This window comes from Streptomyces iranensis, assembly GCF_017874715.1.
GTDB classification, from domain to species: domain Bacteria; phylum Actinomycetota; class Actinomycetes; order Streptomycetales; family Streptomycetaceae; genus Streptomyces; species Streptomyces iranensis.
Window position 1 is genome coordinate 288,358 of record NZ_JAGGLR010000007.1, and the last position, 57,671, is coordinate 346,028.

Annotated in this window: 35 protein-coding genes and 1 riboswitch (1 of these 36 running past the window's edge); of the genes, 11 read left to right on the plus strand and 24 right to left on the minus strand. The window is 72.9% G+C overall.

From position 1 onward, the window contains the following. From J2Z30_RS14815 to J2Z30_RS14860, 7 genes are all read right to left on the minus strand, one after another. Positions 1 to 427, minus strand: the beginning of a protein-coding gene (locus J2Z30_RS14815; RefSeq protein ID WP_209468681.1) for a type I polyketide synthase. The gene continues 4,814 nt to the left of window position 1, outside the view; only the first 427 of its 5,241 coding nucleotides appear in the window; it begins with the start codon at positions 425 to 427; its stop codon lies beyond the left edge, outside the window. Further along, entirely contained in the window at positions 427 to 14,034 is a 13,608-nt protein-coding gene (locus tag J2Z30_RS50910) for a type I polyketide synthase (protein ID WP_052701200.1), read from the minus strand. The genes J2Z30_RS14815 and J2Z30_RS50910 overlap by 1 nt, the downstream gene beginning before the upstream one ends. Positions 14,035 to 14,171: 137 nt before the next feature. Continuing rightward, entirely contained in the window at positions 14,172 to 15,146 is a 975-nt protein-coding gene (rfbB, locus tag J2Z30_RS14840) for a dTDP-glucose 4,6-dehydratase (RefSeq protein WP_044567919.1), read from the minus strand. 13 nt (positions 15,147 to 15,159) lie between these two features. Then, the gene (gene rfbA, locus J2Z30_RS14845; protein ID WP_044567920.1) at positions 15,160 to 16,032 is read right to left on the minus strand and encodes a glucose-1-phosphate thymidylyltransferase RfbA; all 873 of its coding nucleotides are present in this window, start codon (positions 16,030 to 16,032) and stop codon (positions 15,160 to 15,162) included. Positions 16,033 to 16,168: 136 nt separating this feature from the next. Next, positions 16,169 to 19,045 (minus strand): helix-turn-helix transcriptional regulator, encoded by a 2,877-nt coding sequence (locus J2Z30_RS14850; RefSeq protein ID WP_044567921.1) that lies wholly within the window; start codon positions 19,043 to 19,045, stop codon positions 16,169 to 16,171. 632 nt (positions 19,046 to 19,677) lie between these two features. Beyond that, on the minus strand, positions 19,678 to 21,396 hold the full coding sequence (locus tag J2Z30_RS14855; RefSeq protein WP_044567922.1) for a 3-hydroxyacyl-CoA dehydrogenase family protein: 1,719 nt from the start codon (positions 21,394 to 21,396) through the stop codon (positions 19,678 to 19,680). A gap of 141 nt (positions 21,397 to 21,537) precedes the next feature. After that, on the minus strand, positions 21,538 to 22,578 hold the full coding sequence (locus J2Z30_RS14860) for a 3-oxoacyl-ACP synthase III family protein (protein ID WP_044567923.1): 1,041 nt from the start codon (positions 22,576 to 22,578) through the stop codon (positions 21,538 to 21,540). A 328-nt stretch (positions 22,579 to 22,906) separates the two neighbouring features. On the opposite strand from J2Z30_RS14860, the gene J2Z30_RS14865 reads away from it, so the two are divergent. The 3 genes from J2Z30_RS14865 (at position 22,907) to J2Z30_RS50915 (ending at position 25,193) form a co-directional block, all read left to right on the plus strand. Continuing rightward, entirely contained in the window at positions 22,907 to 24,352 is a 1,446-nt protein-coding gene (locus J2Z30_RS14865) for a lipase maturation factor family protein (protein WP_044580932.1), read from the plus strand. Positions 24,353 to 24,445: 93 nt separating this feature from the next. Next, complete coding sequence (locus tag J2Z30_RS14870) at positions 24,446 to 24,913, plus strand: cation transporting ATPase C-terminal domain-containing protein (protein ID WP_044567924.1); 468 nt, start codon at positions 24,446 to 24,448, stop codon at positions 24,911 to 24,913. Between the two features lie 151 nt (positions 24,914 to 25,064). Further along, positions 25,065 to 25,193, plus strand: coding sequence for a hypothetical protein (locus tag J2Z30_RS50915; protein ID WP_281062703.1), 129 nt, complete (start codon positions 25,065 to 25,067; stop codon positions 25,191 to 25,193). Between the two features lie 101 nt (positions 25,194 to 25,294). On the opposite strand, the gene J2Z30_RS14875 is transcribed toward J2Z30_RS50915, so the two are convergent. Continuing rightward, the gene (locus J2Z30_RS14875) at positions 25,295 to 26,293 is read right to left on the minus strand and encodes a cation diffusion facilitator family transporter (RefSeq protein WP_044567925.1); all 999 of its coding nucleotides are present in this window, start codon (positions 26,291 to 26,293) and stop codon (positions 25,295 to 25,297) included. 330 nt (positions 26,294 to 26,623) lie between these two features. Here J2Z30_RS14875 and J2Z30_RS14880 point away from each other — a divergent pair, with 330 nt between their 5' ends. Then, positions 26,624 to 26,878, plus strand: coding sequence for a hypothetical protein (locus J2Z30_RS14880; RefSeq protein ID WP_044580933.1), 255 nt, complete (start codon positions 26,624 to 26,626; stop codon positions 26,876 to 26,878). A 36-nt stretch (positions 26,879 to 26,914) separates the two neighbouring features. On the opposite strand, the gene cobN is transcribed toward J2Z30_RS14880, so the two are convergent. Then, positions 26,915 to 30,559 (minus strand): cobaltochelatase subunit CobN, encoded by a 3,645-nt coding sequence (cobN, locus tag J2Z30_RS14885; protein WP_044567926.1) that lies wholly within the window; start codon positions 30,557 to 30,559, stop codon positions 26,915 to 26,917. A 52-nt stretch (positions 30,560 to 30,611) separates the two neighbouring features. Next, positions 30,612 to 30,697: riboswitch (cobalamin riboswitch) on the minus strand. Between the two features lie 142 nt (positions 30,698 to 30,839). Between cobN and J2Z30_RS14890 the strand changes: the two genes are divergently transcribed. From J2Z30_RS14890 to J2Z30_RS14900, 3 genes are read left to right on the plus strand one after another with little or no spacing between them, the layout of a single operon-like run. Next, positions 30,840 to 32,402, plus strand: coding sequence for a ferredoxin-like domain-containing protein (locus J2Z30_RS14890; RefSeq protein ID WP_052701202.1), 1,563 nt, complete (start codon positions 30,840 to 30,842; stop codon positions 32,400 to 32,402). Further along, a complete protein-coding gene (locus J2Z30_RS14895; RefSeq protein WP_044567927.1) occupies positions 32,399 to 33,049 on the plus strand; it encodes a precorrin-8X methylmutase in 651 nt (216 codons plus the stop codon). The genes J2Z30_RS14890 and J2Z30_RS14895 overlap by 4 nt, the downstream gene beginning before the upstream one ends. Continuing rightward, a complete protein-coding gene (locus tag J2Z30_RS14900) occupies positions 33,046 to 34,662 on the plus strand; it encodes a precorrin-2 C(20)-methyltransferase (RefSeq protein WP_044567928.1) in 1,617 nt (538 codons plus the stop codon). The genes J2Z30_RS14895 and J2Z30_RS14900 overlap by 4 nt, the downstream gene beginning before the upstream one ends. Positions 34,663 to 34,695: 33 nt before the next feature. On the opposite strand, the gene J2Z30_RS14905 is transcribed toward J2Z30_RS14900, so the two are convergent. Further along, entirely contained in the window at positions 34,696 to 35,454 is a 759-nt protein-coding gene (locus J2Z30_RS14905) for a cobalt-precorrin-6A reductase (protein ID WP_044567929.1), read from the minus strand. Between the two features lie 59 nt (positions 35,455 to 35,513). Between J2Z30_RS14905 and J2Z30_RS14910 the strand changes: the two genes are divergently transcribed. Continuing rightward, positions 35,514 to 36,662, plus strand: a complete 1,149-nt coding sequence (locus J2Z30_RS14910) for a cobalt-precorrin-5B (C(1))-methyltransferase (RefSeq protein ID WP_044580935.1) — start codon at positions 35,514 to 35,516, stop codon at positions 36,660 to 36,662. A gap of 479 nt (positions 36,663 to 37,141) precedes the next feature. Here J2Z30_RS14910 and cobM read toward each other — a convergent pair whose 3' ends face one another. The 13 genes from cobM to J2Z30_RS14975 form a co-directional block, all read right to left on the minus strand. Beyond that, entirely contained in the window at positions 37,142 to 37,912 is a 771-nt protein-coding gene (gene cobM, locus J2Z30_RS14915; protein WP_044567930.1) for a precorrin-4 C(11)-methyltransferase, read from the minus strand. After that, the gene (locus J2Z30_RS14920; RefSeq protein ID WP_044580936.1) at positions 37,909 to 39,207 is read right to left on the minus strand and encodes a bifunctional cobalt-precorrin-7 (C(5))-methyltransferase/cobalt-precorrin-6B (C(15))-methyltransferase; all 1,299 of its coding nucleotides are present in this window, start codon (positions 39,205 to 39,207) and stop codon (positions 37,909 to 37,911) included. The genes cobM and J2Z30_RS14920 overlap by 4 nt, the downstream gene beginning before the upstream one ends. A gap of 49 nt (positions 39,208 to 39,256) precedes the next feature. Continuing rightward, on the minus strand, positions 39,257 to 40,081 hold the full coding sequence (locus tag J2Z30_RS50920; RefSeq protein ID WP_044580937.1) for an acyltransferase: 825 nt from the start codon (positions 40,079 to 40,081) through the stop codon (positions 39,257 to 39,259). A gap of 37 nt (positions 40,082 to 40,118) precedes the next feature. Next, positions 40,119 to 40,877, minus strand: coding sequence for a (2Fe-2S)-binding protein (locus tag J2Z30_RS14930; protein ID WP_044567931.1), 759 nt, complete (start codon positions 40,875 to 40,877; stop codon positions 40,119 to 40,121). Beyond that, positions 40,870 to 41,868, minus strand: coding sequence for a methylmalonyl Co-A mutase-associated GTPase MeaB (meaB, locus tag J2Z30_RS14935; RefSeq protein ID WP_044567932.1), 999 nt, complete (start codon positions 41,866 to 41,868; stop codon positions 40,870 to 40,872). Before meaB ends, J2Z30_RS14930 begins: the two co-directional genes overlap by 8 nt. Next, positions 41,868 to 44,096 carry a methylmalonyl-CoA mutase gene (gene scpA / locus J2Z30_RS14940; RefSeq protein ID WP_044567933.1) on the minus strand — a complete coding sequence of 743 codons (2,229 nt, stop codon included), beginning with the start codon at positions 44,094 to 44,096 and terminating at the stop codon, positions 41,868 to 41,870. Before scpA ends, meaB begins: the two co-directional genes overlap by 1 nt. Next, positions 44,096 to 45,979, minus strand: coding sequence for a methylmalonyl-CoA mutase small subunit (mutA, locus tag J2Z30_RS14945; protein WP_044567934.1), 1,884 nt, complete (start codon positions 45,977 to 45,979; stop codon positions 44,096 to 44,098). The genes scpA and mutA overlap by 1 nt, the downstream gene beginning before the upstream one ends. Positions 45,980 to 46,278: 299 nt before the next feature. Then, positions 46,279 to 47,541 carry a cytochrome P450 family protein gene (locus J2Z30_RS14950; protein ID WP_044567935.1) on the minus strand — a complete coding sequence of 421 codons (1,263 nt, stop codon included), beginning with the start codon at positions 47,539 to 47,541 and terminating at the stop codon, positions 46,279 to 46,281. Positions 47,542 to 47,735: 194 nt separating this feature from the next. Beyond that, the gene (locus J2Z30_RS14955) at positions 47,736 to 48,953 is read right to left on the minus strand and encodes an MAB_1171c family putative transporter (RefSeq protein ID WP_078956481.1); all 1,218 of its coding nucleotides are present in this window, start codon (positions 48,951 to 48,953) and stop codon (positions 47,736 to 47,738) included. After that, positions 48,913 to 49,575: an ImmA/IrrE family metallo-endopeptidase gene (locus tag J2Z30_RS14960; RefSeq protein WP_052701203.1), complete on the minus strand. Its 663-nt coding sequence runs from the start codon at positions 49,573 to 49,575 to the stop codon at positions 48,913 to 48,915. Before J2Z30_RS14960 ends, J2Z30_RS14955 begins: the two co-directional genes overlap by 41 nt. Beyond that, on the minus strand, positions 49,562 to 50,089 hold the full coding sequence (locus tag J2Z30_RS14965) for a helix-turn-helix domain-containing protein (protein ID WP_044567936.1): 528 nt from the start codon (positions 50,087 to 50,089) through the stop codon (positions 49,562 to 49,564). The genes J2Z30_RS14960 and J2Z30_RS14965 overlap by 14 nt, the downstream gene beginning before the upstream one ends. 280 nt (positions 50,090 to 50,369) lie before the next feature. Then, the gene (locus J2Z30_RS14970; RefSeq protein ID WP_020866352.1) at positions 50,370 to 50,540 is read right to left on the minus strand and encodes a hypothetical protein; all 171 of its coding nucleotides are present in this window, start codon (positions 50,538 to 50,540) and stop codon (positions 50,370 to 50,372) included. Between the two features lie 181 nt (positions 50,541 to 50,721). Further along, positions 50,722 to 51,003, minus strand: a complete 282-nt coding sequence (locus J2Z30_RS14975) for a hypothetical protein (protein ID WP_044567937.1) — start codon at positions 51,001 to 51,003, stop codon at positions 50,722 to 50,724. Positions 51,004 to 51,164: 161 nt separating this feature from the next. On the opposite strand from J2Z30_RS14975, the gene J2Z30_RS14980 reads away from it, so the two are divergent. The 3 genes from J2Z30_RS14980 (at position 51,165) to J2Z30_RS14990 (ending at position 56,422) form a co-directional block, all read left to right on the plus strand. Continuing rightward, a complete protein-coding gene (locus tag J2Z30_RS14980; RefSeq protein WP_044567938.1) occupies positions 51,165 to 53,489 on the plus strand; it encodes a glycosyl hydrolase family 95 catalytic domain-containing protein in 2,325 nt (774 codons plus the stop codon). 118 nt (positions 53,490 to 53,607) lie between these two features. Further along, positions 53,608 to 55,167: a bifunctional phosphatase PAP2/diacylglycerol kinase family protein gene (locus tag J2Z30_RS14985; protein ID WP_044567939.1), complete on the plus strand. Its 1,560-nt coding sequence runs from the start codon at positions 53,608 to 53,610 to the stop codon at positions 55,165 to 55,167. Positions 55,168 to 55,264: 97 nt separating this feature from the next. Continuing rightward, positions 55,265 to 56,422, plus strand: a complete 1,158-nt coding sequence (locus tag J2Z30_RS14990) for a DMT family transporter (RefSeq protein ID WP_044567940.1) — start codon at positions 55,265 to 55,267, stop codon at positions 56,420 to 56,422. Between the two features lie 286 nt (positions 56,423 to 56,708). Here J2Z30_RS14990 and J2Z30_RS14995 read toward each other — a convergent pair whose 3' ends face one another. Beyond that, the gene (locus J2Z30_RS14995; RefSeq protein WP_044567941.1) at positions 56,709 to 57,620 is read right to left on the minus strand and encodes an NAD(P)-dependent oxidoreductase; all 912 of its coding nucleotides are present in this window, start codon (positions 57,618 to 57,620) and stop codon (positions 56,709 to 56,711) included. Between the last annotated feature and the right edge of the window lie 51 nt (positions 57,621 to 57,671).

Genomic DNA, 57,671 nt, shown 5'->3' on the forward strand with positions numbered 1-57,671 from the left:
CGATGCCCCCGCGTTCGATCGCCTCCCACGACACCTCCAGCAGCAGCCGCTGCTGCGGGTCCATGGCCAGCGCCTCGCGCGGGGAGATGCCGAAGAAGGCCGGGTCGAACTGGTCGGCGTCGTGGACGAAGCCGCCTTCGCGGGTGTTGCAGGTGCCGGACCGGCCCGGGTCGGGGTCGTAGAGTCCCTCGACGTCCCAGCCCCGGTTGGCGGGGAACTCCGAGATCGCGTCGCGGCCCTCGGCCACCAGCCGCCACAGGTCCTCCGGCGAGCGGACCCCGCCGGGGAAGCGGCAGCCCATCGAGACGACGGCGATCGGCTCCCGCTCGTCGGCCTCGATCCGCTCCAGCCGGTCACGGGCCTGCTTGAGGTCGGTGGAGACCCGCTTGAGGTAGGTGAGGAGTTTCTCTTCGTTCTCGTTCGCCATCAGGAAGCCCCGAATTCGTTGTCGATGAAGTCGAAGACCTCGTCGGCGGTGGCGGAGAGGAGGCCGGTGTCGGGGGACGGCCCGCCGGTGTGTTCCGCGGGTGTGCCGCCCAACTTCGCCATGAGGTCGTTCAGCCGCCCCGTCAGCCGCTCCCGCACCCCGTCGTCGGCCATCAGCTCAGGCAGCGCGGACTCCCACCGGTCCAGGTCGTCGAGGAGGGTGCGCACGTCCGCCGGGCGGGCCGACGGCAGCTCGCCGCGGAGGTACTCGGCCAGGGGCGCGGGCGCCGGATAGTCGAAGACGAGGGTGGCGGGCAGGTCCAGTCCGGTGACCGCGGCCAGCCGGTTGCGCAGTTCGACGGCGGTGAGCGAGTCGAAGCCCAGCTCCTTGAAGGGGCGGCCGACTGCGACCGCGTCGGACGAGGAGTGGCCGAGCACGGCCGCCGCCTGGGCGTGCACCAGATCTCGCAGCGCCCGGTCCAGATCCTCGCCCGTGAGGCCCGCGAGACTCGCCAGGAAGGTGTCCGCCCCGTCGTCCGGCCCGGTGGTGTCGGGAGCCGAGGCGGTGGCGAGGGCGTCGCGCACCTCCGGCAGCTCGCCGATCAGCGGCCGGGGGCGTGCGGCGGTGAAGCCGGGGACGAAGCGGTCCCAGCGCACATCGGCGAGGACGAGGGAGGTCTCGCCGGTGTGCAGCGCCTCGCTCAGCGCGGTCACGGCCAACTCCGGTGCCATCGCGGGCAGTCCACGGCGGCTGAGGTGCTCCGCCACCTCGCCGTGCTCGATCATGCCGTGGTCGGCCCAGGGGCCCCAGGCCACCGAGGTGGCGGGGAGACCGCGTGCCTCGCGGTGCTCGGCGAGGGCGTCCAGGTAGGAGTTGGCGGCCGCGTAGGCGCTCTGCCCGCCGCTCCCCCAGGTGGCGGCGATGGACGAGAAGAGCACAAACGCCTCGAGGTGGTCCTGGTCCAGCAACGCGTCCAGATGGGCGGCGCCCAGCACCTTGCCGTCGGACATCTCCGCGAAGTCGGCCACTGTACTGTCGGCGAGCTGCGAGAACTCCACGACGCCCGCGGCGTGGAAGACGGCGTGCACCGGGTCGCCCCCGGTGGTGATCCGGCGCAACAGCGCCGCCACCTCGTCGCGGCCACGGACGTCGCACGCCGCCACCGTCACCCGGACACCGCCCTCGCCCAGCGCGATCAACTCGTCGCGCAGTTCGGCGGCTCCGGGCGCCGCCATGCCACGGCGGCTGGTGAGCACGAGGTGTTCGGCACCGGAGCGGGCCAGCCAACGGGCCACTTGGGCGCCGAGCCCGCCGGTGCCCCCGGTGATCAGCACGGTGCCATGCGGCTTCCAGCTCTCCCGGCCCGGTGTGCGCAACGGCGCCCGGACGAGCCGCCGGACGAACACCCCGGCGTCGCGGAGGGCGAGTTGGTCCTCCGGGCCACTGTCGCCGGCGATGCCGGAGAGCGCGGCACACAACCGGTCCGCCGTGCGCTCGTCGAGGTCGCCGGGGAGGTCGCCGGGGAGGTCGATCAGACCGCCCCACCGCTGCGGGTGCTCCAGGGCCACGACCCGGCCGAGGCCCCAGGTGGCGGCCTGCGCGGGGCCGTCGAGCGGATCGGATCCGCTCACCGAGACGGCACCGGTGGTGGCGAGCCACAGCGGGGCGGCGATCCCCGCGTCACCCAGCGCCTGGATCAGCCCGACGTTGAGAGCCAGACCGGTGGTGAGCGCGGTGTGTTCGGGGTGCGGATCGTCATCGAGGGCGAGCAGCGAGAGCACACCGGTCGGTGTGCCACCGGTGTCCGCCTCGTGGCGCAGCCGCGCGGCGAGCGCGTCACGGCCGGTCGTGGCCACGGTGAGGGGTACGACGCGCGCCCCGCGCCGGTCGAGGGAGGCCGCCACGGTGGCGGCCTGCGCGCCGTCCGCCCGGCCCTCCGGCACGGCTACCCACCAGGTGCCGGACAGCGGCGCCGTACGCTCCTCGACGGCCACCGGGGACCAGGTGATCCGGTAGCGCCAGGAGTCCACGGTGGCGCGGTCGCTCTGGCCCCGGCGCCAGGAGGAGAGCGCGGGCAGCAGTTCACCGAGCCGCGCCTGCTGGTCGATCTCCAGGGTGGTGGTCAGCGCCTCCAGGTCCGCACGCTCGACCGCCTCCCAGAAGCGGGCCTCCACGGAGGACGCGTCCGTGGTGGCGGCGACGGTCGGCGTTCCCGGCGTGGCGGGGTCGAACCAGTAGCGCTGCCGCTGGAAGGCGTACGTGGGCAACTCCACCCGACGCGCACCGCGCCCGGCGAACACCCGCTCCCAGTCGACCTCGCCGCCGTGCGCGTGTACGTGGGCGACACCGGAGAGCAGCGCCTCCGTCTCGTCGCGGTCCTTGCGCAGGAGGGGGATGAACGCCGCCGGACCGGAGACGCACTCCTGGCCCATCGCGGAGAGCACACCGGCCGGGCCGAGCTCCACATAGCGCGTGACACCCTGGGCCTCGAGGAACCGTACGCCGTCCCCGAAACGGACCGCCTGACGCACATGGCGCACCCAGTACTCCGGCGAGCACACCTCCTCGCCCGCCAACTCGCCCGTGAGGTTCGAAACGACCGCCATGCGCGGTGCGGCGTAGGTGATCCGGCCCGCCACCTCGGCGAACTCGGCCAGCATCCCCTCCATCAGCGGCGAGTGGAACGCATGCGAGACGCTCAGCCGCTTGCTCTTGACCCCCACCGCCCCCGCCACCGCGAGCACCGCCGACTCCTCACCGGAGATGACGGTCGCCGCCGGGCCATTGACCGCGGCGACGCTCACCCGGTCCTTGTAACCGGCCAGACGCGGCAGCACGTCCGACTCCGGGGCCTTCAGCGACACCATGGCACCGCCACCGGGCAGCGCCTGCATCAGCCGACCCCGGGCCGCCACCAGCGCACAGCCGTCCTCCAGCGAGAACACCCCCGCCACATGGGCGGCCGCGAGCTCCCCCACCGAATGCCCCACCAGGAAGTCCGGCACCAGACCCCACGACTCCACCAGCCGGAACAGCGCCACCTCCACAGCGAACAGCCCCGTCTGGGTGAACACCGTCCGGTCCAGGGCCTCGGCGTCCTCGCCGAAGACCACCTCCCGCACCGAGCGGTCGAGGTGACGGTCCAGCCCGGCGCAGACCTCGTCGAACGCCGCCGCGAACACCGGGAACGCGGCGCACAACTGCCGCCCCATGCCGAGCCGTTGGGCGCCCTGACCGGTGAACAGGAACGCCGTCCTGCCCTCGTCGTCGGTCGCCGTGCCCGGGACCACGCCCGTGGCGAGCTGCTCCAGGCCGCTCAGCAGCTCCTTCTGGTCGCGGCCGACGACCGCCGCGCGGTGGCCGAAGGCGGACCGGGTCAGCGCCAGCGAGTAGCCCACGTCCACCGGGTCCAGCTCAGGCCGCGCCGCCACATACGACCGCAGCCGCTCCGCCTGGGCACGCAACGCGCCCTCGGTACGTCCGGACACCACCCACGGCACCACGTCGGTGCGCACCGACGGCTCCGGCTCCGGTTCGGCGACCGGGTCGGCGGGCGGCTCCTCCAGGATGAGGTGGGCGTTGGTGCCGCTGATACCGAAGGCGGACACCCCGGCACGCCGCACCCGCTCACCCGCGGGCCACTCCCTGGCCTCGGTCAGCAGCTCGACCGCCCCGGCCGTCCAGTCCACATGCGGGGTGGGCTCCTTGACGTGGAGCGTCCTGGGCAGCAGGCCGTGGCGCATCGCCATGACCATCTTGATGACACCGGCGCCGCCGGCCGCGCCCTGGGTGTGGCCGATGTTGGACTTCAACGCGCCGAGTCTCAGCGGCCGTTCGGCATCCCGGCCCTGGCCGTAGGTGGCGAGGATGGCCTGGGCCTCGATCGGGTCGCCGAGCGTGGTGCCGGTGCCGTGCGCCTCGACGGCGTCCACCTCGGCGGTCGACAGCCCGGCGTTCGCCAGCGCCTGCCGGATCACCCGCTGCTGGGAGGGGCCGTTGGGGGCGGTGAGGCCGTTGCTGGCACCGTCCTGGTTGACGGCCGAACCACGCACCAGAGCCAGCACCTCGTGGCCGTATCTCCGCGCGTCGGACAGCCGCTCCAGGAGCACCATGCTGACGCCCTCGCCCCAGCTGGTGCCGTCGGTGTCGGAGGAGAACGCCTTCGACCTGCCGTCGGGGGCGAGCCCGCGCTGCCTGCTGAACTCGATGAACAGGCTCGGTGTCGACATCATCGTCGTGCCACCCGCCAGCGCCATCGTGCATTCGCCCTGGCGCAGCGCCTGCGCCGCCTGGTGGATGGCGACCAGGGAGGAGGAGCACGCGGTGTCGATGGTGAGCGCCGGGCCCTCCCAGCCGAGGGAGTAGGCGATGCGGCCGGAGACCACGCTGGCGGCCTTGCCGGTCAGCAGATACCCCTCCATGTCCTCGGGGATCTCGCCCAGCCGCGAGGCGTAGTCCTGGCCGGTGGAGCCGATGAACACGCCCGCCGCGCTGCCCTTCGTGGAGTGCGGGTCGATCCCGGCGCGCTCCAGCGCCTCCCAGGAGGTCTCCAGCAGCAGCCGCTGCTGGGGGTCCATGGCGAGCGCCTCGCGCGGGGAGATCCCGAAGAACTCGGGGTCGAAGTCGTAGGCGTCGTAGAGGAAGCCGCCTTCCTTGGCGTAACTCCTGCCCGGCGTATCGGGGTTGGGGTCGTAGAGCTCCTCGACGTTCCAGCCGCGGTCGGTCGGGAAGGTCGAGATCACGTCGCGGCCGTCCGCCACCAGCTCCCACAGGTCCTCGGGGCCGCGGACCCCGCCGGGCAGTCGGCAGCTCATGGCCACGATGGCGATCGGATCGTCGTCGGCGGGGCGGACGGCGGCCACCACGGCCGCCACTTCCGCCTGCTCGCCCAGTGCCTCGCGCCGCAAGTGGTCCACCAGCACGGCGGGGGTCGGGTAGTCGAAGAGGAGGGTGGTCGGCAGCCGCAGGCCGGTGGCGGCGCCAAGCCGGTTGCGCAACTCGACGGCGGTCAGGGAGTCGAAGCCGACCTCGCGGAAGGCGCGGGTGGCCTCGATGTCGTCCGGGGCGGCGAGCCCCAGCACGCCCGCCGCGTGTTCCCGCACCAGGTCCAGCAGGAACGGGTCCCGGTCGGCCGCCGGGAGGGCGGCCAGCCGCCGCCCGAACGAGCTCTCGTCGGTGTCCGCGGCCCCGCCTCCGCCACCGGCCCGTACGACGCGGCGGACCGGCGTCCGGACCAGGCCGCGCAGACAGGCCGGTACGGCGACCTGGCCGGGGGTGGCGGCGCTCGCGGCGCGCTTGCGCAGATCGGCCAGGTCGAGCCGGACGGGCACGAGCGTGGCATCGCCCGCCGCCCGCGCCGCGTCGAAGAGTTCCATGCCCTCCGCGCTGGGCAGCGGACGGATCCCGGAGCGCGCCATGCGCCGCACATCGGCGTCGTCCAGATGCCCGCTCATGCCGCTGCGCTGCTCCCACAGGCCCCAGGCGAGGGACTGGGCGGCCAGGCCACGGGCCGCGCGGTGCTGGGCGAGGGAGTCCAGGAAGGCGTTGGCGGCGGCGTAGTTGGCCTGTCCTGCGTTGCCGATGGTGGCGACGACGGAGGAGTAGAGGACGAACGCGGCCAGGTCGTGGTCCGCGGTCAGCTCGTGCAGATTCCACGCGGCGTCCACCTTGGGCCGCAGCACCCGGTCCAGCCGCTCGGGGTTCAGCGCGTCAACGACGCCGTCGCCGAGCACACCCGCCGCGTGGATCACGGCCGTCAACGGATGCGCGGCGGGTATCGCGCCGAGAAGCCCGGCGAGCGCCTCCCGGTCGGCGGCATCACAGGCGGCGACGGTGACGGTGGCCCCCAACTCCGCCAGCTCGGCTCGGAGTTCGCCCATACCGTCGGCCGCGGGCCCACGCCGACTGACCAGCAGCAGATGCCGTACGCCGTGCTCGCCCACCAGATGGCGGGCGACGAGCCCACCGAGGGTCCCGGTGGCCCCGGTGATGAGAACGGTGCCTTCGGGGTCCATCGGTCGGCGACTGCCGGCGAGCCCGGCGGCCCGAGTGGCGGCGGCCCCGGCGCCCTTGGGGGCTCCGGTGGCGGCGGCCCTGGTGGCAGCGGCCCTGGTGGCCCCGGTGGCGGCGGCATCGGCCCCCTCGGTGGCGGCAGCCCCGGCACCGCGGGCGTCGACGACCACAGCAGCGCTGGTGACCCCGGAGCCAGTGGCCCCAGCGGCTCCGATGGCGGCAACCCCAGCAGGCCCGGTGACCCCGGTGGCGGCGGCCGCTGTGCCGGTGACACCGGCCCCCTCCGTGGCGGCAGCCCCGGCACCGCGGGCGTCGACGACCACAGCAGTCCTGGTAACCCCGGAGCCAGTGGCCCCAGCGGCTCCGGTGGCTCCGTTGGCGGCAACCCCAGCAACCCCGGTGTCGGTCCCGGCAAGCCCGGTGACGGTGGCCCCGGCAGCCGAGGCACCCTCGGTGGCGGCGGCCCCGGCGGCTCCGGTGGCGGCAACCTCGGCGGGCTCGGTGACCCCGGTGGCGGTGGCCTCGGCCGTTCCCGCCTCCCTCGCCACCCGCCCCAGCCGGGGCGCCCTCACCCGGCCCTCGCGGACCGCGCACTGGGGTTCGCCGGAGGCGATCGCAGCCGGGAGGGCGGCCGGCGACTCCGGATCGGCGTCGAGATCGACGAGGACGAAGCGGCCGGGGTGTTCCGACTGGGCCGAGCGCACCAGGCCCCATACGGCGCCGTGGGCCACATCCGGGACCTCCTCGCCGGGGGCGGCCGCGACCGCGCCGCGGGTGAGGAACACCAGCCGGGAGGAGGCGAGGCGTTCATCGGAGATCCAGCGCTGGATCAGCGCCAGTGCCCGGTGGGTGGCCGCGTGGGCCGCCTCCGCCACATCTCCGTCGCCCTCGGCGACGCACGGCACCAGCACCGCGTCCGGCGCATCCGCCGTCTCGTCGTAGGGCACCGCCTGCACGGCCGCGGAGAGCCCGAGCGGGTCGTCACCGAGCACCGCCCAGGTCGCCGGAGTCCCGGTCGCGGTGGTGTCCGCGGCGGACACCGCGGGCCACTTCAGGCGGAACAGCGACGGGTGGAGGGCGGAGTGGCCGCCGATCGGTTCGGGCGTGGCCACCGCGCGCAGCACGAGCCGGTCGACCGAGGCCACCGGGGCGCCGCTCAGGTCGGCCGCGACGACCGCGTACGTATCGGGACCCGTCGGCGTCAGCCGCACCCGCAGCGCCGTGGCGCCCGTGGCGTGCAGGGCGACACCACTCCATGCGGCGGCCAGCCGCGCGCCGTCTCCGTCGCCGTCGCCGTCGCCCGGGGTTTCCACCGCGTCGAGGGCCGACTCCAGCAGCACCGGGTGCAGTCCGTAGCGCCCGGCGTCGGCCTCCTCGGCCTCGGTCAGCCCGACCTCGACGTAGCGGTCCGCACCGAGCCGCCAGGCGGCGACGGCGCCTCCCGCCACCTCCGCCGGGACGGCGTCGGCCGGGGGCCACGCGGCGAGGCCGATGTCCGTGGCCGGGCCACCGGTGCCCAGGACCGCCGTGGCGTAACGCGTCCACGGCTCGTCGGAGTCCGCGCCCTCGGCGCGCGCGTGGACGCTGAGGGCGCGCGAGCCCCCGCCGTCCGGGGCGCCGACGCGCACCTGGATCACCGCGGCGCCCTTCTCGGGCAGCACCAACGGCGCGTCCAGGGACAGTTCCTCGATCCGGTCGCAGCCGACCTGGTCGCCCGCCCGGATCGCCAGTTCGGCGAGGGCGCTGCCGGGGAGCACGGCGGCGTCGGGGCCGGTGCGCTCGGTCAGCCAGGGGTGGTCCTGGGCGGAGATCCGGCCGGTGAACAGGTGGTCGTCCGCGCCCGCCAGCGGGACCGCCGCACCGAGCAGCGGATGCCCGGCCGCGTCGAGCCCGGCCGCCGCCACATCGCTCGCCGCGACCGGCTTGTCCAGCCAGTACCGCTGCCGCTGGAACGGATACGTCGGCAGCGCCAGGGCACGCTCACCGCGGCCCGGCGCGCCCCCGAACACCACGTCCCACGCCGGTTCGACACCCTGGACGTACGCCTCGGCGAACGAGCCGGCGAAGCGCTCCGGGTCGCCCTCGTCCCGGCGCAGCGTGCCGACGACGACGGCGGCGTTTCCGCCCGCCTCCTCGATGGTCTGCTGGAGCGACATGGCGAGCATGGGGTGCGGGGCGCATTCGATGAACGCCGTGTGGCCGTCGGCCAGCAGCGCCCGGGTGGCCCGCTCGAAGTCCACCGGCTCGCGCATGTTCCGGTACCAGTAGTCGGTGTCCAGCTCGGTGGTGTCCAGCGGCCCGCCGGTCACCGTGGAGTAGTACGCAATCCGCGAGGCGTGCGGCCGCACCCCCGCCACCTCGCGCAGCAGCCGCTCGCGCAACCCGTCGACCTGCGGGGAGTGTCCGGCGGTGTCCACGCCCGGCACCCGGCGGGACTTCACCCCGTCGGCGGCGAGCTCGGCCATGAAGGCGTCCAGGGCCTCCGGGTCGCCGGAGACGGTCACGGTGGCGGGGCTGTTGACGGCGGCGATGCCGAGCCGTTCGCTCCACGGCCGCAGCCGCTCGGCGACCGTCCCGGCCGACGCGAGCACCGAGAGCATGCCGCCCTTGCCACTCAGCTCGGCCCACGCCTGGCTGCGCCTGGCCACCACCTTGGCGGCGTCCTGGAGCGAGAGCCCTCCGGCCACGTACGCGGCGGCGATCTCGCCCTGCGAATGGCCGACCACGGCGGCCGGTTCGACGCCGTGACTGCGCCACAGCGCCGCCAGCGACACCATCACCGCGAACAGCGCGGGCTGCACCACGTCGATACGGGACAGCGACGGGGCGCCCGGTTCGCCGCGCAGCACATCGCGCAACGACCAGTCCAGGAACGGCTCCAGGGCGTCGGCGCACTCCTCCAGCCGCTCCGCGAAGACCGGCGAGGCGTCCCACAGCGGGAGTGCCATCCCGATCCACTGAGAGCCCTGCCCGGGGAAGACGAACACGGTCTTCCGCCGGCCGCCCGCCGCGCCCTGGACCACGTGGGGAGCCGGGGTGCCCTGCGCGAGCGCGCCGAGGCCGTCCAGGAGCCGTTCCCGGTCCCGGCCGAGGACCACCGCCCGGTGGCCGAAGGCCGTGCGGGTGGTGGCAAGGGCGTGGCCGAGTGCGGCGAGGTCGGTGCCGGGGTGGTCGGCCAGGTGGTCCCGCAACTGCTCGGCCCGGGTGCGCAGGGCCTGTTCGGTGCGCCCGGACAGCACCCAGGGCAGCACGGGCAGCCCCGGGGCCGCCGGGCGCGGCTCGTCGTGGCCGGCGGCCGGTTCGGCCGGGGCCTGCTCCAGGATGGCGTGTGCGTTGGTGCCGCTGATGCCGAAGGACGACACGCCCGCGCGGCGCGGCCGCCGGGTCTCCGGCTCCGGCCACGGCCGGGCCTCGGTCAGCAGCTCCACGGCCCCGGACGACCAGTCGACATGCGGCGAGGGCTCGTGTACGTGCAGGGTCCGGGGCAGGACGCCGTGGCGCAGCGCCAGCACCATCTTGATGACCCCGGCCACGCCCGCCGCCGCCTGCGGGTGGCCGACGTTGGACTTCAGCGAGCCCAGCCACAGCGGCCGGTCCTCGGCGCGGTCCTGACCGTACGTGGCCAGCAGCGCGCCCGCCTCGATGGGGTCGCCGAGCGCGGTGCCGGTGCCGTGTGCCTCGACCGCGTCCACATCGGCCGCGCTCAGCCCCGCGTCGGCCAGCGCCTGCCGGATGACCCGTTGCTGGGCCGGGCCGCTCGGGGCGGTGAGGCCGTTGCTCGCGCCGTCCTGGTTGGTGGCGGAGCCGCGGACCAGCGCCAGCACCTGGTGGCCATTGCGCCGCGCGTCCGACAGCCGCTCCAGCAGCACCATGCCCACACCCTCGCCCCAGCCGGTGCCGTCGGCGTCGGACGAGAACGCCTTGCAGCGGCCGTCGGGCGACAGCGCCTTCTGACGGCTGAGCTCCACGAAGATCCCGGGGCTGGACATCACGGTGGCGCCGCCGGCCAGCGCCAGCGAGCACTCGCCCTGGCGCAGCGACCGTACGGCCATGTGCAGGGCCACCAAGGAGGACGAACAGGCCGTGTCGACGGTCACCGCCGGGCCCTCGAGACCCCAGGTGTAGGCGATCCGGCCGGAGGCGACGCTGGTGGTGCCGCCGGTCAGCAGATAGCCCTCGAACCCCTCCGACGCCTCGTCCATCCGCGGCCCGTAGTCCTGCGGCATGGCACCGACGAAGACACCGGCGTCGCTGCCCTTGAGCGTGGTGGGGTCGATCCCGGCTCGCTCGAACGCCTCCCACGCGGTCTCCATCAGCAGCCGCTGCTGGGGATCCATCGCCTGGGCCTCGCGGGGACTGATGCCGAAGAAGGCCGGGTCGAACTGGTCGGCCTCGTGGAGGAATCCGCCCTCGCGCACATAGCTGGTGCCGTGGCGGGCCGGGTCCGGGTCGTAGAGCCCGTCCAGGTCCCAGCCCCGGTTGGCGGGGAAGCCCGCGATGGCGTCCCGGCCCTCGCTGACCAGCTGCCACAGCTGCTCGGGGGTGCGCACCCCGCCGGGGAGACGGCAGCTCATCGCCACGATGGCGATCGGGTCGTCGCCGCCCGTGGTGGTCCGGGTGGCGGCCGGGCGCGGGGCCACGGCCACCGGGGAGCCCGCCACCACGTCCCGGAGGTGGTGGGAGAGGGCCAGCGGGGTGGGGTGGTCGAAGAGGACGGTCCCGGCGAGCCGTGTTCCGGTGGCGGTGCCGAGGAGGTTGCACAGCTCGACGGACATCAGCGAGTCGAAGCCGAGGTCCTTGAAGATCTTCTCGGGGTCGACGGCGTCGGGGCCCGGGGAGCCCAGCACCCAGGCGGTATGCGTACGGACCAGCTCCAGCGCCACGCGCTCGCGCTCGGCGGCGTCGGTCAGGGCCGCGAACTCCGCACGCCAGGAGAGGGGTTCATCGGTGGCGGCGTCCTCGGTGCCGGGGAGGTCGGTGCCCAGCCAGTAGCGCTGCCGCTGGAAGGCGTACGTGGGCAACTCCACCCGACGCGCACCGCGCCCGGCGAACACCCGCTCCCAGTCGACGTCTCCGCCATGCGCGTGCACCTGGGCGACACCGGAGAACAGCGCCTCGGTCTCGTCGCGGTCCTTGCGCAGAAGGGGGATGAACGCGGCCGGACCGGAGACGCACTCGCGGCCCATCGCGGAGAGCACACCGGCCGGGCCGAGCTCGACAAAGCGGGTGACACCCCGGGCCTCGAGGAACCGTACGCCGTCCCCGAAACGGACCGCCTGACGCACATGGCGCACCCAGTACTCCGGCGAGCACACCTCCTCGCCCGCCAACTCGCCCGTGAGGTTCGAAACGACCGCCATGCGCGGTGCGGCGTAGGTGATCCGGCCCGCCACCTCGGCGAACTCGGCCAGCATCCCCTCCATCAGCGGCGAGTGGAACGCATGCGAAACGCTCAGCCGCTTGCTCTTGACCCCCACCGCCCCCGCCACCGCGAGCACCGCCAACTCCTCACCCGAGATGACGGTCGCAGCCGGGCCGTTGACCGCGGCGACGCTCACCCGGTCCTCGTAACCCGCCAGACGCGGCAGCACCTCGGCCTCCGGGGCCTGGAGGGAGACCATCGCACCGCCGCCGGGCAGCGCCTGCATCAGCCGCCCCCGCGCTGCGACGAGTGCGGCGGCGTCCTCCAGCGAGAACACCCCCGCCACATGGGCGGCCGCGAGCTCCCCCACCGAATGCCCCACCAGGAAGTCCGGCACCAGACCCCACGACTCCACCAGCCGGAACAGCGCCACCTCCACAGCGAACAGCCCCGTCTGGGTGAACACCGTCCGGTCCAGGGCCTCGGCGTCCTCACCGAACACCACCTCCCGCACCGAACCGTCCAGATGACGGTCCAGTTCCGCACACACCTCGTCGAACGCCGCCGCGAACACCGGGAACGCGGCATACAACTCCCGCCCCATGCCCAGCCGTTGAGCGCCCTGACCGGTGAACAGGAAAGCCGTGCCGCCGCTGCCCGCCACCGTGCCCGGGACCACGCCCGTGGCGAGCTGGTCAAGACCGTTCAGCAGCTCCTCACGGTCGCGGCCGACGACCGCCGCCCGGTGGCCGAAGGCGGACCGGGTCAGCGCCAGCGAGTAGCCCACGTCCACCGGGTCCAGCTCAGACTGCGCCGCCACATACGACCGCAGCCGCCGCGCCTGGGCCCGCAACGCCGCCTCGCCGCGGGCCGAGAGCACCCACGGCACCGTGCCGAGGGCCGTCGGCCGTTCCTCGGCGGGGTCGTCAGCGGGGGCGTCGGCGGGTGCTTCCTCCAGCACCATGTGCACATTGGTGCCGCCCATGCCGAACGAGCTGACACCCGCGAGCCGTGGGGCGTCCGCGTCCGCCTCCGGGACCCAGGCATCAAGGGTGGTCTGGACCGTGAGGCCCAGGGTGTCCAGGGGGATCGCTGGGTTCGGTGTCTCGTGGTTGAGGCTCGGGAACAGCTCGCGGTGGGCGAGCGAGAGCACCGTCTTGATGAGACCGGTGATTCCGGCCGCGCCTTCGAGGTGGCCCACGTTGGTCTTGGCGGAGCCGACCCGCAGGGGCGCGCCGTCCGCCCGGCCGGCGCCGAGGACCGCGCCCAGCGCCGCGGCCTCGACCGGGTCGCCGATTCTGGTGCCGGTGCCGTGCAGTTCGACGTACTGGACCCGGGCGGGGTCGACCCCGGCGCGCTCGTAGGCGGCGCGCAGCATGGCCTCCTGCCCGTGGGCCGCGGGGGTGGTGAGGCTGTCGCCGCCGCCGTCGTTGTTGGCGTCGGAACCGCGGATCACGCACAGCACCGGGTCGCCGTCGCGCAGCGCGTCCGGGAGCCGCTTGAGCACCACGAGGCCGCCGCCCTCGCCGCGCACATAGCCGTTGGCGCGGGCGTCGAAGGTGAAGGAGCGGCCGTCGGGGGAGAGCGCGCCGAACCGGGAGGCGGCGATGAAGCCGTCGGGGGCGAGGTTGAGCTGGACGCCGCCCGCGACGGCGGTCTCGGTCTCGCCGCGCCGCAGGCTCTCGCAGGCCAGGTGCACGGCGGCCAGGGAGGAGGACTGCCCGGTGTCCACGGCCACGCTCGGGCCGCGCAGCCCGAGGGCGTAGGAGACCCGGTTGGCGATGATGCCGCGGTTCAGGCCGGTGAGGGTGTGCTGGGTGATGGCGGCCGGTTCGCCGCGGTGTACCAGGGCCGCGTAGTCGTCGGCGATGGCGCCGATGAAGACGCCGGTGCGGCTGCCCTCGAGTCGCGCCGGGACGAGGCCGGCGTTTTCCAGGGCCTCCCAGCACAGTTCCAGCGCGAGCCGCTGCTGGGGGTCCATCGCCCGTGCCTCTCGGGGTGAAATCCCGAAGAACTCCGGATCGAACTCGGCTGCCCTTTCGACGAACCCGCCGAATCGAATACCGGCGTCCCGGAGCTCATCGGCATACCGGTCCGCCGGGATCTGTGTGATGGCGCTCTCTCCATTGCGCAGCAACTGCCGGAACTCATCCGGGGTCGATGCGCCCGGCACGCGACATGCCATACCGACGACCGCGATGTGCCCGTCACGCATCAGGGAGTTCTCCGACATCACGACCTCAGACTCTTCTCTCAGTTGAGATTCCGACGCGACTGGACTGACCATGATCCGGAAGTCGACGGTATGGGGCGGGAGTCGACTCAACCACCCCTAACCGCATCCACCCCTAATCCCGGGTGTAGGGGTGGTCACATCTTCTTGAGCGGTTCCCACCAACCGCGGTGTGTCATATACCACTTGGCGGTTTCCGCAAGGCCGTGTCCGAATGACATCTCGGGGCGGTAGCCGAGTTCCGCGGAGATCTTCGCGATGTCCACCGAGTAACGGCGGTCATGACCCTTGCGGTCGGGCACCCGCTCGATCAGGGACCGGTCGGCGCCGAGCAGTTCGAGCAGCCGTTCCGTGAGTTCCAGATTGGTCAGCTCGGTGCCGCCGCCGATGTTGTAGACCTCTCCCGGACGGCCGTTCTCGGCGACCAGGGCGATACCGCGGCAGTGGTCGTCCACATGCAGCCAGTCCCGGACATTCCCGCCGTCGCCGTAGAGCGGCACCGGTTTGCCGTACATGAGATTGGTGACGAAGAGCGGAATGACCTTCTCGGGGTGCTGGTACGGGCCGTAGTTGTTGGAGCAGCGGGTCACACAGACGGGCAGTCCGTGGGTGCGGTGGAAGGCCCGGACCAGCAGATCGGAGGACGCCTTGGAGGCGGAATACGGCGAGTTGGGTTCGAGGGGTTCCTCCTCGCTCCAGGAGCCGCTTTCGATGGAGCCGTAGACCTCGTCCGTGGAGATGTGGACGAACTTTCCGACCTCCGCGTTCGCGGCCGCGTTGAGGAGAGTGTGAGTGCCCAGGACATTGGTGCGCACGAATTCCTCGGCGCCGGATATCGAGCGGTCGACATGTGATTCCGCGGCGAAGTGGACCACCAGGTCGGTGTTCCGCAGCAGCTCGCCGACGAGCTCGCCGTCGCAGATGTCACCGCGCACGAAGCGCAGCCGGGGGCTGTCGGCGACCTCGGCCAGGTTGGCCTCGTTGCCCGCGTAGGTCAGCTTGTCGACCACCACGACCTGGGCGTCCGCCCAGGCCGCGTACGCCCCTGTCAAGGTCTGCCGGACGAAGTGGGAGCCGATGAAGCCCGCGCCGCCGGTCACAACTATGCGCACTGGAGACAACCCTTCAGCGGTTATTGGCCGCGATATCCATCAGATATTGTCCGTAGTCCGTCTTGCTGAGCTCCGCACCGAGCTCATAGCAGGCGGCGGCGTCGATGAACCCCATGCGGAAGGCTATCTCCTCGAGACAGGCGATCCGTACACCCTGGCGCTGCTCCAGAAGCTGCACATACTGGCCCGCCTGGAGCAGCGAGTCATGGGTTCCGGTGTCCAGCCAGGCGAATCCCCGGCCGAGCCCCACCAGTCTGGCCTTTCCGCGTTCCAGATAGACGCGGTTGACGTCGGTGATCTCCAGTTCGCCGCGTGCGGAGGGCCGTACGTTCTTGGCGATGTCCACGACGTCGTTGTCGTAGAGATACAGACCGGTGATGGCCAGATTGGATCTGGGGGCGACCGGCTTCTCCTCGAGGGAGATCAACCGGCCCTGCTCATCCATTTCCCCGACGCCGTAGCGCTCGGGGTCCTTGACTCCGTAGCCGAAGAGCACACAGCCGTCGACATGGCTTGCCTCATGGTGCAGCATCTTCGAAAACCCGGGCCCGTGGAAGATATTGTCGCCGAGGACCAGCGCCACCTGGTCGTCGCCGATGAACTCGGCTCCGATGATGAATGCCTCGGCGATTCCATTGGCCTCGAGCTGCTCGGCGTACTCGATCGAAAGACCCAGCCGGCCGCCGTCGCCGAGAAGCGCGCGGAACAGCTCCACATGGAGCGGGGTCGAGATGATCTGGATTTCCCTGACGCCGCCGAGCATGAGCACCGACAGCGGGTAATAGATCATCGGCTTGTTGTAGACGGGAAGGATCTGCTTCGACACCGCATGTGTCAAAGGATGCAGTCGGGTACCGCTTCCTCCGGCGAGGACTATGCCCTTCATGCGGCCAGAAGCTATCAACGCGGTCAGCCCGCGCTCCAGGTCTGCCGCCGCGATAGGGGGGTAATCAGGGGTGGGCATGGAACAGGGGTGGCCACATGCGGCCACCCCTTCCGCGGGACATCGCCCACGTCATCGCTCAGGCGATTTCGTCCACCTGGGCCCGGAGCGCGGTCGGCAGCTGCTGCCGACTCCTGATATTCAGCTTGCGGTACACCCGCGTCAAATGCTGTTCCACCGTGCTGATGGTGATGAACAGGCTGGCGGCTATTTCCCGGTTCGTATAACCGTCCACCGCCAGGGCGGCCACCCGGGCCTCGGATTCACTGAGCTTGGTGCCCAGGGACGGCGGCACCGCGGGTTTCGGGCCAAGCGGTCCGGAGACCGGCCGCACCACCGGCCGTGGATCACGGGCCTCCAGACCGGAGTCGAGACGGATCCGGGCGCACAGCTCCTCGGCACCGCACTCCTTGGCCATCCGCCAGGCCCGGCCCATGATGGCGTCGGCCCGCCCCAGTTCCCCGGATCCGCGCAGCGTACGTCCCAGATCGTCCAGCGCGCGGGCCAGCTCCAGACGGTCGCCGGAGCACTGCAGCTCCTCGACGGCCTGGCCGAGCAGCCGGGACCGGTTCTCGATGTCTCCGGCCGCGGCCAGTAACCGCAGGGAGACGCCGCGGACCCGGGAGTCCCCGGCGCCGTTTCTGGCCAGCTGCTCGGAAACCAGGTTGGCGGCCTTCTCCCGGTCGCCGAGCTCCAGCCATGCCTCGGCGGCGTCCGACCGCCAGGGCAGCAGCGCCGGCTGGTCGAGCTCCCACAGCTGGGCGAGCCGGCCGGCCATCAGAAATTCGCCGAGCGCCGCGTTGATGCGGTTGGTGGCCAGGTAGTAGCGGCCGCGGGCGCGGGTGTAGCCCAGTCCGTAGATGCTCTTGAACAGCGCCTCGGGGACCGGGCGGCTCAGATGCCGCGCCGCCGCGTCGTGCTTGCCCATCTCCGTGTACGCCAGGATCTGGCTGGCCAGTGGGCCGCCGATGAAGACGCTTCCGTCGCGGCCGGGCACGACCTCCAGAGCGGTGGTCGCATAGGCCGCCGACTCCACGAGATTGCCCTGCCGCAGGGCGATTTCGGCGCGGATCGAGGCGAAGATGGCCCGCCAGCCCGGCGCCCGGCGCTGCTCGGCCTCCTCCATCAGCGCGTCGCACCACGGCGCCGCCTTGTCCGGCCGGCCCGCGTACACCAGCGCGTTCACCGAGTTGACGATGGGCTCGAAGGTGGCGTCGGTGAGCGGCGAGACTTCGAGCACCTTCTCCGCCGCGGCGACCGGCGACTCCTCACTCCCCCCGCGGCCGAAGAAGCCGCTGAACGCCGCGGTGATCGTCGACAGCGAGGAGGGTCTGCGGGACCTGAGCTGCGTACGGGAGGCGCCGCCGTCCTCGCACTGGCGCGCCGCGGCTCCGGGGGCCCGGTCCTGCGCGCCGGACTCCTGGGCCCAGCGGGCGGTCAGCCGGAACTGGGACATCGAGGTGGGTCCCGCGTTGCTCATGACGGCATTGAGCCGGCCGATGGCGCCGCGCGCCTCCTCGATCCGGCCGTGGGCAAGCAACAGCTCGATCAGCCGCCCGATATGGGAGGCGGGCAGCCGGTCGGCGCACAGCGCGGCCAGCGGCTCCTCCAGCATCCGCTCGGACGCCGAGGGGTTGAGCCGCCACATGATCCCGGCGGTGCCGATCCTGATCCCGGCCCGCAGCTCCTCGTCCGCGCAGGCCGCGTACGCCAGCTCCAGGCAGGCGACTGCCAGCTTGGCGTCGTCCTCGGCGAGCGCCTGCTGCGCGGCGTCCCGCAGCAGCGGCACCGCCCAGGGCTCGTCGGCGGCCTGGGCGGCGAGCAGATGGCGGGCCACGGCGAGAGTCGCCCCGCCGCCCTGGTGCAGCAGGACGGCGGCGCGCCGGTTCATGTCCAGCCGGACCTCGGGATCCATGTCCTCCAGCACCGCGGCCTCGACATACGGGTGACGGAAGGCGAGACCGTCGACGAGGCCCGCCGCGTCCAGCGCGGCGACTCCGCGGCGGGTTCCGGCGGGGCCGATGCGCAGCAGCCGGCCGAGGAGTTCGAGGGAGGCGGACGCCCCGAGCACCGCGATGCCCTCGGCCAGCCGGGAGACGGTGCGCCCGCTGCGGTAGACACAGGTGAGCACGGCCTGCACAAACATGTCGCCCACCACGGGCTCCACTGCGCGGCTGCGCCGTGGGGGTGCCCCCGCGGTGCGGTAATCGTCTATCACCGCGCGTAGCAACAACGGATTACCGCCGCTCACCTCATACCAGGTGTAGGCGACATCGGTGGAATCCGGAAGTCCCAGACGAGTGGTGAGCAGATGTGCCGTCTCATCCCAGGACAGCCGCTCCAGCCGCAGCCGCTGGAAATTGGGCTGGCGCAGGAGTTCGGTATTGAAGACGGCGTCTTGTCGTTCGCTGTCCGTCGCCTGTGCGAACACCATGAGGAGTTTGGCGGAGCGCGAACGGGTCGCCAGGTACAGCAGGTACTGAAGTGACGCCGCGTCGACAAGCTGGAGTTCGTCGACGCAGATCACCACCGGTTCGCGGGAGGCGAGTTCATGGAGGGCGGCGCGGAACTCCCGGGCCCCCTGGACATGGGTGGGGTTCGCGCCGGCGGGGTCGCCACCAGGGGTTTCCCGGGGTGGTGCGGCGTCGAGGGCGCCGTGGTCGAGTGCCCGGCGCAAATGGTCGGCGGTCGCCTTGGGCAGCCGGGGCGAGTCAAGGAGCTGGCGCAGTGTGCCGAGCGGAGCCCGGTCGGCCGAGGTTCCGTATGCCTTGAGGACGAGGGCTCCGGCCTTCGCCGCATGGGCCGTGACGGCTTCGAGCGTATGGGTCTTTCCACAACCGACCGCGCCCTCGACGAGCACGATGCCCGCTTCCCCGGACAGGCATCTGGAAAACGCTCGCCGAAGTCTCTCGAATTGCGCGTCGAATTGTCTGGCTCTGGCCGATGAAAACACCATTGCTCGCACCCCCGAATGCGACGCGAAGCACTGCTCACGGCAGTCCGAACGCCTCCCAGCAAGCTATACGCCCACCGGTCACGCCACCATCGCCGCACGTAAAATCATCGTTAACGAATTACCAATTCTGAGCGGACTGCCCGACGATCGACAAAAGCGATGCGAGCGGGACGCCCCTACGTGGGGCAGCACGTTGGAGCCGAAGTACACCGACACCCTGACAACCTGCGCCACCCCCGTTCACGTGGGCATTTGTTCGGAAGGGCCAGCATACACGAGACCCCCTAGCCGCACCCGGGAAAACTCCCGACATCCTTGACTCCGACACGAAGTGGTCATACGCAGAGGGCTCCGTGGATCTGTTTCGAACATTTATTTGCCCGTTTTGATCGCCAATGCGGTTCTTATGTCTGTTGCCGCTGGTAACCGCAAGCGATTCGCCAGGAATTCTCATGCCATAAAGCGGACAGAGAACCGGCATACCTATTCCCGTGCCGATGAATTCCGGAGCCACACACCTCGCCGTTGGACTATTCCAGTGGCATCTGCGCACCCTCTGTCGTCGCGGGCATACGGACGCCGCGGGACCGGGGAGGTGTGTCCCCGGCCCCGGCATCCCCCGTGATCCGCCGCTATCGCTCGTGGAGATGCAGTCCCCTCCCGCCCTTGCGGCCCAGGTGACCCGCCTCGACCAGCCGCCGGAGATGACGGGCCGGGGTCAGGGCCGGATCCCGGAAGGTGCCGTGCAGAGTGCGCTGGATGGCGAGGGACACATCCAGGCCGATCACATCCAGCAACCGCAGCGGGCCCATCGGATAGCCCTGCCCGGCCGCCATCACCGTGTCGATGTCATCGGCGGTGGTCCAGCCCTCCTCGAGCATCGCCACCGCGCTGTTGAGATAGGGGAAGAGCAGGGCGTTGACGATGAAGCCCGCCCGGTCCGGGCAGTCCACCGCGCGCTTGCCGAGCGCCGCGGCCACCGCGTGCGCCGTGCCCAGCGCCTCCTTGGAGGTCAGCACGGTGTGCACCACCTCGACCAGCCGCATCACCGGGGCGGGGTTGAAGAAGTGCATCCCGATGACGTCCTCGGGCCGCCGCGTCGCCATCGCACACTCGATCACGGGCAGGCTGGAGGTGGAGGTGGCGAGCACCGCGCCCGGTGCGCACACCCGGTCCAGATCGGCGAAGACGGCCCGCTTGACGTCGATGTCCTCCGCCACCGCCTCGACCACCAGATCGCAGGCGCCGAGCGCCTGGAGTTCACGGCCCGCGGTCAGCCGGCCCATCGCCTCGGTGAGCAGCTCGGGCGCCAGCTTGCCGCGCCGCACCCCGCGCTCCAGCGAGCGCTCCACGGCGGCCGTGGCCTCCTTCGCGCGCATCTCGCTCCGGGCCACCAGCACCGTCGGATAGCCGGCGCGCGCACACACCTCCGCGATCCCGACGGCCATCGTTCCCGAGCCCACCACCCCGATCCGCCGCACCGCACGGGCCGGTACTGGCTCGCCCAGGCCGTCCGTCTCCCCGCCCCGCCCCGCGCCGCCGACCCCGTACTCGTAGAAGCCGCGGCCCGCCTTCACCCCGAGCAGACCGGCGGTCACCATATGGGCCAGGGTGGGCGCGGGCGCGTACCGCGGATCGCCGGTGCGCTCGTACAGCGCCTCCAGGGAGTCCCGCGCGGTGTCCAGACCCATGGCGTCCAGTTGGGCCAGCGGCCCCATCGGCAGCCCGCAGCCCAGGGTCATGGCGGTGTCGATGCTGTCGCGCGAGGCGTAACGCCGCTCGTACATGGCCACCGCGTTGTTGAGGTACGCCATGGTGAGCGCGCCCCCGACGAAACCCGGCCGGTCGGCCACCCGCACCGGGATCCGGCCCAGGTCGCGGACCAGCTCCCGGACGTCGGCCAGGACCGCGTCCGCGGTGAGCGGGGTGCCCACCACCTCCACCGCCGACTGCTCGCGGTCGGGGCCCAGCGGGAAGAGGTGCAGCCCCACCGTGCGGTCGGTCCGTCCGGAGCCGACGGCGATCTCGGTCACCGGCAGCCCGGTGGTCGTGGTGGCGAACACCGTCTCCGGCGGACAGTCGGCGTGAGCGCGGGCGAGCAGCCCGCGCTTGGTCTCCAGCCGTTCGGGGACCGCCTCGACCACCAGATCGGCCCGAGCGGCGGCCGCCGGGTCGGTGGTGAACTCGACGGCGGATTCCGGCGCGGCCACCCCCGCCCGGCCGCGCCGCAGGGCCGGTTCGTCCCGCTCCACGGCGATCACCCGCCGACTACCGCGGACCAGGGCGTCCACGAGATGGCGGCCGGTGGTGCCGAGCCCGAACACCGCGACGGTGGGGAAGCGCTGTGCCATGCCGATGAGTCCTTTCGCTGGCTGGGACTTGGGTTGGTCACGGGCCCACGCGACCTGGGTTGGTCACGGACCCACGCGACCTGGGTTGGTCACGGACCCGCGTGACCGGGGTTGGTCACGGACCCGCGTGACCGGGGTAGGTCACGGACCTCGGTGGTCGTCCTGCCACGTGACCAGCGCGGCGCCGAGCGACATCCCGCCGCCGAAACCGGCCAGCAGCAGCAACTCCCCGTCGCCGAACACCCCCTGCCGCCGGGCGTCGTCGAGCGCCAGCGGGATGGAGGCGGCGCTGGTGTTGCCGTGCTCGGCCACCGTCAGATGAGTGCGCGCCCGCGGCAGTCCGAGCTCCGGAAGCACCTTGGCCAGCAGCACGCCATTGGCCTGATGGGGGATGAAGTGGTCCACGCGCGCGGGGTCCGTGCGGTGTGCGGCCAGCAGGCGCCCTATCGCGCGCGGCAGCTCGGCCAGGACGTATTCACTGACCGCGCGGCCCCGCATCCGGAAGTAGTGGCCCCCGTCGGCGAGGGTCTTCTCCGACGCCGGGGCCCGGCTGCCGCCCGCCGCCACCTCGATCAGCTCGTGGAGCGCGCCGTCACTGGTGAGCAGCGATCCGCTGAGGCCGTAGCCGGGGCGCACGGGCCCGAGCACCACCGCCCCGGCCCCGTCGCCGAAGAGTACGGCGGTGCGCCGGTCGGTGCGGTCGATGATGCGGGAGTAGACATCGGCGCCGATCACCAGGGCGTACGGGGCGGGTGCGCCGGAGCCGGCGGACAGCAGCCCGGCCGCCGTCACCAGGGCGAAGACGAAGCCGCTGCAGACCGCGTTGAGGTCGAATGCGGCGGCGCCGGTCGCGCCGATCCGGTGCTGCACCAGACAGGCGGTGGCGGGCTGGGGGTGATCGGGGGTCGAGGTGGCCACCACGATCCAGCCGAGCTGATCGGCGCCGATCCCGGCGTCCGCGAGGGCGGCGCGGGCCGCCTCCACGGCCAGATCGGAGGTGGCCTCGTGGTCGGCGGCGTAACGGCGGCAGTGGATCCCGGTCTTCGCCGAGATCCAGTCCGGGGTCACCCCCGCCCGCTCGGCCACCAGCTCATTGGACACGGTCTCGGCGGGCAGATACGAGCCGGTGCCGAGGATCCCGATGGGCCGCCCGCCGGATGTCCGGACCGGCTGCTCGGTCATCCGGCTCTCCCGGCCCGCACGGCCACCGCCGCCGTCGCCGGTGCCATCGCTGTCGTCGCTGTCGTCGCTGTTCGCGGGGTGCGGCGGTGCTCGATTCGCGGGGTGCGGCGGTGCTCGAGAAGAAGCATTGGGTGGTTCCCTCCGGGTCCATGCCGGGCTTCGACGCTACGGACCGGGCACGGTGCGGATAACCCCTAACCCGTCACCCCCTAGGCCCCCTACCGAATGAACCCGGTCCGCCGTATGACCCGGCGCATGACGGGCACCCGTCTGAGGTGGTACCGGATACATGCAGGCCGAAGGCACACCGGCCCAGGGAGCGGTCGCCATGGAGTGGTTCACCTCATCCGACTACTGGCTGAGCCGGCTGGTCTTCCAACGGGGGCTGGCCGCCGTCTATCTGATCGCCTTTCTGGTGGCCGCCCGGCAGGGGCGGGCGCTGCTCGGCGAGCGGGGGCTGACGCCGGTGCCGCGCTTCCTGGACCGGGTGCCGTTCCGCCGCTCACCCAGCCTGTTCCATCTGCACTACTCCGACCGGTTCTTCGCCTGCTGCGCCTGGCTGGGGGCCGCGCTGTCGGCCGCGCTGCTGGTGGGGGCGGCGGACCGGGCGCCGCTGGCGGTCGCGATGGTGGCGTGGCTGGCGCTGTGGCTGCTGTATCTGTCGATCGTCAACGTGGGGCAGGTGTGGTACGGCTTCGGCTGGGAGTCCCTGCTGCTGGAGTCGGGGTTCCTCGCCGTCTTCCTGGGCAATGAGCACACCGCGCCGCCCGTGCTCATCCTGTGGCTGACGCGCTGGCTGCTGTTCCGGGTGGAGTTCGGCGCCGGGCTGATCAAGATCCGTGGAGACCGCTGCTGGCGGGACCTGACCTGTCTGTACTACCACCATGAGACCCAGCCGATGCCGGGGCCGCTGAGCTGGTACTTCCATCATCTGCCGAAGCCGCTGCACCGGGTGGAGGTGGCGGCCAACCATGTGGCGCAGCTGATCGTGCCCGTGGTGCTGTTCACTCCGCAGCCGGTCGCGAGCGTGGCCGCGGGGATCGTCGTGGTCACCCAGCTGTGGCTGGTGGCCTCGGGGAACTTCTCCTGGCTCAACTGGCTGACGATCCTGCTGGCACTCCCGGCGGTCGACGGCCGCCGGGCCGCCGAGGTGCTGGGGCTGTCCGGGCCGCCGGACCTCGCCGCTCCCCCGGTCTGGTACGAGGTGGTGGTGCTGGCCGCGACCGCTCTGGTGCTGGTGCTCAGCTACTGGCCGGTCCGCAATCTGCTGTCGGGCCGTCAGCTGATGAACTTCTCGTTCAATCCGGTGCACCTGGTCAACACCTACGGGGCGTTCGGCAGCGTCAACCGCAGCCGGCAGGAGGTGGTGATCCAGGGCACCGACGACGCGGTCCTCACCCCGGACACGGTCTGGCAGGACTACGAGTTCCGGGGCAAGCCGGGCGATGTGCGCCGGTTGCCGCGCCAGTACGCCCCGTACCATCTGCGGCTGGACTGGATGATGTGGTTCGCGGGGCTCTCACCGGGCTACGCCGGGTCCTGGTTCACCCCGCTGATCGGCAAGCTGCTGGTCAACGACCGGGCGACGGTGAAGCTGCTGCGGGCCAATCCGTTCCCGGAGACGCCGCCCACCCATCTGCGGGCGCGGCTGTATCTCTACCGCTTCACCACCCGGGCGGAGCGGCGGGCCACCGGGGCCTGGTGGCACCGCACCCCGCTGAGCGAGTTCCTGCCGCCGGTCAGGCTGGAGGATCACGGCCCGTCACGGGGGTGACCGGATGCCCCTTTGGTTACGTTATGCCGGAATTAGGGAAATATAGACCGATTTTACGATCCCGGCACATCAGGACCGAGGGGAGAGCAGCCCGTGCTGCCCATCACGACGCTCACTGGCCTCGTCTCCGCACCGTCCCGCGCGATGAACGGTCTGCGGCTGCGGCTCGCGGACATCACCGACGCCCTGCGGGACACCGACGTCCTGCAGGACACCGGCGACCGGCGCACCGGCCGGACGGTGTGGGCGCGGGCGGGCCGGGCCCGGCGGGCGAGCACCATGGGGCTCGCGGCGCTGGTCGGCACCCAGCTGGGCCAGACGTATCTGACCGACTGGCACAGCCCTCTGGTGCTGATCACCAGCGTCGCCTCGGCGGCCACGCTGTTCGCCATCGTGGAGACGCCGGTGGTCAGCCACTTCTTCGGCTGTACGCCGCTGGGCCCGGTGGCCTGGTCGATCGTCGTTGGCTGCTCGGCCGCCGCCACCGTGGGGGCGGCCGTCGCGCCGCGGCTGCTCTTCCCCGGCGGGTGCCGCTCGCGGTCTGAGGACGCCACCCGATAACGGGACATCCGGCGCGTTTCCCACCCAGATCTTTCCGTCCGTTAACCCGCCGCTCACCCGATGTGCGCCGCCTGCTTTCCGACCTCGGTCAGGCTATGGAACTGGAAGCGGATGCCTCGCTTCCGCTCGTGTTCCGTCCAGTGAGGTACTCATGGCCGACATTCTCACGACCGTCCTGGTCAAGCTGGCCCGGCTCGCGCTGGAGGCGTTGGCCGCCCAGCTCGCGAAGACGCTTCTGACCGCCGCCTTCAGGTCGGCCGGCGCCCCGGCCGCGGCCTAGACACGGTCGACCCGCCGACCCAGGCCGCCGCCCCGGCCGCGGCCTGACACCGCCGACCCGCCGACCGCTCCCGGACCCCACCGACCGCTCCCGGACCCCGCTCAGCGGCCGTACGACGCGGCCCTGTGCACCGGGCCGTGAGCGGTCGGACAGTGCTCCCCGTCGACACGTCCCCGCTCTGCGGGCTCGTCCAGATGGTCCACCTGCAGCGTGGTGTGGGTGATCCCGTACTCGCCGCTCAACACCGCCTCCAGGTCCTCCCGGACGGCGTGGCAGTCGCCGCCCGCCGCCACCAGGACATGTGCGGAGAGCGAGACCTCGCCCGAGGTGATCTGCCAGACATGCAGATCGTGCACCTCGGCCACCTGCCCATGGGCGACCAGCCGGCCGCCCACCTCATCGGGCTCGACGCCGGTGGGGGCGGCCTCCAGCAGCACCCGGCCGGAGGCCCGCAGCAGTTCCACGCCCGCCTTGATCATGAGGAACACCACCAGCAGACCGGCGATCGCGTCGGCTCGGGCGAAGCCCGTCGTCACCACCACCAGCCCCGCGACGGCGGTGGCGATGAAGGCGTAGAGATCGTTGAGCACATGCTGGAAGGCGCCCTCGACATTGAGCGAGGAGCGGTTCGCCTTCGACATGCACCACGCGGCCGCGAGATTCACCACCACTCCGGCCAGCGCGGTGGCCAGCACCAGACCACCGGTCACCTCGGGCGGATCGATCAGCCGCCCCACACTCTCATAGCCGAGATAGGCGCCGAGCAGCAGCAGGGAAAGGCCATTGGCCTGGGCGGAAAGGATTTCCGACCGCTTGAGCCCATAGGTGTATCCGCCACGTGCGGGGCGCGCCGAGAGCCGGATCGCGATGAGCGCGAGAACGATCGAGGCGGCGTCGGTGAGCATATGGGCCGCGTCGGACAGCAGCGCCACGGAGCCGGCGACAATCCCGACGATGACCTCCACCGCCATGAAGCAGCTGATCAGCGCGAGGGCGAGGGTCAGCCACCGGCGGTCGGCGTTCTCCGCCACCCCGTGGGTGTGGCCGCCGTGGCCAGGCCCGCCGGGCCCCTCGTCGGGTCCGTGCGCATGAGCTCCCACCGGCTCCTCCTCGGATCGTCTTCGGGACAGCGCAATTGAAACAGGCCCGAGGGGAATTCACCAAAGGCGGCAATGGACACGGTTATCAATAAACTCTCGCTCCGGCGGCGAATGGGCTTTATGAATGCGGCAATGCTTTTCATTTCGCGGCACGGAAAGGGGAACGGCCCGCTCCCCCGGGCGTGTCACCGTGGTGCCGCCGGGCCGGGCCACCAGGCCGGACCACCAGGCAGTCGCTGACATGTGCGACACCACGCCGATGCGGGTGAGACCGGCGTGCGGAAGGTGACCCGTCGGGGCGCGGCGCGTTGTCCGAATATGACGACGACGATGCGACGCCGTTCTCTCTCGCAGCCGAGCAGAGCGCTGGACCGGAGCACCGAAGGCGACGGAACGGTTCATCAGACCGTTCACACATCCACATCCGTACCGATCTACGCGGCGCTGGTCGAGCGCTGGGCCTCCGCGGGACGCGCGGTGCCCGGACGCTACGACCGCGAGTGGACCGAACTGGTCAACTGTCCCCCCTGGCCGGACCGGATCCGGGCGGCGACCTGCCCGGCGGCACACTCGTCCGCCGACTGAGCCGCCTCCGGACGCGCGGGGAGCCGACAGGCGCGCCTACTCGTCGTCCCCGCCCTCCAGGCCGCCCTCCGTCTCCAGGTACAGCTCCCGCACCCGCTCCAGCACCTCCGGGTCGGGCTCGTCCCACAGCCCGCGGCTCTCGGCCTCCAGCAGCCGCTCGGCCATGCCGTGCAGCGCCCAGGGGTTGGCCTCCTCCAGGAAGGCGCGGTTCTCCGGGTCGAGCAGATAGGTCTGGGCGAGCTTGTCGTACATCCAGTCGGCGACCACGCCCGTGGTCGCGTCGTAGCCGAAGAGGTAGTCGACCGTCGCGGCGAGCTCGAAGGCGCCCTTGTAGCCGTGGCGGCGCATCGCCTCGATCCAGCGCGGGTTGACCACCCGGGCCCGGAAGACCCGTGAGGTCTCCTCGTGGAGGGTGCGGGTGCGGACCGTCTCGGGGCGGGTGGAGTCGCCGATGTACGCGGCGGGCGCGGTGCCCTTCAGCGCGCGCACGGTGGCCACCATGCCGCCGTGGTACTGGAAGTAGTCGTCGGAGTCGGCGATGTCGTGCTCGCGCGTGTCGGTGTTCTTGGCCGCGACCGCGATCCGGCGGTAGGCGCTCTCCATCTCCGCGCGCGCCGGCCGCCCCTCCAGACCGCGGCCGTAGGCGTAGCCGCCCCAGACCGTGTAGACCTCGGCGAGGTCGGCGTCGGTGCGCCAGTCGCGGCTGTCGATGAGCTGGAGCAGTCCGGCGCCGTAGGTGCCGGGGCGGGAGCCGAAGATCCGGGTGGTGGCGCGGCGCTCGTCACCGTGTGCGGCGAGGTCGGCGCGGGTGTGCGCCCGTACGTAGTTGTCGTCGTCGCTCTCGTCGAGGGAGGCGGCGAGCCGTACGGCGTCGTCCAGCAGCCCGACGACATGGGGGAAGGCGTCCCGGAAGAACCCACTGATGCGCAGGGTGACATCGACACGCGGGCGGCCCAGCTGGTCGAGGGGTACGGGTTCGAGTCCCGTTACTCGCCGCGAGGCGTCGTCCCACACCGGGCGGATGCCCAGCAGCGCCAGCGCCTCGGCCACATCGTCGCCGGAGGTGCGCATCGCGCTCGTCCCCCACAGCGAGAGGCCGACGGACTTCGGCCACTGACCGTCGTTGTCCGCGCGGTAGCGCTCCAGGAGCGAATCGGCGAGGGCCTGGCCGGTCTCCCAGGCCAGCCTGCTGGGCACGGCCTTGGGGTCGACGGAGTAGAAGTTGCGGCCGGTCGGCAGGACGTTGACCAGTCCGCGCAGCGGCGAGCCGGACGGCCCGGCCGGGACGAAGCCGCCGTCCAGCGCGTGCACGGCATGGTCGATCTCGTCCGTCGTGGCGGCCAGCCGGGGTACGACCTCGCGGGCGGCGAAGTCGAGGACCGCGGAGACCGCGGGACGCTGCTCATCGGGCAGGGTGAGGACGGCCTTCTCGACGGCCTCCGGGGCCCATGCGGCGTCCTCCATCGCCTGGACCAGCGCGCGCGCCCGCTCCTCGGCCTCGTCGGCACCGGTGCGGGTGGCGGCCGACTCGTCCAGGCCGAGCGCCTCGCGCAGACCGGGGAGCGCGGACGTACCGCCCCAGATCTGGCGGGCGCGGAGGATGGCCAGTACGAGGTTGACGCGCTCGGGGCCGGTCGGCGCGCCGCCCAGGACATGCAGTCCGTCGCGGATCTGGGCGTCCTTGACCTCGCACAGCCAGCCGTCGACATGCAGCAGGAAGTCGTCGAAGCCGTCGTCGTCCGGCCGCTGCTCCAGCCCCAGGTCGTGGTCGAGCCGGGCGGCCTGGATGAGGGTCCAGATCTGGGCGCGGATGGCGGGGAGCTTGGCCGGGTCCATCGCGGAGATGGCCGCGTACTCGTCCAGCAGCTGCTCCAGCCGCGCGATGTCGCCGTAGGAGTCGGCGCGGGCCATCGGCGGCACGAGGTGGTCGACCAGGGTGGCGTGGACTCGGCGCTTGGCCTGGGTGCCCTCGCCCGGGTCGTTGACAAGGAAGGGGTAGATCAGCGGCAGATCGCCGAGCGCGGCATCGGGGCCGCAGGCGGCGGACAGCCCGGCGTTCTTGCCCGGCAGCCACTCCAGGTTGCCGTGTTTGCCCAGGTGGACCATAGCGTCGGCGCCGAAGCCGCCGTCCGTCCGCGCGGTGGCCATCCAGCGGTAGGCCGCCAGATAGTGGTGCGAGGGCGGCAGATCGGGGTCGTGGTAGATGGCGATGGGGTTCTCGCCGAAGCCGCGCGGCGGCTGTATGACGACCAGGAGGTTGCCGCGGCGCAGCGCGGCCAGGACGATCTCGCCCTCGGGGTCGTGGCTGGTGTCCACGAACATCTCGCCGGGCGGCGGGCCCCAGTGCTCCTCGACCGCGTCCCGGAGCTCCCGCGGGAGCGTGGCGTACCAGCGGCGGTAGTCGGCGGCCGGGATGCGTACGGGGTTGCGGGCGAGCTGCTCCTCGGTGAGCCACTCCTGGTCATGGCCGCCCGCCTCGATGAGGGCGTAGATCAGCTCGTCGCCCTCGCCGGAGACCAGGCCCGGGAGCGCGTCCGGCCCCTCCTCGGGGCCGAGGTCGTAGCCTTCGGCGCGCAGCCGGCGCAGCAGTGCGACGGCGCTCGCGGGCGTGTCGAGCCCGACGGCGTTGCCGATCCGGGAGTGCTTGGTGGGGTAGGCGGAGAGGACGAGCGCGAGGCGCTTGTCGGCGGCGGGGATATGGCGGAGCCGGGCGTGTCGTACCGCGATTCCGGCGACACGCGCGGCGCGCTCGGCGTCGGCGGCATAGACCGGCAGACCGTCCTCGTCCACCTCCTTGAACGAGAACGGCACGGTGATGAGCCGCCCGTCGAACTCGGGGACGGCGACCTGCGTCGCGGCGTCCAGCGGCGACAGCCCCTCGTCGCTCTCCTCCCACGCGGCGCGCGGCGAGGTCAGGCACAGCGCCTGGAGTACGGGCACGTCGAGCGCGGTGAGCGCGCCCGCGTCCCACGCCTCGTCGTCGCCGCCCGCGGACGCCTCGGCGGGGCGGGTGCCACCGGCCGCGAGAACGGTGGTGACGATGGCGTCGGCCGCGCCGAGGGCCTCGATCAGCTCGGGTTCGGGCGCCCGCAGCGAGGCGACGAACAGCGGCAACGGGCGGCCCCCGGCGTCCTCCACGGCGCGGCACAGGGCCTCCACGAAGGCGGTGTTGCCGCTCATGTGGTGGGCGCGGTAGTAGAGCACCGCGATGGTCGGGGCGGCGGCGTCGCCCGGGGCGGCCGCGTGGCCGGTGCGCTCCAGCGGACCCCAGGTGGGCGCGGGCGCGGGCGGTTCGAAGCCATGGCCGGTGAGCAGCACGGTGTCGGAGAGGAACCGGGCCAGCTGGTCCAGGTTGCCGGGCCCGCCGTGGGCCAGGTAGGCGTGGGCCTCGGCAGCGATGCCGACCGGGACCGTGGACGCCTCCATGAGCTGGGCGTCCGGGGCCTGTTCACCGCTGAGGACCACGACGGGCAGGTCGCCCGCGAGCAGCGTGTCGAGCCCCTCCTGCCAGGCGCGGATGCCGCCGAGGAGCCGTACGACGACGAGTTCGGCGCCGTCGAGCAGACCGGGGAGGTCCTCGAGGGCGAGGCGGGCCGGGTTGGCGAGGCGGTACGCCACCGGGCCCGTGGCGGCACGGGCGCTGAGCAGGTCGGTGTCGGACGTCGACAGCAGCAGAATCATGCGGCGCATGCCTTCCTCGGGGTCCGCGCCCCGGGCGGGTTGAAGACGGCGGCAGTTCCTGGCTCGCGCGTCCGCTGCCGTTCGGCAGCCGCCGCGCTCACAGTGGCGGGACCGCGCCGGATTTCCACCGGCTTCCTACCGTGAGTGCCGTCTTGTGCGTTTCGCGGGCCGGGACCGACCCGCCGCTGAGCATAGTAAGCGTTGCTGACCTGCCAGGGGGCGGTGCCTTCCGGTCTTAGTGGAGCCTGGCCGGGGCGGTGGGCCGGAGCGGATCGTCGGTATGCTCGCCGCCATGTCCCTCCCCCCGACAACCACCCCATCCGGGGATGAAACTCCCGTGCGCGGGCGCGACGACGCCTGTCCGGGCGCACTGCGGCTGCACCCGGCGGACGACGGTTCACTGGCCCGGATCCGGGTGCCGGGCGGGCTGTTGACGGCCCGTCAGGCACAGGCGCTGGGGCGGGTGGCCGAGGAGCTGGGCGACGGGCGGCTGGACATCACCTCACGGGGCAACGCGCAGGTGCGCGGCCTGGCGGCGGGGTGCGGCGCGGAGCTGGCGGCCCGGCTGCGGGCGGCCGGACTGCTTCCCTCGGACCGCCATGACCGGGTGCGCAACATCGTGGCGTCGCCGCTGTCCGGCCTGGACGGCGCGGGGCACGCCGATGTGGTGGCGTGGGTACGGGAGTTGGACGCCGCGCTGTGCGACGAGGCATGCCTCGACACGTCGCCGGGGCGCGGGGAATTGTCGGGCTTGTCGGGCAGGTTTCTGTTCGCGCTGGACGATGGGCGTGGCGATGTGGCCGCGTTGGGTGCGGATGTGACATTGATCGCAACGCCTGGTGGTGGAGCGGTACTGCGGGCCGGGGGGCCGTCGGCGGGCGCGGGGGTGGCGAGCGTCGCCGCGGGCGGGGCGGCCGGAGGCGGTGATCTGTGGGTGCGGAGCGAGGACGCCGCGCGGGCGGCCGCGCTGGCCGCGGTGGAGTTCCTGGCGAGGGCACGGGAGAGCGGGACCCGGGCGTGGCGCATCCGGGAACTGCCCGCGCAACACGCCGTGACCGCCGATCGCTTGGCGACCCGACTCGCCGACGCGGGCATCGGCACCGAGCCGCACCCGGGCGCGCCGGTCCCGCGCCCGCCGCGGCCGGCGCCCGCCCCCGGCCTGGTCTCCGGCCCGGACGGGCGCCACGCGCTGTCCGTCGCCCTTCCCCTGGGCCGGGTGAGCGCCGCACAGTGGCGACTGCTCGCCGGGCTCGCCTCCCGGAGCCGGGCGGCTGAGCTGCGTATGACACCCTGGCGCGGCGTGCTGCTCCCCGGCTTCACCCCGGACGACGCGCGCGGCGCCCTGTCGGAACTGTCCGGCGCGGGACTGGTGACCACGCCGGACTCGCCGTGGCTCGGGGTCGGCGCGTGTACGGGGCGGCCCGGCTGCGCCAAGTCCCTGGCGGATGTGCGGGCCCACGCGACACGCATGGTCGCGGGCACGGCGCGCGGGGCCGCGGACCCGGCGGAAACGGACGCGGCGGAAACGGCCACGGCGGAAGCGGTAGCGGACACCGGAGTAGTGGTCGCGGGCGGTTCGGAGCCGCGGCGGATGGGCGGCACGGCGTCCGGCGGCGGCCGCCAGGGCGCGTCCGACCCGCTGCCGGTGTACGTCTCGGGCTGTGAACGGCGCTGCGGCCACCCCGGGGGCCGCTGGGTGGACGCGCTGGCGACCGGCGACACGGACTATCGGGTCACCGTGCGGGGCGGCGCTAGGGGAGACACGCCGGAGGCGGAGGACGGCGTGGAAGTGACAGCAGAGCAGTTGGCCGACGCCGTTGCGGCGGTCCGTGGAACGACATGATCGAGGACACCGTGTTCGACTACGAGAAGGACGGGGCGGCCATCTACCGCGCGTCCTTTGCCACCATCCGCGCCGAGGCCGACCTCGGCGGGCTCCCCGCGGACGTCAGCCAGGTGGCGGTGCGGATGATCCACGCCTGCGGCATGGTCGACCTGGTCAAGGACCTCGCGTACACCCCCGAGGTGGTCTCCCGGGCCCGCGCCGCGCTGCGGTCCGGCGCGCCCGTGCTCTGCGACGCGCGCATGGTGGCCAGCGGGGTCACCCGCAAGCGGCTGCCCGCCGACAACGAGGTGATCTGCACCCTCGCGGACCCCGCCGTACCGGAGTTGGCGCGGCGCATGGGCACCACCCGCAGCGCCGCCGCGCTGGAGCTGTGGCGAGACCGGCTCGAGGGGTCGGTGGTGGCGGTCGGCAACGCGCCCACCGCGCTGTTCCGGCTGCTGGAGATGATCGAAGAAGGAGGGGCGGGCGGGCCGCGCCCGGCCGCCGTGATCGGCGTGCCGGTGGGCTTCATCGGCGCGGCCGAGTCCAAGGAGGCGCTGGCCGGGCATCCGGCGGCCCTCGACCACCTGGTGGTGCACGGCCGGCGCGGCGGCAGCGCCATCGCCGCGGCCGCGATCAACGCGATAGCGAGCGAGGAAGAGTGAGCGAGCAGCAGACGGGCCGGCTCTACGGTGTGGGGCTCGGCCCCGGCGACCCCTCCCTGATGACCGTACGCGCCGTGGAGGTCATCGCCGCGGCCGACGTCATCGCGTACCACAGCGCCCGGCACGGGCGGAGCATCGCGCGCTCCATCGCCGAGCGCCATCTGCGGCCCGACCACATCGAGGAACGGCTCGTCTACCCGGTCACCACGGAGACCACCGACCACCCGGGCGGCTATCGCGGCGCGATGGAGGAGTTCTACGCGGACGCGGCCGCCCGGCTCGCCGCGCATCTGGACGCGGGGCGCACGGTCGCGGTGCTCGCGGAGGGCGATCCGCTCTTCTACGGCTCGTACATGCACATGCACAAGCGGCTCGCCGACCGCTACCCCACCGAGGTCGTCCCCGGTGTCACCTCGGTCAGCGCCGCGGCCGCCCGGCTCGGCACACCGCTGGTGGAGGGCGAGGAGGTGCTGACGGTCCTCCCCGGCACGCTGCCGGAGGAGGAGTTGACGGCCCGGCTGGCCACGGCGGACGCGGCGGCCGTGATGAAGCTCGGCCGGACGTTCCCGACGGTGCGCCGGGCGCTGGAGCGGTCGGGGCGGCTCGCGGACGCGCGCTATGTGGAGCGCGCCACGATGAACGCGGAGCGGACCGCCCCGCTGGCCGAGGTCGACCCGGAGTCGGTGCCGTACTTCTCGATGGCGGTGCTGCCGAGCCGCGTGGCCGCGCCGCGCGGCGACGGCGGAGACGCGCCGCACGGTGACGGCGGTGACGCGCCGCACGGCGACCGCGGTGACCGCGCTGACCGCGAGGGCGCGCCGCAGGGTGACCGTGCAGACGCGCCGAGCGGTACGTCCGGCGCCCCGGGCGAGGTCGTGGTCGTCGGCCTCGGCCCGGCCGGTCCGCTGTGGCTCACCCCCGAGGCGCGCGGCGAGCTGGCCGCCGCCGAGGACCTCGTCGGCTACACCACGTACCTGGACCGAGTGCCCGTACGGCCGGGCCAGCGGCGTCACGCCTCCGACAACAAGGTCGAGGCCGTACGCGCCGAGTTCGCCCTCGACCTCGCCCGGCGGGGCCAGCGTGTCGCCGTGGTCTCCTCGGGCGACCCGGGCGTGTTCGCCATGGCCACCGCCGTCCTGGAGGCCGCCTGCGAGGACCCCTATCGCGAGGTCCCGGTGCGGATCGTCCCCGGTATGACGGCGGCCCACGCGGCCGCCGCCCGGGTCGGCGCCCCGCTCGGCCACGACTACGCGGTGATCTCCCTCTCCGACCGGCTCAAGCCCTGGGAGGTCATCGCCGAGCGGCTGCGCGCCGCCGCGGCGGCCGACCTGGTGCTCGCCCTCTACAACCCCGGCTCCCGCAGCCGTGTCTGGCAGGTGGGCAAGGCCCGCGAACTCCTGCTGGAACACCGCGCCCCCGACACGCCCGTGGTGCTGGGCCGCGACATCGGCGGCCCCGGGGAACGCGTGCGAATCGTCCGGCTGGCCGACCTCGACCCCGCCCAGGTCGACATGCGCACGATCCTCCTGGTGGGCTCCACCCAGACCCGCACGGTCCGCCGCGGCGACGGCACCGACATCGTCTGGACCCCGCGCCGCTACCCGGAGGCTTAAGCCCGGAGGGCTCCTGGCGCGGAGCGCCCCGGCTCAGGCCAGGGTCGTCCGCAGCCAGGCGGCGGCTTCGGCCGGGGTTTCGGCCACCGGGATGCCCTGGGGGGCGGGTGGGCGGCGGACGACGACGACCGGGAGGGCGGCGGCGCGGGCCGCGGCGAGTTTGGGGGCGGTGGCATGGGCGCCGCTGTCCTTGGTGACCAGCACCTCGATGCGGTGGCGGCGCAGCAGCTCCGCCTCGCCCTCGAAGGTGAACGGGCCGCGGTCGAGGATCACCTCCATCCGGGGCGGTACCGGCGGCTCGGGCGCGTCGACCGAGCGGACCAGGAACCACTGCCCGGTCAGCCGGGCGAAGGCGGCCAGGCCCATCCGCCCCGTGGTGAGGAAGATCCGCTCCCCCAGGCCGGGCAGCAGCCGCGCGGCCTCGGCCAGCGAGCCGGCCGAGTGCCAGTGGTCGCCCGGACCGGGTACCCAGCCGGGGCGGCGCAGGGCGAGCAGGGGAACATGGACGTCGGCGGCCGCCCGGGTCGCATGGGAACTGATCGTGTCGGCGAAAGGATGGGTGGCGTCGATGAGCGCGTCCACCTGGTGCTCGCGGAGCCAGCGGGCCATGCCCTCGGCGCCGCCGAACCCGCCGATCCGCACCTGCCCCACCGGCAGCCGCGGCGCGGCGACCCGGCCCGCGAGGGAGCTGGTGACGCGCAGCGCGGGGGCGTCGGCGAGTTCCTCGGCGAGGCGGCGCGCCTCGGTGGTGCCGCCGAGGATGAGCACATGGCGCGCCGGTGCGCTGTTCATCGGGATCGGGTGCCTTTCGTCGTCCGTGCGCCCGTCATCGTATGCGCGGCGGCCCGCCCATGGCTGAGGCGGAGACGACGGCCAAGGCGGCCGGGGGGCGGGGCGCGCAGTTGGAGCGGTCGGGGCTGCGGCACGGCTGGACCACCGGGGCGTGTGCCACCGCCGCGACCACGGCCGCGTACACCGCGCTGCTGGGCGCGGAGTTCCCCGATCCGGTGACCATCGAACTGCCCAAGGGGCAGCGGCCCGCGTTCGCGCTCGCCGCCGAGGAGCTGACGGCGGACCGCGCCATGGCCGCGGTCGTCAAGGACGCGGGGGACGATCCGGATGTGACCCACGGCGCGCTGGTCAGGGCGACGGTACGGGTTCTGCCGCCCGGCAGCGGAGTGGTCTTCCGGGCCGGTCCGGGCGTCGGTACGGTGACCCGGCCCGGACTGCCGCTCGACGTGGGCGAACCGGCCATCAACCCCGTGCCGCGCCAGATGATGCGCGACCACATCGCCTCGGTCGCGGCCCGGTACGGCGGAACCGGCGACGTCGAGATCGAGATCTCGGTGGACCACGGCGAGGAGATCGCCCGCTCCACCTGGAATCCGCGGCTGGGCATCCTCGGCGGGCTGTCCATCCTCGGCACGACGGGCATCGTGGTGCCCTACTCCTGTTCGGCCTGGATCGACAGCATCCGGCGCGGGGTGGATGTCGCCCGCGCGGCGGGGCGCACGCATGTCGCGGGCTGTACGGGCTCGACGTCCGAAAAGGTGGCGGTGGCCGTGCACGGGCTGCCGCAGGACGCGCTTCTGGACATGGGCGACTTCGCGGGCGCGGTCCTGAAGTATCTGCGCCGCCACCCGGTCGACCGGCTGACGGTCGCCGGCGGCTTCGCCAAGCTCTCCAAACTGGCCGCAGGCCATCTGGACCTGCACTCCTCCCGGTCCCAGGTGGACAAGGGCTTCCTCGCGGAGCTGGCCCGCCGGGGAGGGGCCGACGAGGAACTGGCGGAGGCGGTGGCCACGGCCAACACCGGCCTGGAGACCGTACAGCTGTGCACCGCCCGCGGCGTCCCCCTCGGCGACCTGGTCGCGGCGGCGGCCCGCGACACGGCCCTCGGGGTGCTGCGCGGAGCGCCGGTGGCGGTGGACGTCATCTGCATCGACCGCGCCGGCACGATCGTGGGCCGCGCCGAGCCACGCGGTCCCGAGGATGGCTGACCCCGGCGCCGGGAAGCGACACCCCCGCGCGCCGGTGCCGACGGCTTCGGCCGCCGACACGACACGCCGGGCAGCCGTACGGCCCGCCGCGCGCGGCGCCGACGCCATCGCCACCACCGACATGGCGCGCCATGCGCAGTATGGCCTCCGCGAGCGCGCCTCACACCGCCGGACCGGACACCCCGTCGCCGCCCGACACGCCGCATGGGCGCAAGGCGCCACGCCCACCACACGACCCGCCGTGCACGACACAGACGCAGCGACACGGCGGCCCACGCGACACTGCCCAGGTGATGCCGTGCGCAGCCGGGGCGAGCATTCCGGCGCCACCCGGCCCCACACGCCCGCAGGGGCGCGGCTCGCCCTCACCCCGCGGTCCGCCGCGCACGGCGCCACGCCATCGCCGCCACGGACATGTCGTGCCATGCGCAGCGCGGCTCACGCGGAGCCGCGCACGGGCGCCTGCCGAGGCGGCAGTTTCAGGGGGCGGCCGGGGAGCCGGGGGTGCGCAGGCGGGTTCTGGCCGGGGAGTAGAGGTGGCTGTCGGGGAACTGGGCGGCGGCCAGGGTTCGGCCGACGATGATGACCGCTGTGCGGACCACGCCTGCCGCCTTCACCTGGGTCGCGATGTCGTCCAGGGTGCCGCGCAGGACCAGTTCGTCGGGGCGGCTGGCCATGGCGACCACGGCGGCCGGGCAGTCGGCGCCGTAGTGCGGGAGGAGTTCGGCGACGACGCGGTCCACATAGCGGGCGGCGAGGTGCAGGACGAGCAGGGCGCCGCTGCGGCCCAAGGTGGCCAGGTTCTCGCCGTCCGGCATGGGGGTGGCCTGCTGGGCGATGCGGGTGAGGATGACGGTCTGGCCGACGGTCGGGATCGTCAGTTCGCGCTTCAGCGCGGCGGCAGCGGCGGCGAAGGCGGGGACGCCCGGGACCACGTCGTACGGAACCCCGGCCGCGTCGAGGCGGCGCATCTGCTCGGCGACGGCGCTGAAGACCGACGGATCGCCGGAGTGGAGGCGAGCCACATCGTGGCCCGCCTCGTGGGCCGCGACCAGCTCGGCGGTGATCTGGTCCAGGTCGAGCCGGGCGGTGTCGACGAGGCGGGCGTCCGGCGGACATTCTGCGAGGAGTTCACGGGGCACCAGGCTGCCCGCGTACAGACACACCTGGCAGCGGGCCAGGGTCCGGGCGCCGCGCACCGTGATCAGGTCGGCGGCGCCGGGGCCCGCGCCGATGAAGTACACCGTCATCGTGTTTCTCCTTGAGCGGCTTCGTCGGATCCCTCGGGATCGGCGGCGTCCCCGCCAGTGCCTCGGGAAGCGAGCGGTTTGGTGGTGGACCACTGGGTGACCGGCATCGCCTGCCGCCAGCCGGTGAACGCCCCGACCGGGGTGGCGTGGGAGACGGCGAGGCGGACGAGGTCGCCGCCGTGGCCGCGGTACCAGTCGGCGAGCAGCGCCTCGGACTCCAGGGTCACGGTGTTGGCCACGATCCGGCCGCCCGGCGGCAGGGCCGCCCAGCACGCCTCCAGCACTCCGGGGGCGGTCAGGCCGCCGCCGATGAACACCGCGTCGGGGGCGGGCAGTCCGGCCAGCGCGTCCGGGGCGGCGCCGGTGACGACGGTCAGTCCGGGCACACCGAGCGCGGCGGCGTTGCGGCCGATGCGCTCGGCGCGCACCGCGTCGCGTTCGACCGAGACCGCCCGGCAGGTGCGGTGGGCGCGCATCCACTCCACGGCGATGGAGCCCGAGCCGCCGCCGACGTCCCACAGCAGCTCCCCGGGGGCGGGGGCCAGCGCGGCGAGGGTGACGGCCCGCACATGGCGCTTGGTCAGCTGGCCGTCGTGGTCGTACGCCGCCTCGGGCAGCCCCGGCACGAGCGACAGCGGCCGGGCGCGGTCCGCCGGGGCGCAGTCGACGGCGATGACGTTGAGGGGGTCGCCGGGCGGGTGGGGCCACGCCTCGGCCGTGCCCTCGACACAGCGCTCCCCCGCGCTCCCCAACTGCTCCAGCACCCGCATCCGGCTCGGGCCGAAGCCGCGCTCCCCGAGCACCCCGGCCACCTCGGCGGGGGTATCCGCGCCCGCGCTGAGCACGAGCAGCCGCCGTCCGGCGTACAGCTCGCGGTTCAGCGTGGCCAGGGGGCGGCCGACCAGGCTGACCACCTCGGTCTCCTCCAGCGCCCAGCCGAGCCGCGCACAGGCCAGGGAGACGGACGACGGATGGGGCAGCACCCGCAGCCGCTCGGCGCCCAGCAGCTCGGCCAGGGTGCGGCCGATGCCGAAGAACATGGGGTCGCCGCTGGCCAGCACGGAGATCCGCCGCCCGGTGTGCGCGGCGAACAGCCCGGGGACGGCGGGGCGCAGCGGGGACGGCCAGGGCACCCGTTCACCGGGGCACTCCGGCGGCAGCAGGCCCAGATGGCGCCGCCCGCCGATGACCACCTCGGCCGTGCGCAGCGCCTCCCGGGCGGCGGGGCCGAGTCCCTCCCAGCCCTCGGCGCCGATGCCGATGACGGTCACGGGGGGAGGCGGCGGCGGGCTCACGGTGGTCACCTTCAGGGTCGGGGACGGTCCACGAAACTCTACTGACCTGCTACGACGCCCCGGCCCCCGGCTCCCGCTCCAGCCCGCGCCCCGCCACCTCGGGGTTCCTCTCCCCCGTCTGTTCCCGCGCCTGCTCCCGCTCGCGCTCCAGGTCCGCCAGCGCGAGCAGTTGCTGGACGGTCATGTCCTCGGGGATCGGCACCGGCGCCGGAGTCCGCAGCGGCGGCTGCCAGCCCTCGTCCGGGGCCCAGCGCCGTATGATCCGGGCCGGTGCCCCGGCCACCACGGCGTGGTCGGGCACCTCGCCCCGTACGACCGCGCCCGCCGCGACCACCACATTGCGGCCCAGCCGTGCCCCCGGCAGGATCACCGCGCCCGCGCCCAGCCAGCTGCCGGGGCCGATGTGGACGGGTGCGGAGCGTGGCCACTGGCGGCCGATGGGCTGGTCCGGATCGTCGTAGGAGTGGTTGTCGCTGGTCACATAGACGTACGGACCGCAGAAGACATCGTCGCCGAACTCCACACTCACGGAGGCGATCACATGGCTGCCCCGGCCCAGCACCACGCCGTTGCCGATGCGCAGCACCGGTTCGGGGCCGAGGTCCACATCCGGCATCATGCCGGCGGTGAGGGTCACCTGCTCGCCGATGACGCAGTGCTCGCCGAGCTCGATCCACGGTTCGCCGAAGAGGGTGCCCTGGGGGAACGCCAGCCGGGTGCCGACGCCGATGCGGCCGAAGCGGTACGGGCCGGGGCGCTCGGCGGTCACCGCGCCGGCCCGCTGTACGGCGCGCCATCCACGGTGGACCAGACGGGAAGTGACCCGTCCGCACCAGCTTCGCCAGGATGAGAACACGTTCTCGTTCTTCGGCATTCGCCCACCGTATCGGCCCATCGGGAGAGCGTCCGCCTCACCCCGGCGGCCCGCCCCCACTCCCCCGCCCCGGCGCCTCGTGCAAGACGCAGTCGCCGCACAACCCGCCACCCGGCACCCGGTAGTAGAGACAGCAGGTGCGGCGCCGGTAGCCGAGCGGCGCGGTGCTCAGGGTGCCTGCGTCGCGCAGCGGCGGGTGGTCGAGCTGGGCGCGCGCCAGCTCCACGGCCCGGTCCGCCGCCTCGGTGAGGCCGCGCGCCCGGCACCAGTCGTGCAGCACCCGCACCGAACCGATCAGCGCCGAGGCCTCGTTGCCCCACAGCAGCCGTCCCGAGACCCGGTACGCCCGCTCGACGGCACGGTGCAGCGGCATCAGATGGACGGACGCCGCGGTGCCCAGCTGACCGGCGAGTCCGCCCGGTTCGCCCATCACGGACAACACGCCGGGCCACCACAGGTCGTCGGGGGCGACCCGCCCGGGGTTCCACCACAGCCGGTCGGGCCGGAGGTGGGGCACCGCGCCGGAGAGGGCCGCAGGGCCGAGCGCGAGCGACCACACCCGGGCGGCGAGCCCCTGGAAGACGAGCGAGGCCGCGACCCTCGGCTCATCGGTGCGCAGGCTCGCGGCGACCGCCTCGACACGGGCGCGCAGCACCGGCCCGGCGGCGCCCGTTCCGGTCAGCCGGTACGCCTCGCCGATCCGCGCGTACCCCTCCGCGCTCGGATCGCCGCTGCCGGTGCGCAGCGCGAAGAACGGCCCGACCCGCGCCGCGTCCGGCAGCGGCGCCTCATCCACCGTCGGCCGGGCCCTGGAACGCCTCCAGCAGCCGGTCCGCCGCCAGCGTGGCCGTCAGCGCGCCCTCACGGACCCGCTGCTCCAGCTCGGGCCCGAGCCGCCGCACCTCGGGGTGGGCGTGCAGCCGCGCGAGCAGCTGGTCGCGCACCATCGACCAGGTCCAGTCCACCTGTTGGTCGCGCCGCTTGGCGTGCAGCGCGCCCGTGGCCTCCAGCACCTGGCGGTGCTGCTCCAGGCGCTCCCACACCACATCGAGCCCGATGGACTCGCGGGCGCTGCAGGTGAGCACCGGCGGGTTCCAGGGCGCGTCCGGCGGCTGCAACAGCCGCAGCGCGCCCGCCAGTTCACGGGCCGCCGACTTCGCATCCCGCGCGTGCGGTCCGTCGGCCTTGTTGATGGTGACCACATCGGCCAGCTCCAGGACGCCCTTCTTGATGCCCTGGAGCTGATCGCCGGTGCGGGCCAGGGAGAGCAGCAGGAAGGAGTCGACCATGTTGGCCACCGCGGTCTCGGACTGGCCCACGCCCACGGTCTCCACCAGCACCACGTCATAGCCCGCGGCCTCCATGACGACCATGGACTCGCGGGTGGCGCGGGCGACCCCGCCCAGCGTCCCGGCGCTGGGCGAGGGCCGTACGAAGGCATCGGGGTCCACCGCCAGCCGCTCCATCCGGGTCTTGTCGCCCAGGATGGAGCCGCCGGTGCGGGTCGAGGAGGGGTCGACGGCCAGGACCGCGACCTTGTGGCCGACCCCGGTGAGCATGGTGCCCAGGGCGTCGATGAAGGTGGACTTGCCGACACCGGGCACCCCGCTGATGCCGATCCGCCGGGCCCCGCCGGTGTGCGGGAGCAGCTCGACCAGCAGCCGCTGTGCGAGGTCGTGGTGGTCGGGGCGGGTGGACTCGACGAGCGTGATCGCACGCGCGATGTACGCGCGCTTACCGTCGAGTACGCCCTTGGCATACTCCTCGATGTCGATCGTCCGTGGCATTACAGCTCGTGGCCGAGGTCGGCAGCCAACTTCCGCACCAGGTCGTGGGCGGCGTCCGGGATGACCGTGCCCGGCAGGAAGACGGCGGCCGCGCCGGCCTCGTGCAGGGTCTGGACGTCCTGCGGCGGGATGACCCCGCCGACCACGATCGTGATGTCCTCGCGCCCCGCCTCGGCCAGTTGCTCGCGCAGCGCGGGCACCAGCGTCAGGTGGCCTGCCGCGAGCGACGACACGCCGACGATGTGCACATCGGCCTCCACCGCCTGCCGCGCGACCTCCTCGGGGGTCTGGAACAGCGGGCCGACGTCGACGTCGAAGCCCAGGTCGGCGAAGGCGGTGGCGATCACCTTCTGGCCGCGGTCATGCCCGTCCTGGCCCATCTTGGCGACCAGGATGCGGGGGCGGCGGCCCTCCTCGCGCTCGAACGCCTCGACCAGCGTGCGGGTGCGGTCCACGCCGGACGACGGTCCGGCCTCGTCTCGGTACACACCGGCGATCGTACGGATCTGGCCGGAGTGGCGGCCATAGACCTTCTCCAGCGCGTCGGAGATCTCGCCGACGGTGGCCTTGGCGCGGGCGGCGTCCACGGCCAGCGCCAGCAGATTGCCCTCCAGACCGGGGCCAGGCCCGGACTCGGCGGCCGCGGTCAGGGCGCGCAGCGCGTCCTGGCAGACGGCCTCGTCGCGCTCGGCGCGCAGCCGCCGCAACTTCTCGATCTGCTGGGCGCGCACCACGGAGTTGTCGACCGCGCGGACCTCGATCGCCTCATCGCTGTCGACCCGGTACTTGTTGACGCCGATCACCGGCTGGCGCCCGGAGTCGATCCGCGCCTGGGTGCGGGCCGCCGCCTCCTCGACGCGCAGCTTGGGGATGCCCGCGTCGATGGCCTTGGCCATGCCCCCGGCCGCCTCGACCTCCTCGATGTGCTGCCAGGCCCGCCGCGCCAGGTCGTACGTCAGCTTCTCGACGTACGCGCTGCCGCCCCACGGGTCGATGACCCGGGTGGTGCCCGACTCCTGCTGGAGCAGGATCTGGGTGTTGCGGGCGATGCGCGCGGAGAAGTCGGTGGGCAGCGCGAGCGCCTCGTCCAGGGCGTTGGTGTGCAGCGACTGGGTGTGGCCCTGGGTGGCGGCCATGGCCTCCACACAGGTGCGCGCCACGTTGTTGTAGACGTCCTGGGCGGTCAGCGACCAGCCGGAGGTCTGCGAGTGGGTGCGCAGACTGAGCGACTTGGGGTTCTTCGGGTCGAACTGCCTGACCAGCTTGGCCCACAGCAGCCGCGCCGCCCGCAGCTTGGCGACCTCCATGAAGAAGTTCATGCCGATGGCCCAGAAGAACGACAGCCGGGGCGCGAAGGCGTCCACGTCCATCCCGGCGTCCATACCGGCCCGCAGGTACTCCACACCGTCGGCGAGGGTGTAGGCCAGCTCCAGATCGGCCGTGGCCCCGGCCTCCTGGATGTGGTAGCCGGAGATGGAGATGGAGTTGTAGCGCGGCATCCGCTGCGAGGCGAAGGCGAAGATGTCGGAGATGATCCGCATCGACGGCTGCGGCGGATAGATGTAGGTGTTGCGGACCATGAACTCCTTGAGGATGTCGTTCTGAATGGTCCCGGCCAGCTTCTCGGGCGGTACGCCCTGTTCCTCGGCGGCCACGATGTAGAGCGCGAGCACGGGCAGGACCGCGCCGTTCATCGTCATCGACACGCTCATCCGGTCCAGCGGGATGCCGTCGAAGAGCTGCCGCATGTCGTAGATGGAGTCGATGGCCACGCCCGCCATGCCGACGTCACCGGCGACCCGGGGGTGGTCGCTGTCGTAGCCCCGGTGGGTGGGCAGGTCGAAGGCGACCGACAGGCCCTTCTGACCGGCCGCGAGGTTGCGGCGGTAGAAGGCGTTGGACTCCTCGGCGGTGGAGAAGCCCGCGTACTGCCGGATGGTCCAGGGCTGGTTGACGTACATCGTCGGGTACGGGCCGCGCAGATAGGGCGCGGCGCCGGGGTAGGTGCCCAGGAAGTCGACGCCCTCGAGGTCCTCGGCGGTGTAGAGCGGTTTGACCCCGATGCCCTCGGGGGTGTCCCACACCAGGTCCTCCACGCCCTTGCCCGCGCCGTTCTGGAACGCGGCGGCCCAGTCACCGGAGCTGGGCACCGGGCCTTCGGCCGGTCCGTCCAGATCGACCGCCGAGAAGTCCGGGATCTTCCCGGGCTCCGTCGGAGAGCCCGTCATCACGCCACCCCCATGGTGTCCAGAGCCGAGGAGAGCACCTCGACCGCGTCGCAGCCCGCGAAGACGTATCCGTCCACTCCGGCCCGCTCGTACTCGTCCCTGTGTGCCCCCGGCCGTCCGGCCAGGTAGACCCGGGCCGCCCCGGCCGCCTTCAGCCGCTCGGCCACGGCGGCCGCCTCCTCCGCGTACAGCTTGTCGCTGGAGCACAGGCAGGCCACCCGGGCGCCGCTGGCGGTGAACGCCTCGGCGACCGTCTCCGGGGTCACGGTGACCGGCTCGTGAACCGCCTCGATGCCGCCCGCCTGGAAGAGGTTGGAGGCGAAGGAGGCGCGGGCGGTGTGCGCGGCGGCGGGGCCCAGCGCGGCCAGGAAGATCCTTGGCCGGCCGCCCTCGGCCGCCAGCCGGGCGTCGGAGCGGGTGCGCAGCGCCTCGTACGCCTCGTCGTGGCGCACCCTCGGCAGTCCGCCGTCGGGCTGCTCGGGCGCGGGGTCGCGCTCGACGGGCCGCTCGGCGAGGTTCGGGAACTCGCTGACGCCGGTGATCGGCTTCTTGCGGCGGGCGAGGGCACGGGCGCGGCGGGCCCAGGTCTCCGCGAGCCGGTCGCGGACCAGCCCGGAGGCGAGGGCCGCGGCCATGCCCCCGGCGCGCTCGATCTCCTGGAACCAGGCCCAGGCGGCGCGGGCGACGTCGTCGGTGAGCTTCTCGACGTACCAGGAGCCGCCGGCCGGGTCGATCACCCGGGCCAGATGCGACTCCTCCAGCAGGATCGTGGAGGTGTTGCGGGCGATGCGCCGGGCGAAGTCGTCGGGGAGGCCGATGGCGCTGTCGAAGGGCAGCACGGTGACCGCGTCCGCGCCGCCGACGCCCCCGGCGAGGGTGGCCACGGTGGTGCGCAGCATGTTCACCCAGGGGTCGCGCCGGGTCATCATCACCGGCGAGGTCACCGCGTGCTGACGCTGGGCGCGCGCCTGTGAGGGCGCGCCGCACGCCTGCGCCACGCGCGCCCACAGGCGCCGGGCGGCCCGGAGCTTGGCGATGGTGAGGAACTGGTCGGCGGTGGCCGCGTAGCGGAACTCCAGTTGCGCGCAGGCGGCTTCGACGCTCAGCCCCTCCCCGGTGAGGGTGCGCAGATACGCCACGGCGGCGGCGAGGGAGCAACCGAGCTCCTCGGCGGCGCCGGCGCCCGCCTCGTGGTACGGCAGCGCGTCCACGGCGAAGGCCCGCACCCCCGGGTGGTCACGGTCACAGGTCAGCGCGAGGTCGGCGGCGGCGGCCAGCTGCCCGGCCAGGCCCTCGTCGCGTCCGGTACGGGCCGCGAGCCCCAGCGGGTCCGCGCCGAGATTGCCGAGCGCGGCGCCGGGCGGCACCTCGCGGCCGGCGTAGAGCCGCAGCAGGGCGCGGGCGGCGTCCTCGAAGTCGGCGCCCGCGTCGAGGGCGACGGTGGCGAGGTCGAGATAGACCCCCTTCAGCGCCTCGGGCAGGGCGTCCACGGGCACCCCGGCCGCGCCGACGGCGAGCCAGACCGAACCGGCGCCGTTCTCCAGGTCGGCGAGGATCGCCTGGTTGGTGCGCGCCGGATCGGGGTGGGCGTGGCGCTGGCGGACGTCCCAGCCGGATACCGCGGAGCCCTCGGCCCGGCCGCCGCGCACGAAGGGCGCGAAGCCGGGGAATCCGGCGTCCCCCGGGGCGTCGGCGGCGGTGTAGAGGGGCTGGACGGTGATTCCGTCCTCGAGTGCGGTCGCGAGGGCCTCTTCGGCCTCGGCGCCCACGGCGTCCGAGGTGCCGGTTTTACGCAGCACGCCTTCGACGAGGTGGCGCCATTGGTCTCGCGTCACTTCCGGGAAATCGTCGGCTAGGGGAAGCCCGTCGGGCAGGACCGTCATAGGAGGAGGCTAATGGGGTCCGCTAAAGCCGGAGCAGTGGTTAGGGCTGTGAGCTTACTCTCTAGTGATCTATGAGGTGAGTCCTAGGGATTTCAGGGGTGGCGACGGCCCACGGCCGGGGTGTGTGAGGCGGATGGGCCCGCCACGGGGCCGCGGGACATGTGCTCGCTCCGTCGCCGACGACCCGGACGCACAGAGGCCCGCCCGGTGCGACGGGGGATGCACACCGGGCGGGCTCGAAGACCTTTTTACCGCATCGGCGGGGGGTTATGCATCAAAAACCTGTTCGCTTCCTCCGATCACCATGCGACAGGCAGCGAGATCAGGCCACGCGCGCGGATCGTCGGCCGCCACCGGAGCCGCTCCCTCGGGACGTCCAGCCGCAGCCCCGGGAAACGGCGAAGCAGCGCGGCCAGAGCGGTTTCCATCTCCATTCGGGCCAGCGGCGCGCCGAGGCAGTAGTGGATGCCATGGCCGAGCGCAAGGTGACCGGACCGGCCAAGATGTGGATTGAACTCGTCCGGATCCTTGAAGTGGGCCGGGTCACGGTGGGCCGAGGCCACCGACAGCAGCACGGTCTCCCCGGCGGGAATGGTCACCCCGCCGATCTCGATGTCCTCCAGCGGGAAGCGGCGGATCCCCAGCGACGCCGGGCCCTCGTACCGCGCCAGCTCGTCGAATGCGGCCGCGAGACCGCTCGGATCCTCGCGCAGCTCCTGGAGGACCGTGGGGTGGTCGAGCAGGGTGAGCACCGAATTGGCGATGAGATGGACGGTGTTCTCGTACCCCGCGAGGAGGATGAGGAAGGCGAGCGAGGTCAGTTCGTCCTCGCTGAGCCTGCCGCCGTCGCCGTCGCCGTTGCCGTCGCCGTCGCCCCCACCGTCCCCGGCCTCGTCGTCCCGGACCCGGATCAGATCCGAGAGCAGATCGTCCGCGGGCTCGGCGCGCTTCTTCGCGATCAGCTCGGTGTAGAAGCGCAGCATGCTGCCGACCGCTTCCTTCGCCGCCCGCGGCCGCGCCGGATCGGGGGTGATCAGGGCGTCGCTCCAGGCCCGGAAGTCGCGCCGGTCGCGCTGCGGGACGCCGAGCAGATCGCAGATGACGATGATGGGCAACTGCCCGGCGTAGGCGGCCAGGAGGTCCGCGCGGCCGTCGGACTCGATGGCGTCGAGCAGCTCCTCCGCGACTCGCCGGACCGGTTCGCGCATCTTCTCCACCCGGCCGGGGGTGAACGCCTTGACCACCAGCCGGCGCACCCGGGTGTGGTCCGGCGGGTCCATGTTGAGCAGATTGGTGTCGAGGGCGGGCGGCAGGGAGAAGCCGCTGTAGTTGCCCGGCGCGGCGTGGCGCTTGTCCAGGGCGATGCGCGGATCGGCGAACAGCCGCCGCACATCCTCGTAACGGGTCACCAGCCAGGCGGGGCGTCCGTCGGTGCCGGCGATCCGGTGGACCGGGCCGGCCTCGCGCAGCTTGGCCAGGGCCGGGTAGAGATCCTCGATCAGCGGGGCGGTGTCAACGAGCTCCGGGCCGTCCGTTCCGGCGGCGTTCGCGGTGTTCTGCATGGATCCCGACTCTAGGCCGTGGCGTCCCCGGTGCCTGGACGGGTGGGCCATTCCAGCCCGTCCAGGCGATGTGCACGCCGGTCGTGAATAGTGGTGGCCGGGAGGCGGCGCCGGGGCTGAACCTCCCCGGCGCCGCCTGTGCCACGGGCGGCCCCGACCCCCGTCCAGGGCCACCTCGTCTGTGATCCCCCCGTTCACCGCCGCTGGGCGGCGGTCTCCTCTCTCAGTTCCGCGAGTACCTCGTCCACCAGCGGCAGGTGGTAGACGTCGGCGACGCGGGCCAGATGCTCGTGCTCCTCCACCAGTTCGGCCCCTGTCGTCATCACCACGCTGTCCGCCGCGGACTCCGGCACATGTCCGTCTGCTTGATTCAGCAAACCGCGTCTGAGCGCCGCTGCTTCCACTACGGCAGCAAGTTGCCAATCGTCGAGTCGCGCCGCGCCGCCCTTGACATGCGCAATCTCCAGCGCGCGGGACTCCACATGACGCCGTACGCCGCGCTGGACGTCCCGGATCTCCGCCATCTGGCGGTTGGCCCGCCACTCCAGATCCGCGAACGGCCACCAGCCGGTCCAGCCGGACTGCCCCATGGACACCTCGGGGGCCTGCTCGGTGACCTCCCGCCACAGCGGCCGCAGCCTCCGGAAGCGGCGCCACGCGGAGGCCCTCGGGCCCACGGCGGGGATGGCGAAACCGGCCAGCACCAGGAGCGCCGCGACGGACGCGGTCAGCGGGGCCACTCCATTGGACAGCCAGTACAGCTCATGGCCCGCCCAGGAGAAGACGAAACCGATCAGCTTGCAGGCACAGTACGCCAGTCCCAGCCAGCATCCGGCGGCCAGCACCCGCAGCCCCCGGGCCAGCCATGACCCGCGCAGGCTGGCGGCATAGCGCGGGCACAGGATGCCGAGCCCCGCCAGACCGGCTCCGAAAATGGCCAGATACAGCACCAGGAAGAGGACCACTCCGGGGGCGTCGGCGTAGGCGGTGCTGAAGTCGCGGGGGTGCTCCACGGCGTCCGGGCGGCCCACCGCGAAGCCGACGACCGCCACCGTCCACGCCACCGCCACGGCGGCGACCACCGCGCGGGTCGGCACCGCGGAGCCCGTCCAGCGCAGCAGCAGCACCAGGGCACCGGTGGCGAACACCACGACGGAGGAGTAGAGGAAGACCATGGCGAGATTGGCGACGCCCACCAGCCCGTCGAACCAGCGGTAGACGCTGGGCGCGGAGAGCAGGAACACGTTCGCCACGGCCGCGGTCATCACACACGCCAGGCCGAGATCGGCGTTGGCGCGGTCGCGGAACCAGGCGCGGGCCTTGTAACCGGCCATCGCCCAGGCGGCGGCGCCGAAGCACAGATAGACGAGGTCAAACACCGGCGTCACCGCCCGGTTCGCCGCGTACGCCATCGGTACGGTCCACCCCGTCGGTGCGCACATGGCGCAGCGCCGGGCCCAGCGCCGCGGCGAGTTCGGCCGCCCGGCCCCGGAGCGGCAGCCCGTGGTCCGGCGAGGTCGGCACCACGCGCTCCATCAGGAGGGTGCCCAGCACCTCGGTCTCGCGCTCGGTGAGGTTGTCGTAGCAGTGGTGACGGGCGAAGTCCGGGGTCATCCCCAGCCGGCGCATCGCGGTGGTCACGTCGACCGACGGCGTCCACATCCGCAGCGCGTCCTCGGTGACCGCGGGGTCCTGCTCGTGCCCGAGCAGCAGATGGCCGATTTCATGCAGCACGATATGGATCTGGTGCCAGGGGGACGTCCTGAGCTCATAGAAGATCCAGTAGTCCTCGTCGGTGGAGGCGGTCATGCCCGAGACCACACCGCCCAGGCTCATCGGCACCAGATGGACGGGGCGTCCGACGCGGCGGGCCACGAGGTCGCACAGACCGGGCAGGTCGGTCGAGGCGGGCAGCCCGAGCTCCTTGATGAGCTGCTTGCACCGCCGCCGCATCCGGCCCACTCGCATGTCTGTACCACCCTCGTTTCCGGTCCGCCGCCAGGAGGAGAACAGTTCCGGGTCATCGGCGGCCATTCGTCGCCTCGCCGTCCGGACCGCCCGAACCGTCCGCCTCTCCGGCGCCGTTCGTACCGGGCGGCTCGGGCGGAAGGTTCATCTGCTGCCGGAACTGGGAGATGATCGTGGTGAGACTGTCCTGGACCTCTGGCGGGAGGCCCACGGAGCGCAGCGCGATGCTGCGGACCCGCTTGTCGCGCATGGCGACGAGGAACCGTACCTCCTCTTCGACCCGCTCCGCCTGCGAAGGCGACAGATCGCCCAGCAGATAACCGACGGGCACGGCGAAGAACTTGGCGAGCGCCCGCAGCACATCCGGGCTGGGGTTGGTGCGCCTGCCGTTGCGCAGCATCGACAGATACTGCTCGGTCAGGCTCACCCCGCCGTACTCCTCGCCGCCGCTGATCTCCTCGGCGACATGCGCGTTGGTGTACGGCGCGCCCGGCGGGTGCATGGTGGTGAACAGGTAGTTGAGCCGGTCCGCCAGCGGGCTGCCGGTCGCGTCCGGTGACCTGTCGGCACCCGCTGCCATCTGCGCCCCCTCACGGCTGCTCCCGGGCTCGCACACCCTCACGGTTGGTTAAGGCGGACGACGCCGTGCGATGCATCCTGCCATGTGCCTCGCGGGGCACACCAGTCCGGTGCCGCATTACGGGGGTGGAGGACTTAACTACCAGTTGGTAGCTGAGCCGGAAGGGTGATCCATCGGACGAGGGAGGCGACCGGTCGACGGCCGGGATGTCCGCTTGTTGCCAGCGGCCGCGGCCGGACGACCGGTGTCCTCCCTCGCTCTCAGCGCATGCGCCGGGCCATCAGTCCACGCTCTGGAGGATGTGCGGCTCGGCGAGGTCGTCCTCGTAACCGGCGAGTCGGATCGGCGCGGAACGCGCCCATACCTCCAGACTGCCCACCTCGGCGGCCTGCACGAACCGCCCGCTGTTATCGGCGCGCGCGTCGTCGCTCTGCGTTTGTTCGGGGGTCACCGCACACTCCCTCGTGTCGGCTGAACCGGATCTGTCGTCAGATTAACCAGCGTCCGAACGCTCCGCGCGTCGATTCTCAGGGAGTGGACAACGAGCCGCCGTCGGAACCGCGTTCCGCGCCCGGTGGCCGCGGGGGGCCATCCGTGGTGAGCTGGTACGTACGAGACCCACCGAACACGTCTCACTTGGTGGACAGCGCGGGTACTGGAGCGCGGTCATGGCCCGTGCCCGCGATGCGGTGGTGTCCGTCGGCCAGCGGGACGATCAGGAAGCACCCGTACTCGCTGTCGGCCGAGGGGGCCGACGGCGGCGCGTCGACCCGCCGCGACGGCGGCGCCGGGCTGATCGCCAGGGGGCGGGAAGCGGGCTCGTAACCCGCCCGCCTCCGGACCAGGAGATCCGAGGTCTTGCGGCGCCAGCCCTTCTGGTGGCGCCATTTCGGCCTGCCACCCCTGTCGTCCATCCGATGTTTATGACGCCCGAGGGGTTCCAGTTCCGCCACAGGGGCTGCATCATGCCCGAGGGGTTCAGATCGAGGAACCTCAGGCATGTACGTGACCGCCGCCGCGCCCCGCCGCCCCCGCCGAAGAACGCCCGCACCCCGGTTCACACCCCTGGAGCGTCATGTCATCCGCACCCACCAGAAGGACCGTCGTCGGCACCGCCATGGCCGCGGGCGCCGCCGCCGGACTCGCCGGCCCGGCCACCGCGTACGCCGCCGAGCCGCAGGCCCCCGCCGCGGCCGCCCGCCCCGCGGGGGACCCCTGGGCCACGGTCCTCGACGACGCCGACCTGGTGTGGCAGAAGATGCCGCAGACCTGGTACGAGGGCCCCTTCCTCGGGAACGCCCTGCTCGGCTCGGGCATCTACGCCGAGCCGGGCGACGGACACGCGGTGCGCTTCAATGTCCAGCACAGCGAGGTCCAGGACCACCGGCCGGAGTTCGGCTCCCTCTTCGGGCTCGCGCGGCTGCCCATCGGGTACTTCACGCTGGAGCCGGTCGGTGCCATCACCGCCGTCGACTGGCGGCTGCGGCTGCGCGACGCCGAGCTGACCGGGACCATCACCACGGACAAGGGCACGCTCACCCTCCGCGCCCTGGTGCACAACTCACGCTCCGTCATGGCCATCGAGGTGACCCCGAGCGCCGGTGAGGCCGCGTTCCGCTGGGTGTTCCACCCCGCCGAGGCCATCAGCCCGCGGGTCGACTTCAAACCCGTGCCCGACGGCTACACCGGCAACCCCCCGGCCGTCGTCGAGGACCACCACGGCGTCCAGGCCGCCGTGCAGCCGCTGCTCGCCGGCGGACAGCATGTGACGGCCTGGCGGGAGCGGACCCGCGCCGGGCGGCGGACGCTGTACGTCACCGTGGCCCACTCCCACCCCAGGCGCACCGCGCGCGACCGCGCGCTCAAGGACATCGGATCCGCCTCGGCGCTCCCCTACGACGCCCTCGCGCCCACCCATCGCGCTTGGTGGCACGCCTACTACCGGAAGAGCTTCCTCTCCCTCCCCGACGCCCGGCTCCAGCGCTTCTACTGGATCCAGCTGTACAAGGTGGCCGCGGCCGCGCGCGCCGACGCCCCCGTGATGGCCACCTCGGGACCCTGGCTGGAGTCCACCCCGTGGCCCGCCACCTGGTGGAACCTCAATGTGCAGCTGGAGTACTGGCTGATCCACGGCTCCAACCACCTCGAACTCGACGCGGTGACCCGGGCGCTCGGCGAATTCCGCGACAACCTCTCCAACCAGCTCGACGCCCCGTACCGCAAGGACTCCGCGGGCATTCCCCGCACCACCGACATCCACCTGATCAACGGCGGCGCGGTGGCCAATGGCGGCTTCGCGGTCGGCATCCCCGGCCAGGACCCGCCCACTCCCGAGGTCGGCAACCTCACCTGGGCGCTGCACAACGTGTGGCTGACGTACCGCCACACCATGGACGAGTCGGTGCTGCGCGAGGTGGTCTACCCACTGCTGCGCAAGGCCATCGCCTACTACCTCCACTTCCTCACCCCCGGCAGCGACGGCAAGCTGCATCTGCCCGCCACCTTCTCGCCGGAGTACGGCGTCAACGCGCCCGACTGCAACTACGACCTGATGCTGCTGCGCTGGGGCTGCGCCACCCTCCTGGACTCGGCCCGGACCCTCGGGGTCAAGGACCCCTCCGCGCCGCGCTGGCGGGAGGTGCTGGCCAAGCTCACCCCGTACCCCGTCGACGAGAACGGCTTCATGATCGGCGCGGGGGTGCCCTTCGCCAAGTCCCACCGCCACTACTCCCATATGCTCGCCGTCTATCCGCTGTACGAGGTCACCTGGGAGGACCCCGCCAAGCGCGAGCTGATCGAGACCTCCCTCAACCACTGGGTCGGCTTCGAGGGCGCGCTCCAGGGCTACACCTTCACCGGCGCCGCCTCGATGTCCGCGCAGATGGGGCGTGGTGAGGACGCGCTGAAGTACCTGGGTGAGCTGATGAGCCGCTTCATCCAGCCGAACACCATGTACAAGGAGTCCGGCCCGGTCATCGAGACGCCGCTGTCCGCCGCGCAGTCGCTGCACGACATGGTGTGCCAGAGCTGGGGCGGGGTGATCCGGATCTTCCCCGCGCTGCCCGCCGCCTGGGGTGAGCTGATGGTCCACGACTTCCGCACCCAGGGCGCCTTCCTGCTGAGCGCCGCCCGCGAGGACGGCCGCACTCGCTGGGTGCGGCTGCGCAGCGAGGCGGGCGCGCCCTGTGTCGTACGGCACTCCCTGGACCGGCCCATCGAGGTGCGGGACGGGCGCGGGCGGCGGCTGCCGTACGAGACCGTGGGCGCGGGCACGATCCGGATCGCGCTCACCAGGGGCCAGGAGGCGATCATCACCGCCCGCGGCGACCGCCCGGACCTGACGGTCCGCCCGGTCGAGGCGGGCGAGCCGGCGCCGCGCTGGGGGCTCCCCGCGTCCTGAACCGCGTGCCGAACCACGTGCCGAACCGCGTCCCGGACCGCGCCCACGGTCTCCCGGCCGGGCCCCGGTCGCCGACGGATGACGCGTGCCGAGCGCCGTTCCGGGTTACCCATCACGCATGAGACGCATCAGTGACTTCGACCGCCGGCTGTTCGCACGGGTCGCGGACAGCCGGCTCCGCGGTGCCCATCCGCTGCTGCCCCGGCTCAGCCGGGCCGCCGACCACGGCCGGCTGTGGTTCGGCACGGCCGGAGTGCTCGCCACGGTCGGTGGCCGCACCGCGCGGCGGGCCGCGCTGCGCGGCGTCGGCTCGCTCGCCGCCGCCTCGCTCGTGTCGAACGTCGTGGTCAAGTGGACCGTGGAACGCAAGCGTCCGGTCCTGGACTCGGTGCCCCTGGTGCGCCGACTGCGCCGCCAGCCGTGGACCAGCTCCTTCCCCTCCGGGCACTCGGCCTCCGCCGCCGCCTTCGCCACCGGAGTGGCCCTGGAGTCCTCGCGGTACGGCCTGCTGGTCGCCCCGCTCGCCGCCGCCGTCGCCACCTCCCGGGTGTACGTGGGCGTCCACTACCCCAGCGATGTGCTGGCCGGTATCGCCCTCGGCGCCGGGGCCGCCGCGCTGACCTGCCGCTACTGGCCGCCGCGCCCCGAGGTCCCGGCGCAGGCCCGGCCGCGGATCTCGGCGCCCGCCCTGCCCAAGGGCGACGGTCTGGTCGTCTTGGTCAACCAGCGGGCCGGTACGGGATCCCCCACCGGCGCGTTCACGACCGCCGAGCAGCTGCGGGTGCTGCTGCCCGCCGCGGACATCGTGGAGTGCGGGCCCGACGACGACTTCATGGGCCTGCTCCGGCAGGCCGCCCAGCGCGCCGCCGAGCGGGCCGGGGCGCTGGGCATCTGCGGCGGGGACGGCAGCGTCAACGCGGCCGCCACGATCGCGGCCGAACGCGGGCTGCCGCTCGCCGTGTTCCCCGGCGGCACCCTCGACCACTTCGCGCTGGACCTCGGCGTACCGGCCTTCGAGGACACCGCACACGCCGTGGCCGAGGGCGACGCGGTGGCCGTGGACCTCGGCCGCGCCACGCCCCTCGCCGGCGGCGGCGAGACCAGCCACTTCGTCAACACCTTCAGCCTCGGCTTCTACCCGGAGCTGGTGCGGATCCGGGAGAGCCTGCAGGGCCGGCTCGGCAAGTGGCCCGCGGCCGCCGTCGCGCTCACCCGGGTGCTGCGCACCGCGCGCCCCATGGAGGTCGAGGTCAACGGGCGGCCGCGGCGGCTGTGGATGCTGTTCGCCGGCAACGGCGTCTACTCCCCGGAGGGTTTCGCGCCCGCCTACCGCCAGCAGCTCGACGACGGGCTGCTCGATGTGCGGGCGATCGACGGCGAGGAGCGGCTGGCCCGCACCCGGCTGCTGATCGCGGCGCTCACCGGCACGCTCGGCCGGTCACATGTCTATACGACGCGGCGAATGCGCCAACTGCGCCTGTCCGGCCTCCACGGCGTGGACAGCCGTGCCTACGACGGAGAGGTGGCCGCCGACCCCGCGGAGAAGCTGCTCATCGACAAGTGGCCGGGGGCGCTCACCGTCTACCGCCCCGCCGAACCGCAGAACGAGTTGCTCCAAAGGGCCCGTACGGCGGCGGCGAAGGCACCCCATCGGTGGAGGGCCCTACTACGCAAGTAGTACGCACAAGTCTGTGCTCAAGGACGACGACGGGGGCACACCCCACCGTCAAGGATGAGGGCATGGACGAAGACCGATCGGCCCAGGGGGCCGCGACGTGACCTCCCTCGCGCTGTCTGTGCTGCTGGCCCTGGCCTCGGCGGTCTGCTACGCCGCCGGAGCCATACTCCAGGAGCATGTCGCGGCCACGACGCCGCGCCTCGCGTCCGCTCCGCTGCGGCGCGGGAGTTGGTGGACCGCGGTGACCCTCAACGGGACGGGCGCGGTCCTCCATGTGATCGCCCTGGCCTACGGCCCGCTGAGCGTGGTGCAACCCCTAGGGGCTCTCACGATCGTCTTCGCCCTGCCGATGGCCGCCTTGTTCGTCCGCCGCCGGGTCGGCACGGCCGGCTGGCGGGGCGCGTTGCTGGCCACCGTGGGGCTCGCCGGGCTGCTCTCGCTGACCGGCTCCTCGCGGGCCCAGTCACTGGCCGAGCGGGACGGCTTCTGGCTGATCGTGATCACGGTCTCCGTCATCGCCGTGCTGATCGGGGCGGCACGTCTGATGCGGTCGCCCGGGATCCGCAGTGTGCTGCTGGCGGCGGCCGCGGGGACGGCCTTCGGTGTCTCGTCGGTGGTCACCAAGAACGTGGCCGTGGAGTGGACCTGGGACGCGTGGGAGGACGCCCTGCCCGGTCTGGTCACGATCGGGCTGCTGGCCTCGGGCGGGGTGCTGCTGTCCCAGGCGTCGTACCGGGGCGCCGGGCTGGCCTCGCCGCTGGCTACGGCGACCGTGGTCAACCCCGTGGTCGCCACAGCCGTCGGCCTCGCCGCGCTGGGCGAGCACTTCCGGCACGGCGCGCCCGGCACGCTGCTGGCCCTGGTGGCGGCCCTCGTCGCGAGCACCGGCCTGGTGATGCTCACGGTGCACAACGCCGAGGCGGAGGCCGAAGCGAAGGCGGCCGCCAAGGACGCCGAGGACGCCGAGGACGCCGAGGCCATCGCCACCGAGCAGCCGGACGCTCCCGGCCGCGACGGGCGCGATGCCGCCGGTGGCGCCGGTGGAGTCGGCGGGCCGGAGGTTCCGGAGGGGCCCGGCGGACCCGGCCCGCACGAGGTGCCGGTCGGCCCCGACGTGCCCGCCGAGCCCGGCCCCTCGCTCCGTCTCCCCCAGCCGATCCCCCGCCAGCCCACCGGCGACGAGGAGCCCGCCCCCCAGCTGTCCGACCCGCGTGTGCCCGACTGCGGCGAGGCCGTCCTGCAGCACCACGCCTAGGGGGCGCCCGGCAGATCTTCCCCTCCCCGCCCCTTCCCGCGGCATCGGTGTGCGGCTCCGCCGCGTGGCGGGGCTCCGCCCCTGGACCCCCGGGGTCTGGGGGCGGAGCCCCAGTTGAGGGAAGGGGCGGGGAGGGGAACAGACCCCGCTTGCTGAGCCGGTCGGTCAGGAAGGCATGCAGGTGGTCGAGGTCCTGCACGGCCACGCCGGGCGGTGGCCGGACCGGCGAACAACGGGAAACCGTCAACGACCTGCTGGAGACCGCGCAACGCCCCTGGTGACCGGGTCATCGACCGCTCGGTGCCGGTGAGCCGACCGGTGCGCCGGGCCGCCCCTGGCCGAGCAGTTCCACGAGCCCCGAGAGGCCCTCATGGCCATGGCCGCCGGCGACTTGGCGGGCCATGAGGCGGCCGATCGGGGCGATCAGTTCGGGGCTGATGCCCTGGTCCCGTGCGGAGTCGGTGAAGTTGAGATACGCGGCCGACTGCATGGCGAGGCTGGAGACCACCCCGGTGGCGTGGTCACCGGAGTCGATCTGCCGTGCGTAGCCGTCCACCGCCCCGGACATGGCGGTCAGCCAGCGCCCCACCAGCGGGGCGACATCGGCCGCCGCCACACCGTCCGACCGTACGAGGGCGTAGGCGTGCAGCACGCCGGAGAACATCCCGTACATCGCGCTGAGCAGGGCGATGTCGTACAGCGGGGCACGGCCGGGGTCCTCGCCGAGGTGGTGGCTCTCGCCGAAGAGGTCCAGCACGGGCCGGTGGTCCGCGAAGGCGGCGGGCGAGCCGCTGTAGAGGAGGAAGGCGGCGGGTGTCCCGATCATCGGCGGGACGGCCATGATGCCGCCGTCGAGGTACTGGGCACCGTGGCCGGCCGCCCACGCGGCCAGCTCACGGGCCTGCCGCGGAGTGCCGTTGGTGAGGTTGACGACGACCTTGCCGGACAGGGCGTCCCCGAGGGGGGCCAGCACCTGCCGTACGGAGTCGTAGTCGAGCAGACAGACCACCACCAGGGGGCTCGCCGCGACGGCCGCACCGGCCGTGGCGGCCGTCAGCGCGCCCTCGGCGGCGAGCGCCTCGGCCTTGGCCGCCGTACGGTTCCACACCGTCGTCCGGTGCCCGGCCCGCAGAAGGGCGCGGGCCAGGGCGGTGCCCATGTCGCCGAGGCCCAGCACCGTCACGGGGGATTCGCTCATTTCGGATGCTCCAGGGGTTTCGATACCGCTTGGTCGTAGGGGTCCGGCGCG

Excerpts from the sequence above, each read along its gene's own strand:
- J2Z30_RS50910 (WP_052701200.1), bottom strand. The coding sequence starts at position 14,034 with ATGTCGGAGAACTCCCTGATGCGTGACGGGCACATCGCGGTCGTCGGT.
- rfbA (WP_044567920.1), bottom strand. The coding sequence starts at position 16,032 with ATGAAGGGCATAGTCCTCGCCGGAGGAAGCGGTACCCGACTGCATCCT.
- J2Z30_RS14850 (WP_044567921.1), bottom strand. The coding sequence starts at position 19,045 with ATGGTGTTTTCATCGGCCAGAGCCAGACAATTCGACGCGCAATTCGAG.
- J2Z30_RS14855 (WP_044567922.1), bottom strand. The coding sequence starts at position 21,396 with ATGGCACAGCGCTTCCCCACCGTCGCGGTGTTCGGGCTCGGCACCACC.
- J2Z30_RS14860 (WP_044567923.1), bottom strand. The coding sequence starts at position 22,578 with ATGACCGAGCAGCCGGTCCGGACATCCGGCGGGCGGCCCATCGGGATC.
- J2Z30_RS14865 (WP_044580932.1), top strand. The coding sequence starts at position 22,907 with ATGGAGTGGTTCACCTCATCCGACTACTGGCTGAGCCGGCTGGTCTTC.
- J2Z30_RS50915 (WP_281062703.1), top strand. The coding sequence starts at position 25,065 with ATGGCCGACATTCTCACGACCGTCCTGGTCAAGCTGGCCCGGCTCGCG.
- J2Z30_RS14880 (WP_044580933.1), top strand. The coding sequence starts at position 26,624 with ATGCGACGCCGTTCTCTCTCGCAGCCGAGCAGAGCGCTGGACCGGAGC.
- cobN (WP_044567926.1), bottom strand. The coding sequence starts at position 30,559 with ATGATTCTGCTGCTGTCGACGTCCGACACCGACCTGCTCAGCGCCCGT.
- J2Z30_RS14890 (WP_052701202.1), top strand. The coding sequence starts at position 30,840 with ATGCTCGCCGCCATGTCCCTCCCCCCGACAACCACCCCATCCGGGGAT.
- J2Z30_RS14895 (WP_044567927.1), top strand. The coding sequence starts at position 32,399 with ATGATCGAGGACACCGTGTTCGACTACGAGAAGGACGGGGCGGCCATC.
- J2Z30_RS14905 (WP_044567929.1), bottom strand. The coding sequence starts at position 35,454 with ATGAACAGCGCACCGGCGCGCCATGTGCTCATCCTCGGCGGCACCACC.
- J2Z30_RS14910 (WP_044580935.1), top strand. The coding sequence starts at position 35,514 with ATGGCTGAGGCGGAGACGACGGCCAAGGCGGCCGGGGGGCGGGGCGCG.
- cobM (WP_044567930.1), bottom strand. The coding sequence starts at position 37,912 with ATGACGGTGTACTTCATCGGCGCGGGCCCCGGCGCCGCCGACCTGATC.
- J2Z30_RS50920 (WP_044580937.1), bottom strand. The coding sequence starts at position 40,081 with ATGCCGAAGAACGAGAACGTGTTCTCATCCTGGCGAAGCTGGTGCGGA.
- meaB (WP_044567932.1), bottom strand. The coding sequence starts at position 41,868 with ATGCCACGGACGATCGACATCGAGGAGTATGCCAAGGGCGTACTCGAC.
- scpA (WP_044567933.1), bottom strand. The coding sequence starts at position 44,096 with ATGACGGGCTCTCCGACGGAGCCCGGGAAGATCCCGGACTTCTCGGCG.
- mutA (WP_044567934.1), bottom strand. The coding sequence starts at position 45,979 with ATGACGGTCCTGCCCGACGGGCTTCCCCTAGCCGACGATTTCCCGGAA.
- J2Z30_RS14950 (WP_044567935.1), bottom strand. The coding sequence starts at position 47,541 with ATGCAGAACACCGCGAACGCCGCCGGAACGGACGGCCCGGAGCTCGTT.
- J2Z30_RS14955 (WP_078956481.1), bottom strand. The coding sequence starts at position 48,953 with ATGGCGTACGCGGCGAACCGGGCGGTGACGCCGGTGTTTGACCTCGTC.
- J2Z30_RS14960 (WP_052701203.1), bottom strand. The coding sequence starts at position 49,575 with ATGGCCGCCGATGACCCGGAACTGTTCTCCTCCTGGCGGCGGACCGGA.
- J2Z30_RS14965 (WP_044567936.1), bottom strand. The coding sequence starts at position 50,089 with ATGGCAGCGGGTGCCGACAGGTCACCGGACGCGACCGGCAGCCCGCTG.
- J2Z30_RS14975 (WP_044567937.1), bottom strand. The coding sequence starts at position 51,003 with ATGGACGACAGGGGTGGCAGGCCGAAATGGCGCCACCAGAAGGGCTGG.
- J2Z30_RS14980 (WP_044567938.1), top strand. The coding sequence starts at position 51,165 with ATGTCATCCGCACCCACCAGAAGGACCGTCGTCGGCACCGCCATGGCC.
- J2Z30_RS14985 (WP_044567939.1), top strand. The coding sequence starts at position 53,608 with ATGAGACGCATCAGTGACTTCGACCGCCGGCTGTTCGCACGGGTCGCG.
- J2Z30_RS14995 (WP_044567941.1), bottom strand. The coding sequence starts at position 57,620 with ATGAGCGAATCCCCCGTGACGGTGCTGGGCCTCGGCGACATGGGCACC.